Here is a 55096-nt window from a genome sequence, read left to right as displayed (position 1 = left end):
ACAGTTCCGCGATCTTGTTCTGGTAGTAGTGATAGCCGCTGCCGGCGGTGCCCTGGCCCTCATGGGTGTCCCACCCCCCCAGATCCAGGGTGGCGTAGCGCAGGCCGAGGTTGAAGCGGATTGACTGCGCGATGGTCCACAACTGCTGCGCGAACGTACCGCCGGGCCAGCCTGCCGGTGGCGAGCCGTAGCCCTGCTGGGCGATCAGGCGCAAGGAGGCGTCGGCGCGCTGGCCGCTCAGCTGCAGGCCCGTGCGCCCGCTCCACAACTCGCTCAGGGTCTCGTTGAGGCCACGGAATCCGGCCGGCGAATCGGCGCGCCGTTCCTGCCAGGCATAGGCGCCGGCATTGAGGCGGAAATCACCCGCACTGCCCATGGTCAGCGCGGCGGTGGAGCCGAGCATGCCGGCCGGTTGGGTGGTGCCGATGCCCAGTGCGGGCAGCGCGGCGGCGGGCGTGGTGGCGGGACGGCTGTCCCAGGCGCGGGTCATCCAGCCGCTGCCGGTACCGAACTTGCCGGGTGTCCCGAGATCGATCGACAACTGCGCATCGAAATGGCTGCGGGTGACCGAGGTGGCCAGGCCGGCGGCATGCACGATGCCCAGATGGCCGCTATTCCAGAGATCGCGCAGGCCGGTCGCGGAAGGGTGCAGTCCGAAACCGGTGGCCGCGCCGCCGGCCAGGGTCAGTGGCAACGCGGCGTAGGTGCCGCTGATCGGAATCGACAGATCCGGCCGGGCCTGTTCGTAGAAACCGCGATCATCGCCGGCGATCGGCACGACCAGGTTCAGGCCGTCCATGCCGCCGCGCAGGAACAGGTGCACGACCGTGTCATAGGGATTGGTGGCCGCGCTCGCTTCCTCGGAAAAGGTGAGGATCGACCCGGCGGCCCCCACCACGGCGGCGCCACAGCAACCCTTCACGAATTCACGGCGGGTCAGGGTGAATCGGCTCATGCGGTTACCTCAGCGGGCCATGAATTCGGGGGACATCAGGATCAGCGAGACCAGGCTGCGCAGGCGCTGATGGTTGTAGTGACGCTTCAGATCGTTGATGGCCCAGGCGTCGGTGTCGGTGATGACGTAGCTGGCCGGATCGCCGTTCTGGGCCATGAAATCGACCAGTACCTGGCGGCGCGCGGGTTCGGGTTGGTAGCCCAGCAGGCGATTGCACCAGAACGTCACCAGGGTGTTGGCGGTCCATTGCGACGCGGCGACGCCGCTGCGGGTGGCCGCCACGATCGGACTGAGCGGCACGCCGGCTTCACTGGTCTCGGTCAGCCAGTTCAACAGCTTCCAGGTCATCGCCAGCGAATTGGCACCGGACCAGGCGACGCCGGTGTCCGGATAGCCGTTGGGCGCGGCCCAGTTGTAGGGCAGGTGGCCGGTGAAGCCCATCCGCCACATGAACTCGTCGCTCTTGTCGTGGCCCACCCGCAGCGTCCAGTCCTGGCCGAGCGCGCGCATGGCCGCCACCGTGGCCTCGAACGGACGCCGGTTCTTCCAGCCCCAGCTGTTGACGAAGTCGTCGGAATTGAGGATGTGGCGCAGCACGATCCCGATCTGGTCCGGATGCTGCCAATGGCTGCGGAACAGCGCGGCCGCGCTGTCGACCAGCGCCTGCCGCGGCGTGTCGGTGACGAAGCGACGGATCAGCTTGCGGCAAATGAATTTCGCCACCCGCGGATGGCTGGCCAGCCGATCCAGCACGTCGCGTCCATCCTTCATCGCCGGCTGTTCCGGATACAGCATCCGTCCGAGCAGGAACTTCGGCCCCGCGTCGTGCCAGGACTGGCGATAGACGAAGCTGCCGTCATTCTCGGTGGGGAATTCCCAATGCCCGTTCTTCGCCGACCAGCCGGTGAACGCCGCGGCGGTTTCATAGACATCGATGTCGGTATAACCGATCGGGTAGGCCGGATCCTCGGGGCACGGCGGCACTTCGAACGGATCGGTGAAGCCGAGATAGTTCTCCGCGCCCAGGGTATGCAGCTCCAGCAGTTCGCGCGCCCAGTTCTCGTTGGGGCCGGAGCGCGAATTGTTGATGTTGTCGAGGAAGTACAGCATCGAGGTGCTGGTGGCGACCGCCTCCAGCAGGGTGCGGAAATTGCCCTTGGCGTTGGCGCGGATCACGTCGCGGGTGTAGTGCGGAAACAGCGGGCCGGCGCTGAACTCGGTGACCAGCACGTTGAAGTGGTCGTGCCAGAAGTTGACCAGCACCTCGCGCAACTGGCGGCGCGAATACACCGCGCGGACGAATGCGGCGCGCTGCACCTCGTTGGCCGGGCGCATGCGGATGGCGTAGTCGGGATCGGGGGCGACGTGATCGGCCCACAACTGCGGCAGCGATTTGCCCAGGGTGGTGTAGCCGGCGCCGGCGAGCCGGTTTTCCACCGCGCTGTCGTCGATCGCGTTCCAGTCCAGCTGCCAGTCGACGTAGTTGGCCAGGCGCTGGCGATCGTCGCCGCCCAGCGCATTGAACTCGGCCAGCGTCGTCGGCGTGGCGCCGTAGCTGAGCCGGTTCAACATCCGCACCGCGAACGGCGGCGCCGGCAGGGTCAACAGGCGGGGCTCGCTCATGTCCTGCGCGACCTGGCCGGTCCGGGCCTGACCACGCTCGTCGCTGGCCGGGAGCATGGCGCGTTCGCCGCCCCGCAAACCGTACAGCCGCCGATGGCGCTGGCGCACGGCGGCCCGCAACGATTCGGCGGTGGGCGCGGAAGGAGGATCCGCGGATTCGGTGCCATGGACCGGGCGGCCACGCTGCGAGACCAGTGGGGCGCGGGTACGGAACGCGGTCCGGCGGACCGTGAAGGTTCGGCGTGTCATCGTGGTGGCTGGTTTTCCCCGGAATCGATGCCAGTATTCGGCAAGCGGGGCGAACATGACTGCGACCGCGCGCACAGGCCGGCATGTCGATGCGGCCGCTCCTCGACGGCGTGGGCGAAACGCGCCGCGATTCGGCTTGCCACTGGGCGATTGTCCCGGGCGGTCGCGAATTTTCCCGAACCCGCTCCGGCGGAAGCGGGACGTGCCGGCGCCGGAATGGCCTGATCCCGGCCGGCTGCCTCAGACCCAGCCGGTCAGGTAGAACAGGGCGATGATGAAGAACACCGCCATCGTCTTGATCAGGGTGATGGCGAAGATGTCCTTGTAGGACTGGCGGTGGCTGAGGCCGGTCACCGCCAGCAGGGTGATGACCGCGCCGTTGTGCGGCAGCGTGTCCATGCCGCCGGAGGCCATCGACGCGACCCGGTGCAGCACGTCCATCGGGATGCCGGCGGCATTGGCGTTGGCGATGAAGCTGTCGGCCATCGCCGCCAGCGCGATGCTCATGCCGCCGGACGCCGAGCCGGTGATGCCGGCCAGCGCGGTCACCGAGATGGCCTCGTTGACCAGCGGATTGGGAATGGACTGCAGGGCGTTGGCGACCACCAGGAAGCCGGGCAGGGCGGCGATGACCGCGCCGAAACCATATTCGGAGGCGGTGTTCATCGAGGCCAGCAGCGCGCCGCCGATGGCACTCTTGGTGCCTTCGGCGAAACTGGCGAACACCGGCTTCCAGGCGAACAGCAGCACGCTCAGGATGCCGACCAGCAGCGCGCCCTGCACGGCCCAGATCGCGGCCACCTTGGATACCTCTTGGACCACCGGCGCCGGATTGCCGATCACCGCCGGCACGAACGACTGGCTGTCGCCGTACCAGCCGGGAATCCAGCGGGTGAACAGGAAGTTGGCCACGCCCACCAGCAGCAGGGGCAGGATCGCAACCAGCGGATGCGCCAGGCGATCACCGCGGAAGGGTTCGGGTTCGTTGCGCAGATCGCCGCCATAGCCTTCGCCCGCGCGCAGCGCCACCCGCCGCCGCCATTCCAGGTAGCTGATGCCCAGCGCCAGGATGAACACCGCGCCCAGCGTGCCGAGCACCGGCGCGGCCCAGGCGGTGGTGCCGAAGAACGAGGTGGGAATGATGTTCTGGATCTGCGGCGTCCCGGGCAGCGCGTCCATGGTGAAGGTGAAGGCGCCCAGCGCGATCGTGCCCGGCACCAGCCGCTTGGGGATGTCGCTCTGGCGGAACATCTCGGCGGCGAACGGATAGACCGCGAACACCACCACGAACAGCGACACGCCGCCATAGGTCAGCAGCGCGCACACCAGCACGATCGACAGCATCGCCCGCTGGCGACCGACCACGCGGATGGTTCCGGCGACAATCGCCTTGGAGAATCCCGAGATCTCGATCAGCTTGCCGAACACCGCGCCGAGCAGGAATACCGGGAAGTACAACTTGAGGAAGCCGACCATCTTGTCCATGAACAGGCCGGTGAACATCGGCGCCACCAGCGAGGGATCGGTCAGCAGGACCGCGCCCAGCGCCGCGACCGGCGCGAACAGGATCACGCTGTAGCCGCGGTAGGCCACGAACATCAGGAAGCACAGCGCGGCCAGTACGATCAGAAAGGACATCCGTGGCTCCTCGGCGCCGGGGACTCGTGGGTTCGCCGGCAACCGCCGGCAGGTGGCGGGAGTATCGACACCCCCCCGCCGGCGGCCCACTGTACGAAGGTACGATGCCGGTCCGCCCGGTCCGCCTCTAGCCTTCTCCAGCATCGGCGACAACCGTCCGCCGCACGCATTCCCGGGAGGAGGGGAGATCCATGAAGCGCAAGCATTTGAGTCTGGCGATTGGCACGGTGTTGCTGGCGTCGGCACCCTGCGCGTTCGCGCAGGACACGGGGACAGACAGCGGCCAGCCGGCCAGCCGCGCGACCACGCTGGATTCGGTCACGGTGACCGCGCGCAAGCGCGAGGAAACCCTGCAGGACGTGCCGGTGGCGGTCACCGCGTTTACCTCCGAAAGCCTGGACAAGTTGAACGTCCGCGATATCGGCGATCTGGATGCGCAGGTGCCGAACCTGACCATCTACGCCGCGCGCGGCTCGACCAGCACCGTCACCGCCTACATCCGCGGCATCGGCCAGGCGGATCCGCTGTGGGGCGTGGATCCGGGCGTGGGCATCTATCTGGACGACGTCTACATCGCCCGTCCGCAGGGCGCGCTGCTGGACGTGTTCGACGTCGAGCGCATCGAGGTGCTGCGCGGCCCGCAGGGCACGCTGTACGGCAAGAACACCATCGGCGGCGCCATCAAGTACGTCTCGCGCGGCCTGCCGACCGAGACCCAGGGTTTCGCTTCGATCACCGTCGGAAATTACAACCAGCTCGATGCCAAGGCCGCCATCGGCGGCGCCATCGGCGGAGCCGACAGCGGCCTGCGCGGGCGGGTGGCGGTGGCCAGCATGAATCGCGACGGCTACGGCGAGAACACCTACACGCACCAGGATGTCAGCGACAAGGAAATCAACGCCGCGCGCCTGCAACTGGGCGCGTACGCCGGCGACAATTTCGACGTGCAGTTCGCGTTCGACTGGATGGACGATCAGTCCGGCGTGCGCGGCGCCAGGATGCTGGCACCCAATCCGATCGCCCCGGCCTATCCGCCGACCTCCGACCGTTACGACATCCGCAGCGCGATGGGCAACGTCAACGACACCACCATGAAGGGCGCCTCGGCCACCTTCAACTGGCGGGTCAACGAGGATTGGGCGCTGAAGTACGTGATCGCCAAGCGCGAGTCCGACACCGAGACCAACATCGACTTCGACACCACGCCGTTGACCCTGGTGGACGTGCGCGCGTTCTACAACGACAGCCAGGTCAGCCACGAGGTGCAGGCCAACTACGACGGTGGCGGCCGCGCCCGCGGCGTGATGGGTGTCTACGCGTTCGATGGCGACGCCGGTGGCCAGGTGCTCAACCATTTCTGGAATCCATTCCTGCCGCCCGCGCTGACCAACCCGCTGTATGGCGACACCCAGGGCGTGGTCAACACCAAGAGCATCGCGGTGTACGCGGACTGGACCTTCGACCTGACCGAGCGGCTCAAGCTGGATGTCGGCGCGCGCTACACCGACGAGGACAAGCACGCGATCGCGCTCAACCGCTTCTACACCGGCCTGGACTACGGCACGGCCTGGGGCACGGCGGCCAATTTCGACAAGACCGTCAACTTCAAGAACTTCTCGCCCAAGGTCTCCCTGGACTACCAGCTCACCCCGGAGATCATGCTCTACGGGCTGGCCTCGCGCGGCTTCAAGTCCGGCGGCTTCAACATCCGCGCCAACACCACCGCGGTGCCGCGCTCGGGCGACCCGTTCGACGACGAGAAGGTCGACAGCTACGAAATCGGCAGCAAGATGTCGCTGCTGGACCAGCGGCTGTTCCTGAACTTGGCCTACTTCTACAACAAGTACGAGGACATCCAGTTGTCGGTGTTCACCTCGTACACCTTGCCCGGGGGCGCGCAGAGTTTCTTCGGCGATTTCACCAACGCCGGCAAGGGCACGGTGCAGGGACTGGAAGTGGAATACCAGTGGCTGCCGACCGCGAACTGGCTGATCAGCGGCAACCTGGCCTGGCTGGACGCCAAGTACGACGAGTTCATGGATCGCGGCGTCAACGTGGCCGACCAGCAGAAGTTCACCAACGCCCCGGAATTCTCCGGCGCGCTGAACGTGGAGTACCGCACCGATCTGGCCAGCGGCGGCAACCTGTCCGCGCGGGTGGGCTATGCCTACCAGAGCGAGGTCTGGCCGACCACCGATCTCAGCCCCCTGATCAGGCAGGACGGCTACGGTCTGCTCAACGCGGGCGTGATCTGGAAGGTCAACGACGCCTGGTCGTTCTCGCTGCAGGGCAGCAACCTGGCCGACAAGGAGTACCGGACCACCGGCTACAACATCGGCGCCTACGGCGTGCTGACCGGCTTCTACGGTCCGCCGCGCCAATACTCGCTGACCGCGCGCTACGACTTCTGAGGCGGATGGCGGCAAAACAAGGAACAACGGCGGCGGCAGGCGGAAGCCTGCCGCCGCTGCGTTATGCTCGGCCGATGCCGTCGCCGCTTCCGCCACGCCGATTGTTTACCGGGGTCACCGGCGCCGTCGGCGCCGATCGTGCGCGGAACGGGAATGACGCGGTGATCCGGCGGGTCGCCGCATGCTGAGCCTGTGGGTGGTGGCGCTGGCCGGACTGGCCTGGCTGGCGCTGATGTTCGGCACCGCGCTGTACGGCGAGCGCCGGCCCACCGTGCTGGCCCGCCATTGGCAGCATATCTACGCGCTCTCGCTGGCGGTCCATTGCACCTCGTGGACCTTCTACGGCACGGTCACCCAGGCCGCCCGCTATGGCTGGCCGCTGCCGCCGACATTCCTGGGCGCCATCCTGTTCTATGCGCTGGCGGTCGCGTTCCTGATGCGGCTGGTACGGTTGGCGCGCGAGACCAACGCGACTTCGCTGGCGGATCTGATCGCGACCCGTCTGGGCCGCGACGCCTGGCTCGCCGGCACCGTCACCCTGGTCGCCGCGCTGGGCCTGATTCCGTACATCGCATTGCAGTTGAAGGCGGTGGCGATGAGTTTCGCCACCCTGACCCAGGCGCCGGGCGAGGTGGCCCAGGCCCTGCCGTTCTGGCGCGACAGCGGCCTGTACGTGGCATTGGCGATGGCGCTGTTCGCGATGCTGTTCGGCACACGCCGGGCGAGCGCGGCCGAACACAATCGCGGCCTGGTGCTGGCGATGGCGTTCGAATCCATCTTCAAGCTGGCAGCGATGCTGGCGCTGGGCGCATTCGTCTGGCTGGGCCTGCGCGACTGGCCTGAACTGCCGGCCGCGCCGTTGCCGCCGCAACCGTCCGGCGGCTTCGCGCCGTTCGTCCTGCTCGGTGCGCTGGCGATGTTCATCCTGCCGCACCAGTTCCACGTCGCCGTGGTCGAATGCCGCGACGAGCGCCATGTGCGCACCGCGCGCTGGCTGTTTCCGCTGTACCTGATCCTGATTGCCCTGCCGGGCCTGCCGCTGGCGCGCGCCGGCATGGCCCTGCTGGGCGGCGCGGTGCCGTCGGACATGTATGCGCTGGCGCTGCCGTTCTCGCAGGGACACGAAGGACTGGCGCTGTTCGCCTTCCTGGGCGGTTTGAGCGCGGCCACCGGCATGGTGGTGGTCAGTACGCTGACCCTCAGCCTGATGATCGGCAACCACTGGTTCGCGCCCGGCCTGCTGCGTGGCGCCTGGTCGCGGCGCGACGGCGGCGACCAGCGCGGCGCGTTGCTGGCGCTGCGCCGCACCGGCATCGCGGTGATCATGCTGCTGGCCTGGGCCTATAGCCGGCTGGTGACCGGCAGCGACGCGCTGGCCGATGTGGGCGCGGTGTCGTTTTCCGCACTGGCCACGCTGGCACCGGTGCTGGCGTTCGCGGTGTGGCGGCCACAGACGCCGCCGCGCGCGGCGATCGCGGGTGTGGTCGCCGGCTTCCTGGCCTGGGCCTGGGTACTGCTGGTACCGACCCTGCTGTCGGCGTCGGGCCGCACGCCGGACTGGCTGGGTGACGGTCCGTTCGGGCAGGCCTGGCTCTCGCCGCAGGGCATGTTCGGCTTGACCGGCTGGAGTCCACTGGGCCGCGCGGTGGGAGTGAGCCTGTTCGTCGGCACGATCGCCACCCTGCTGGCGATGGCCTGGCGGCGGGAAGCGCCGCACCAGCGCCAGCGCAACCTGGACCGGCAGACCCTGGGCGAGGCCGGCCGGCGCTTCCTGCCACGCGAACGGGTCGAGGAACTGCTTGCCGAGGCACCACGCAGCGGTCCTGTGCCGGCGGCGATGGAGGCGCGACTGGAACGCGAGCTCTCGGCGGTGCTGGGTTCGGCGTCGGCGCGCCTGCTGCTGGATGCGGCGCGCCGCGAGAGCCGGGACCTGGACACGGTCGCGGCAATCGTCGGCGAAGCCTCGCAGGATCTGCGCTTCAACCAGCAGGTGCTGGAGGCCGCGCTGCACAACATGAGCCAGGGCATCAGCGTGGTCGATCGCGAACAGCGGCTGGTGGCCTGGAACCGGCGCTATGAACAGATGTTCGGCTTTCCACCGGAATTGCTGCAGGTGGGCCGGCCGATCATCGATCTCACCCGCTGGGCATTGCTGCGCATGCCGCATCGCGGCCATGACGAACGCGCGCTGCAGCGGCGCATCGCCTTCATGCGCGCGGGCACGCCGCACCTGACCGAGCGGGTGTTTCCCGACGGCAGCATCGTGGAGATCCGTGGCAATCCGATGCCGGGCGGCGGCTTCGTCGCCACCTACACCGACGTCACCGCCTCCCGCCACGCGGAGCGCGATCTCAAGCGCGCCAACGAGACCCTGGAACAGCGCGTCGCCGAACGCACCGCGCTGCTGGAGACCGCCAAGCGCGAGGCCGAGCACGCCAACGACGCCAAGAGCCGCTTCCTCACCGCGATCGGCCACGACCTGTTGCAGCCGTTGCATGCGGCGCACCTGTTCACCGACGCGCTCGCGCAGCAACTGCCGGAGGGCGGTGCGCGCCACTCCGCGCGGCAGATCCGGGGGGCGCTGGATTCCACCACGGATCTGCTGACCGGCCTGCTCGACATGTCGCGACTGGAAGCGGGCGGGCTGGTGCCCGAGCCGCGTGATTTCCCGCTTGCGGAAGTGCTGGAGCCGCTGGCGTCGGAGTTCGGCGTGCTGGCTGCCGAACGCGGCCTGCGCTTCCGCTATCGTCCCACGCGCGCCTGGGTGCACAGTGATCCGCAACTGCTGCGCCGGGTCCTGCAGAATTTCCTCGCCAACGCCATCCGCTACACCGTGCGCGGCGGGGTGCTGTTGGGCGTGCGCCGCGGCGCTTCGGGACGATTGCGGATCGAGGTGCTGGACACCGGCCCGGGGATTCCGGCGCCGGAACGCCGATTGATCTTCGAAGAGTTCCGGCGTGGCGAGGAAGCGGCCGGGCAGGGCCTGGGCCTCGGCCTTTCGATCGCCGATCGCATCGCGGCGTTGCTGGAGGCGCCGCTGGATCTGCGCAGTCGCGACGGTTCGGGCTCGACCTTCTCCGTCGAACTGGCGCGGGTGACGACGCCGGCCGCGACGCGTCCTTCCGTCGATTGCCCGCGCACGGGCCTGGCCGGCCTGCGCATCCTGGCGGTGGACAACGATCCGGCCGCGCTGGATGCGCTGCGCCAGACCCTGGCCGGATGGGGGTGCGAGGTCGCCTTCGCCGCCGACGGCGCGGGCGCGGAGCGGCAGCTGGCCCGGGATCCGGCCGATGCCTGGTTGTTCGATTTCCATCTGGATGCGGGCGATACCGGCGTCGCCCTGTGGCAACGCCTGTCGGCAAGGTGCGGCGCCCGTCCCTGCCTGATCCTGTCGGCGGATCAGACCGATGCGGTGCGCCGGGCCGTGCGCGAGGCGGATCTGCCGCTGCTGGCCAAACCGGTGCGCCCGCTGGCGCTGAAGTCGGTCCTGGATCGCCTGCTTGCGGCGCGCACGGGGCGGATGGCGACGACGCCGTGAGGGGGCATGCGGGGCTCGGCACGACGCGCGCGGCTAGAATGACGGTTTCCCCCGACCGTCCCGCCATGCCCTATACCCCCATCGTTGCCACGCTCGGCTATGTCCTGTCACCGGATCGGTCGCAGGTGCTGCTGATCCATCGCAACGCGCGGCCCGATGACCAGCACCTGGGCAAGTACAACGGCTTGGGCGGGAAAGTCGAGGCGGACGAGGACGTCGTGGCGGGAATGCGTCGCGAGATCCGCGAGGAGGCCGGCATCGACTGCGACGAGATGCTGCTGCGCGGCACCATCAGCTGGCCCGGGTTCGGCAAGCAGGGCGAGGACTGGCTCGGTTTCGTATTCCTGATCACCGCGTACACCGGCACCCCGTATGAGCGCAATCCCGAAGGCGCGCTGGAATGGGTACCGGTGGAGCGCATCCTCGATCTGCCGCTCTGGGATGGCGACCGCCATTTCCTGCCGCTGGTGTTCGACGCCGATCCGCGCGGGTTCCACGGCGTCATGCCGTATCGCGATGGACGCATGGTGTCCTGGCAGTATTCGCGCATCTGAGCGGGACCGGCCCGCGATGTCATGCGCATTACGTGCGACGGCGCGCATGCATTGTCCACACAGGATGTGGACCGATTCCGGAGAAACATGTGGATAAGCACCGGCATGCCTTGCGGTGCAAGGCTGTCAAGCGGGTTGGCGAAAAAATGACCATGCCGTTTCACGTCCGTGAAACTGAGGTTTCAGGTTTTCCACAAGCCGTGTGGATGATTCCCGGACAAACATGTGGATAAGCCCGGCGGGCCCTTGTGCCATGGACCTGTCAAGATGGATGGCGAAAAAATGACCAGCTGGAATCCCGCCGGCGCGGGCCTCCCTTGTCAATGGATTCCGGCCTTCGCCGGAACGACGATGGGGGTAAGCGGGCGCGCCCACCGTTCCACCGATCGACCTGTCCCCGTCATTCCAGCGCAAGCTGGAATCCGTGTCCGCGCGAAGGGCAGGGCATCCGCAACGGTTCGTCTTCCCGGAGAAGGGCATCCGCAACGGTTCGTCTTCCCGGAGAAATGGATTTCGGCTTTTGCCGAATGACGTTGGTTGGTATGCGGGCGCGCCCACCGTTCCGCCGATCGACCTGTCCCCGTCATTCCAGCGCAAGCTGGAATCCATGTCCGCGCGGAGGCAGTGCGCCCGCGACGGCTCACCTTCCCGGAAGAATGGATGCAGGCTGTCGCGAGAATGACGACGGGGCGGAAGCGAATCCCAACACCAAGCGGGGCAGGGCTAGGGATCCCGCCGGTAGACGTGCTGGCTCTTGGTCCGCGTGAAACCCAGGCGCTCATAGAACGGATGCGATTCCTCGCGTGCAACGTTGGAGCGCACCACTAGGCGCGGGCTGCCGTGCGAGCGCGCCCACTCCGCGACCGCCGCGACCAGCGCCGAACCGATGCCGCCGCGATGGGCGCCACGATCCACCACCAGCCCGGTGATTTCGATGCTGTCGCCGGTTTCCAGCGACAGGCGCCGTTCCGCGGTGATCCAGCCCAGCAGGCGCGGCCCATCGGCGACCACCCGGATGCAGTGATCCACCTGCGGCAACAGTCGCTGCAACCGGCCCGCCATGGCGGATGCGTCGGCGGGATAGCCCAACTGCCCGGAAAGGCGCGCGATCTCGGCGGAATCGTCCAGCGTGGCGGCGCGTGGCGCGGGAACGGGATTCATGCGGGGCATCCGGCGGCGGAATGCCGCCATCGTCTCACGCTTCGATCTGGCGGGCCGGATCGCTCAGTTCCAGTTCGCGCAGGATCACGCTGGCCTGGGTGCGGTTGCGGACGCCCAGACGGTCGAAGATCGCCGACAGATGCGCCTTGATGGTGCGTTCCTGCACGTCGAGGCGATCGGCAATCTGCTTGTTGAGCAGGCCTTCGGCGACCAGCGTCAACACCCTGAACTGCTGCGGTGACAGGCTGGCCAGGCGCGCGGCGAGCTCGGCGTCATGGCGGGACGACTGCGCGCGTGCGACCGAGGCCCGCAGGACCGGTGGCAACCATTGCTCGCAGGCCAGCACGCTGCGGATGGCATCGCGCAGGTCTTCCAGTCCCGCGCTCTTGGGCAGGTAGCCGGCGGCGCCATGATCCAGCGCGCGCCGGACCACGCGGGGATCGTCGTTGGCCGACACCACGATCACCGCCACCGCCGGGAACTGCGCGCGGATCGCGGCCAGCCCGGCCAGCCCGTGATTGCCGGGCATGTGCAGATCCAGCAGCACCAGATCCACATCGTCGTGGGCTTCCAGCGCGGCGATCACGCCATCCAGCGATTCCGCTTCCAGCACCGACATCCGCGCCACCGCATCGGCCGCCGCGCCGCGCAGCGCGGCCCGGAACAGCGGATGGTCATCGGCGATCAGCAGGGTAGGCATGGGGTGTTCGGGATTGGGGATTCGTGATTGGGGATTGGAGTGTGCAACAGCGTCGCGCCAATCCCCAATCCCGTTTCCCGATTCCCGGCCGTCACTGCACCGTCCAGCCGCCGTCTACGACCAGGGTCTGGCCGGTCATGTTGCGGGCGGCGGGCGAACACAGGAACGCGGTGATGCCGGCCAGTTCGTCCATTTCGATGAACACGCCCTTGGGCATCGGCTTGAGCATGATCTGGCTGACCACTTCCGCTTCCGGAATCCCGCGGGTGCGCGCCTGATCCGCGATCTGCTTGTCCACCAGCGGGGTCTTCACGTAGCTGGGGCAGACCGTGTTGATGGTGATGTCGGTGTCGGCGGTTTCCAGCGCGACGACCTTGGAAAACCCCACCAGGCCGTGCTTGGCGGCGACATAGGCGCTCTTGTACGGACTGGCGACCAGCGCGTGGATGCTGCCGATGTTGACGATCCGGCCGAACCCGCGCTGGCGCATGCCAGGCAGGACCGCGCGGGTCAGCCGCGCCACGCCCACCAGCATCACCTGGATCAGGAAATCCCACTTGCCCAGCGGGAATTCCTCCAGCGGCGACACATGCTGCAGGCCCGCGTTGTTGACCAGTACGTCGACCGGGCGCGAGATCGCCGCCAGCGCGGAGGCGACGCTTTCGTCGGAGGTCACGTCCAGCGCCACGGCCTCGGCCGAACCGCCGGTGGCCCGGATGCCGGCGGCCACGATCTCGGCGGCGGCCGGGTCCAGATCGCTGACGATGAGATGGTGGCCGGCTTCGGCCAGGCGGGTGGCGACGCCAGCGCCGATGCCGCTGGCCGCGCCGGTGACGAGAATCGAAAGGTTCTGCATGGGGGCGCCTCCTGAAAGTGCTAGGTTAGCAGCCGTCGCCCGCGCCCTCGTGGTACCAAAGTACGATGACGGCCGCCGCCGCCGCGTTTAGCGTGGTGGCCTCACCCGGACCCTGGATCCTTCCCGATGGCGCGACTCGCACTGGCCGCCACCCTGACGATGGCGCTGGCCGCCTGCGGCGGTTCCCCGACCCGACCCATGAGCCCTGACACCGTGATCGAACCGCAGCGCGTCACCGAACACCGGGGAGGCGATGACCTGCTCACCGCGGGACTGAGCCTGGCCGGCCTGCAGGCGATGGCGCCACCGGCCTTCGCCGACGCCGCCCGTCCGACCCCTGCGGAATTGCGCCGACGGGCGTTGTGGAACAACTGGCGCGGCATCGCCGACCTTTCCGCCAGCGGCGGCTACGGCGGGGTTTACGGCAGCACCGCCGCGGTGCCGGGACGCGAGTACAGCGCGCTGGCGAAGCTGCCCGGCGCGAAGCAGCCGCATCGCGTACTGGTGCAGGTGCCCGATGGTTTCGATCTCCGGCGGCGCTGCGTGGTGGTCACCGCGTCCTCGGGTTCGCGCGGTGTCTATGGCGCCATCGCCGTGGCCGGTGCCTGGGGCCTGCCCAGGGGCTGCGCGGTCGCCTACACCGACAAGGGCGCCGGCACCGATTACTTCGATCTGGACACGCAGACCGGCACGCGCGAGGACGGTACCGGCGCGGCCCTGGGCGAATCGCTGGCGTTCGTTCCCGATGCGCCGGCGGGCGCGTCCGGCGTGGCGGTCAAGCATGCACATTCGCAGGACAACCCGGAAGCGGACTGGGGCCGGCACGTGAAGCAGGCCGCCGAGTTCGCGCTGGCCGCGCTGGACCGGGCATTCCCGCAGGCCGCGCCGTTCCGGTTCGACAACACCCGCGTGATCGCGGTGGGCATCTCCAATGGTGGCGGCGCGGTGCTGCGTGCCGCCGAGCTGGAAGGCGACTGGCTGGACGCGGTGGTGGCGGGCGAACCCAACATCCACGCCGACGGGCCGGGCGCGCGTTCGCTGTACGACTACACCACCGAAGCGGCATTGCTGATGCCGTGCGCGCTGCTCGCGCTGCCGGCCGACAGCCTGCCGCAGCCGCCCGTGCGCGCGCAGGCCGAACCGCTATGGCAGGCACGCTGCGCATCGCTCCAGGCCGCCGGCCTGATCGAGGGAGCCGACGTGGCCGCGCAGGCGCGTTCGGCGCACGCGAAACTGCGCGAACATGGCTGGACCGATCAGGCACTGGCCGCCGGCGCGCTCAGCGTCGGCTTCGACCTGTGGCGTGCGATCGCGGTCACCTATGCTTCGGCCTATGGCCGCTACGGCGTCGGCACGCATCCGTGCGGCTATTCGTTCGCCGCGCTGAATCCTGATTTCAGCGCGCGCGCGGCGAACCCGAACGAGCGGGCGGCGTGGTGGGCGGATGGCAGCGGCATTCCGCCCGGCGCGGGCGTGGGCATCGTCGATACCCGCCTGGCCGCGCCCGACTTCACCCTGCCGGGCCTGCAGTGCCTGCGCGCCCTCAACGATGGCCACGACGAGGCCGCGCAACGCGTGCAGCGCGGCATCGCGGAACTGCGGGCGCGGCCACCACGCGCGGGCCTGCCGGTGGTGGTGGTGCACGGCAGCGACGATGGCCTGGTGCCACCGTCCTTCAGCAGCGCGCCCTATGTGGCGCAAGCGAAGGCGGCCGGGCGCAAGGTCGCCTACTGGCAGGTGCGCAATGCGCAGCACTTCGACGGCTTCCTTGCGCTGCCGGCGTATGCCGCACGCTACGCGCCGCTGCTGCCACACGTCTACGCGGCGCTGGATCGGGTCTCGGCGCAACTGGACGGACAAGCGACGCAACTGGCCGATCAGGTCATCGAGGCCCGGGGCCGCGGTGCCGGCAAGCTGGAGGCCGGCCAGCTGGCCTTGCCGCGCTGAGCCGCGGCATGCGCATCGGGCGCTGCACCCGCAGATCCCCGGACCTGCCGGTGCGTGGCGGGAACACCACGCCTCCGGCGGGGTTGGGCTAACCTGTGCGCTGGTCTTCGCCAGGTGCGCCCGTGTCCCGCCATTTCTCCATGCTTCGCGATTTCCAGCTCGCCGACTGGTTTACCTTGGGCAACGCCTTCTGCGGCACCGGCGCGATCTTCGCCGCGATGCGCTTCCTGCAGGAGGGCGTGATCCGCGATCTGATGATCGGCATGGCCTTGATTCCGCTGGCTTTCATCTTCGATGCGCTGGACGGCCGGGTGGCGCGCTGGCGCAAGCAGGCCTCGGTGCTGGGGCGGGAGCTCGATTCGCTCGCCGACGTGATTTCCTTCGGCGTGGCCCCGGCCGCGCTTGCCTATGCCTGCGGCATGCAGGGCGGCTGGGACTGGCTGGTGCTGTCCTATTTCGTCGCCTGCGGAGTCAGCCGGCTGGCGCGCTACAACGTCACAGCCGAGACGCTGGCCGATGGCGGCGACAAGGTGAAGTATTTCGAGGGCACGCCGATCCCGACCAGTTTGCTGCTGGTGGTGGTGCTCGCGGTGGCCGCCTACCTGGGCCATGTCGGCGACGCGTTGTGGATGGGCGACGTGCGCCTCGGGCCGTGGCTGCTGCATCCGCTGGTGCTGCTGTACGCCCTGTCGGGCACGCTGATGATCAGCAAGACCCTGCGCATTCCCAAACCCTGAGCCGCGGCCGTCACCCACGCGTCCCGGCACGCGGCTAGAATCGGGCGGACAGGAGGATTTATGGCCGAGCATGTACCACCGGGCGCGGGCGAATTCGAAGCGATGGCCCGCCAGTTCTGGAATCTGTGGGGCGACGCCCTGCGACAGGCATCCGGCGCGCCCGCCGCGCCCGCACCGGCCTGGCCGCAGGCGTTGGACTGGTGGAGCCGGCTGATGCCGGGCGGTGGTCGGGGGCCGGCCGAGGACGTGCTGCACCGTTTCCGCCAGCAGAGCGGCGACTGGTACGGACTGATGCAACAGGTGGCCGCGCGCTTCGCCGGCCAGGACACGGCTGCCGGAGACGTCACCGCCGCCTGGAAGCAGGCATTGGGCGTGGAGGCGGGGCGCGGCCCGTGGATGGAATTCTTCCGTGGCTTGCAGGGCGGCGGAAGCGGCGGTTTCGAGCATTGGTACCGGCAGGTGTCGCCGTACCTGGACAATCTGCGCCGCGAAAACGAGCGCTGGCTGCATCTGCCCGCGTTCGGCCCGGCGCGCGAGCACCAGGAGCGCTGGCAGGCGCTGGCGCAGGCCCAGCAGGACTACCAGCAGGCGCTGGGCGAATACGAACGGGTGATGTTGAAGGTGGCGATGCAGGCATTCGAGCGGTTCGAATCGCTGCTCGAGGCGCGGGCCGAACCCGGCCAGCAGCTCACCAGCGCGCGCGCGTTGTTCGACCTGTGGATCGACGCCGCCGAGCAGGCCTACGCGGAGGTGGCGCTGTCGCCGGAGTTCCGCCACGTCTATGGCCATCTCACCAACACGCAGATGCGCGTGCGCCTGGGCGTACAGAAGGAGATTGAACAGATCTGCGTGGCCTTCGGCATGCCCAGCCGCACCGAGGTGGATTCCGCGCACCGCAAGATCGCGGAGCTGGAGCGGCAATTGCGCCGGATGAGCCGCCGTGACGACGCGCTGGATCCGCGCGATGCGGCGCGGCCCGGGCGGCGGCACGCACCGCGCGCGGACACCCATGGCGAAGGGAGTCGCGAACAGAAGGCAGCTGCCACGCGCGCGCCGCGTCCGGCAAAGCCGCGAAGTGGTGCGAAACCCGCCACCGAAACACGACCGGCCACGGCCGTGGCCGCAAAGGCGCCGCGCGCCGTCGCGAAGTCTGCCAGGGCGACGAAGCCGGCGGGAACCTCCAGCATGGCGAAGACCACCAAGCCGATGGAGAGAACCTCCCGCCGTTCCGTACGCGCCAGCGACGGTGAAGTGGTGTCGATGAAGGACTGGGTTGCGCGCAACGCTCCCGAGGGCGGCGCTCCCGCCGGACGCGGCAGGAACGGGCGCGGCCAGGGAGGACGCAAGTGAACGGTCCGCTCGATATCAGCGTGGATGAACTCGCCCAGGAAACCCTGCAGGCGCAACAGAAACTCGCGGCGGGGTTGAAAACCCTGCCGGAGGTGGAGGACGTCGATTACGGCGCCACCCCGCGCCAGGAAGTCTGGCGTGATGGCCGGGTGGTGCTGTACCGGTTCATCGGCGGAAAGGCGCCGACCGCGCGCGTGCCGCTGCTGATCGTCTATGCACTGGTCAACCGCCCGTACATGGTCGACCTGCAGGAAGATCGCTCACTGGTGAAGGGCCTGCTCGCGCAGGGCGAGGATGTCTACGTGCTGGACTGGGGCTATCCGGATCGTTCGGATCGCTACCTGACCCTGGGCGACTACATCAACCGCTTCATCGACGGCGCGGTCGAGCATCTGTGCCGCCAGCACGGCCAGGCCGCCATCAACGTGCTCGGCATCTGCCAGGGCGGTGCGTTCTCGTTGTGCTATTCGGCGCTGCATCCGGAACGGGTGCGGAACCTGATCACCATGGTCACGCCGGTGGATTTCCACACCCCGGACAACATGCTCTCGCACTGGACCCGCGAGATGGACGTGGATCTGTTCGTCGATGCCATCGGCAACGTGCCGGCCGACATGATGAATGCCTGCTACCTGATGCTGAAACCGTTCCGGCTGAATCTGCAGAAGTACGTCGGCCTGGTCGACATCCTCGATGACCGGAAGGGCATCGAGGATTTCCTGCGCATGGAGAAGTGGATTTTCGATTCGCCGGATCTCGCCGGCGAAGCCTTTCGCCAGTTCATCAAGCAGTTCTACCAGGGCAACGGCTTCGTCAACGGCGGCATCGACATCGACGGCGAGGAAGTCCACCTCGGCGACGTCGAGATGCCGGTGTTGAACATCTATGCCGAGCAGGATCACCTGGTGCCGCCGAACGCTTCGCGCGCCTTGCGGGATCTGGTCGGCACCGAGGATTACACCGAGCTGAGCTTCAAGGGCGGACACATCGGCATTTATGTTTCCAGCCGCGCGCAGCGCGAAGTGCCGGGGGCCATCCACCAGTGGCTGGCGCAGCGGACATGAGGCCCGCATTGGCGGTTGTGTCCGGTTAATCCCGGGCCGCGTAGCCTGCGCGCCTTGAATGAGCGGGGAATTGGACATGCGCAAGGGAATTATCGCGTTGGCTTGCGGCTTGGCATGGTGGGCGACCACCGCGACGGCGGCGCCCGGCGAGCAGGCCAGGCGCGAAATCACCCAGTTGATGGACGGGCTGTCCAATTCGCAATGCGAGTTCCAGCGCAACGGCAAGTGGTACGGGCGGGCGGATGCGCGCGCGCATCTGCAACGCAAGTACGACTACCTGCTCAAGCGTGATCTGGTCGATACCGCCGAACAATTCATCGAGCGCGCGGCCAGCAAGAGCAGTTTGAGCGGACGCGCCTATCGGGTGCGTTGCCCGGGCCAGCCGGAACAGGACGCCGGTGCCTGGTTCCTGAGCCGGCTCAAGTCCCTGCGTGGTTCAGGCGCGCCATCGCGCTGAGCGCTAGACTTGCCGGGACGACCGTGGGGAGCCGATCACCATGAACACCGCGTCCAAGCCGCTGGCCCGTTCCCTGAACGATCGGATGATCGCCGGCGTGATGGGCGGCATCGCGCATCGCTTTGGCTGGAACCCCACGCTGCTGCGCGTCATTTTCGTGATTGTGTCGATCGCCTCGGCGGCCTTTCCCGGCATCCTGGTCTACCTGATCCTCTGGCTGCTGATGCCCAACGAGGCGGATTGAACGCCGTCGCGCGCCGACGTACCGCGTGGTGGATCGCGGCGGGCGCGCTCGGCGCGCTCTGGACCCTGCCGAACACGCTGGTGGGCCTGTTGGCCGGTGGCCTGGGACTGGTCTTCGGCGCGCGCATGCGTTGGAGCGCGCGTGACTGCGCACTGGTGTTCCATCATTGGCCCTGGGGGCCGGGTGGCGCCATCACTTTCGGCAACACCATCCTGCATACCGGCGACAGCCTGGATTCGATCTGCATCACCTACGAGCAGCGCGCCGGCCATTGCGAGCATCCACCGATCCGGCTGGGCGATCACGAACGCGCGCATGTATTCCAGTACATGGTACTGGGGCCGCTGTTCCTGCCTGTCTACCTGCTGAGCGGAGGCGTCAGCGTCCGCAATCCGTTCGAGCGCGCCGCGGACCGCTACGCGTTGACCGGCAGCGGCTGGTGGCCCGGCGTGGCCATGGCGAAGGCATAAGCACCACCGCATGGCCGCGGGTCCTGCGGCATCGCCGGCGTTCCGGTTCCGCGCTGCAGACGAACTCGTTCAGTCGCCGCGGGTGCGTCCGTTGGATGTGCGGGTTGACTTCCTGGCGGTCTTGCGCGGCGTCTTGCGGGCTCGCTTGGTCGCCGTCTTCTTCGCGGCTTTCCTTGCGGTTTTCCGCGTGGATTTTTTCGCCGTCTTCCCTGCTGCCTTCTTCGTCGTCTTCCTTGCGGTCTTTTTGGCGGCCTTCTTCGCCGCCTTCTTCGCGGTCTTCTTGGCGGCCTTGCGAGGGGCCTTGCGGGCAGTCTTCCCGGTCGCCTTCTTCGCTGTCTTGCCGGCGGCCTTCTTGGTGGTCTTGCCCGTTTTCTTGCGGGTGGCCTTCCTGCTGCTCTTCCGCGCCGTCTTTCGTGCGCTGCCGCGTTTGCGGCCGCCACCTTCCTGCTTGTTCACGGTCGCCCAGGCAATGCGTTCCGCATCCTCGTTGGAACGGCCCTGCTCGCGCTCGCTTTCCTCGATATGTTCGGCCTTGCGTTTCTGCCGATCGGTGTAGGCGTCCTTTTCTCCTCGTGGCATCGGAATGCTCCCGGGACGGGAGGTCCGAACCTACGCGCGGGAATGTCTTCACGGCATGAAATCAGGTCAGCGGCGTGCCAGCCGCTGAAAGGAAAACAAGGCGGCAAGCGGGTGGTGCCGGCGTTCGATGCGCGCGAGCAGCAGTTCCGCGCCGATCCTGCTGTAGGTGATGCCGTTGCCGCCGTAGGCCATGGCGAAATGCACGCGTCCGCCATGCTGGGGATGTGGCCCGAAGAACGGCAGGCCATCCTCGGTCTCGGCGAACGTGCCGGCCCAGGCGAATGCGGGCGCGCAATCCAGGTGCGGCAGCAGTTCGCGGAGCTTGCGGTTGAGTGCGTGGGCCTTCTTCACCACCCGCGCATCCCGTCGCGCCGGGATGTCGACGCGATCGTCCTCGCCACCGACGATGACCCGGTGATCCGGTGTCGTGCGCAGATACAGATAGGGGCGGGCGGTTTCCCATAGCATCGTCCGGCGAAGAAAACCTAGCGCCTCCGGCGCGACCGGGTCGCTCACGAACGCGTAGCTGCTGTGGTTGCGCGCGACCCGCTGGCGCAGCCACTGCTGGGCCGTATAGCCGGAGGCCAGGACGACGTGGCGGGCATGGACCTGGGCACTTTCGGCGGTTCGCAGCAACACCGAGCGCGGCCGGGGCAGGATTTCCACGACGCAGGTCCGGTCGTGGACGCGGGCACCCCGGGTCGCCGTGCGATGGAGCAGCCGGTGGGTCATCCGATACGGATCCACGCATGCGGCCTGCCTGCTCAGCAGCGCGGCCGGCCGGGTCAGGCCGAAGCGTTCGGTCAGTTCTCCGGCATCCAGGTATTCGACCTGCAGGCCCAGCCGGCGGCGCGCCGATGCTTCCTCGGCGAGTCCGGTGCGTTCCCGCCAGTGCGTGGCCAGGTACAGGCTGTCCGTCCAGGCGAAGCCGACATCGCGGATTTCGCGGGCCAGCTCGCGCAGCCGGTCCAGCGCCTGCGCACAGGCACGATAGGCCCGCGCGGCGTCCCGCTCGCCCAGCCGCCTGGCCAGCTCCAGCAGGGGGGTATCGATTTCATATTGAAGCAGGGCGGTGCTGGCGGCGGTGCTGCCCCAGCCGATGTCGCGCTGTTCGATGACAGCCACGTCGTGGCCCGCCGTCTGCAGGTGATCGGCAATCAGCGCACCGGTGATGCCGCCACCGACGATCGCAATCTCGCAGTGCAGGTCTCCCGCCAGCGGGGGAAAGGGGCGCATCAGGCCATTCTTGATGGCCCAGTAGGGGTAACCGCTCTTCAGGTCCATGGCGGCGACCATCGCGTCACCAGGCACACCGGGACGGACAGGGCGTCACCCGCGTGGCAGCGCGCCCTGCAGGAACAGATCGACATTGGCCATGGCCTGCTCGCGCAAGGCGGCCGGGTCCAGTCGGTCCAGATAACCGCTGGCGACCCGGATGATCAGGTTGCCGAACATCATCATGTAGAACTGGGTTGCGGCGCCCTCGGCCGAGGCCAGCTTCAGGCGGCCGGCGTCCATTTCCTGCTGGAAGAAACGGGTCAGGATGCCGCGGGTCTCGGCGACGGCATGCTCGAAGAACCAGTCGCGCAGGGCGGGGAAGGACTCACCCTCGCCAATCACGATGCGATAGACCACCCGGGATTCCGCCTTGACCATCGAATCGGCGATACGGATCGCGACCTCGCGCAGGGCCTGCTCCGGCGGCAGGTCCGAGAAATTCATGTCGTTCAGGATACCGACGTGGTTCTCCAGGCGCCGTTCCAGGATGGCGTAGGCCAGCCCCTCCTTGTCGCCGAAGATCCGGTACAGGGTAGCCAGCGATCCGCCGGCCCGCGCCACGATTTCACTGAGCTTGGCGTGCTGGTAGCCTTTCTCGGCGAACACCTCGGTGGCGGCGTCCAGGAAACGCTCGGCCCGCATTTCGCCCCGTTTGCACAGTTCGACATTGCGGCGGGTGCGCTGGAATGCGCTGGAGTTCACGATGCGGGGAGAAGCGGTGCCACGAAAATCGGTCGAGTTGCTCACTGGCGGTACCGGCAGGTTGGCTGGGCGTCCCGAAGGGCTGATGGAATTGGGTCTCACCTCGATGCGCTCCCCATTTGTCAACTGCCATTTGGCATGAATGACACGCATCCGCTTTCGCTCGTACTGTGACGATTCAGGTATAGCACACCTTTGGCACTTTCCCAACACCAATTTTCTAACGGTCCAAAATCGGCACAAAAAAAAGAGGCCCGACGTTCGTCGGGCCTCTTCCGGGTCTGGTGCCGAAGGTGGGACTCGAACCCACACGCTTTTAAGGGCGGCGGATTTTGAGTCCGCTGCGTCTACCATTCCGCCACTTCGGCAAGGGGACGGAGTATAGCCGAGCCGCCGGGGTACCCGACAGCCCTTCAGACCACGCGATCGGTGCCCAGCAGGCGCTCGCCGCGCCGCTGCCAGCCCTCCTGGCCGGCGGCGTCGCCCTCGGGGGTGTAGATCCCGCAGCGGACCATGGTGCGCTGGTAGACGTGCAGGGACACCGCGATGGCGTCGTCGCTGGGGTTGCGGATGGTGTGGTACTCGTGGGGCGGAATCAGGCTGCCGGCCGAGCCGGTCCCCGCCTCGATGGTGCCCGCGGCGACGAACCGGTAGCGTTCGGTATCGTGTTCGGCCAGTTCGTACTGGGTGATTTCCAGGCGGCCGCGCCACACGCCTTCCACGCACCACATGCCGGAATGGTCATGGATCTTGGTGCCCTGGCCGGGCCCCCAGGTCATGGCGATGACGCTGTAGCCATACTCGGGGCTGGTGTACAGCTCCCGGCGCGCGTAGTGATCGGCGATCGGGTCCAGCACGCAGGTGGGCAACGCGACCGATTCGTCGCGGATCAATTCGCACAGCGACTTGCGCAGCGCGTCGGTGATGGCGCGGTCGTCACCCAGGGCGACGGCCGCGTCCAGCGAGGCGACCAGCTTGTCGTGGCCGGGAAAATCGAGGGACATGGAAAGGCACCCGCTGATAATGGTGCCGCCATTCTAGTTCGGGCGGGTTCCGGTCGCGAGGGTATGGCGGCAGGCCAGCCCTGGCTCAGAGGCTGTCCAGGAAGCCTGCCACCGCCGGCCCGAACCGGGCGAAATCGACCAGGAAGGCGTCATGGCCCTGCGGGGATTCCAATGGCTGGAATTCCGCCCGGGCGCCGCCCAGCGCCAGGCCCTGTGCAATCTGCTCCTGCTGCTGGAGCGGGAACAGGATGTCGGTCACCGCACCGATCGCCAGCGCCCGCTCCACCTGGATCCGGGCCAATCCCTGCAGCACGTCTCCGTTGGCGTACTCGGCCAGATCGAACCAGTCCATTGAACGGCTGAGATAGAGGTAGCTGTTGGGATCGAAGCGGCGCACGAACCGGCGGGCGTGGCCTTCGAGGTAGCTTTCCACCTGGAATTCGAGCCCGAACGGATCCTCGTCCGGCCGATCCGATTCCAGCCGCACCCGGCCGAAACGGCCATCCCACTCCAGCGCCGAGCGATAGGTGATCACCCCCAGCTTGCGCGCCATGCGCATGCCCGATTCGGGATAGTGATCGTCGTCGTAGTGGCCCTGGTTCCAGGAAGGATCCAGGCGGATGGCCTCGCGCTGCAGGGAGCGGATGGCGATGGAGAAGGGCAACGCCTGGGCACTGCCGGAAATGTTGATGTGGGTGCGTGCGGCGCCGGGATGCAGCAGCAGGTAGGCCAGCGCGGTCATGCCGCCCATCGAGTTGCCGATGATGCAGGCCAGTTGCCCGATGCCCAGCGCCTGCACGACCGCGTGGGCGGCGCGGGCGCCGTCCTCGACCGACAACTCGGGGAAATCCAGTCGGTAGGGTTCGCCGCTGGCGGGATTGACCGAGGCCGGGCCGGTCGAGCCCTTGCAGCTTCCCAGCGAGTTCACGCAGATGACGAACCAGCGATTGGTGTCGATCGGCTTGCCCGGTCCGAGCATCGCTTCCCACCAGCCGTCCTCGCCGTTGCCTTCGTTGCGCGCGGCGTGCGCGTCCGGGGACAGGCCGGTGACGATCAGGACGGCGTTGTCGCGCGCTGCATTGAGCGTGCCCCAGGTTTCATAGGCGACGCGCGCGCCGGACAGCGCGCCGCCACGTTTCATCGGAAAGGGCGAGGGCAGCGCGTGGAAGCGCGTGCCGGGCGGGATGAATTCGGTCATCCCGCAAGTTTAGCCTGCGACCGCCGGCCGGAGCCGGCCGCGCTCATTCCACCACGCGCTGGATCCGCAGCGAATAGGCCTGGGCCGAACCCACCTCGGCCGGCACCATGACCGCCTCCAGATCGCCCGCCTTGGCCATCACGTCGCCGGCGCGGGAGACGCGCGCGCCCAGTTCGACCTTGGGCACCTGCGACAGCTTGAGCGTCGGCATGGGGCTGTCGCCATCGTCCAGTTCCAGGGTGATCGGAAAGGACGATGCCGGCACCCGCCTGGCGGCCACCGGCATCGGCGGTCCACCGGCCTGGCGGGCGAACACGAACAGGGTCTCGCCACCGGCCAGCCGCGACTTGAGCTCCGGGGCGATGTCCACGCTGACCTTCAGCAGCGGCTTGCCGATGGCTGCCACGGGAGCGGGCGTGGCGGGCTCCGGCAGCGCCTCCAGGCCGGCCTCGGCGCGGGCCTGGTTGATCTGGGTGCGCAGGGTGGCGGCGGTGCCGCCGTCGACCTGGGCCAGCAGCGGTTCCCAGGTGCGCGCGGCTTCGGCCGGCTGGCCCTGCTGGCGCTGCGACACGCCGAGGAACCAGCGTGCGCGCTGGTGTTGGGGTTCGATCGCCAGGGCGCGCTGCAGCAGGCCGACGGCCTGGGCATCGAGCTGCTTGTCCGGTGCCGCGTACAGCCGCGCCTGGGCGTTCTCGACCAGCAGGTTGGCATCGTCCGGCGCCAGTTTCAGCGCGGTCTCGAACGCGGTGCGCGCTTCGGTGTAACGCTCCAGGCTCAGGTAGGAGCGCCCCAGCAGGCGCCAGCCTTCCGGCTCGTTGGGATTGCGCTTGAGTTCGGCCTCGAGCTGCTTGACGGCTTCGTCCAGGCTGGCGGGCGCCGCCGCGGCCGGCATCGTCGCGGGCATCTCGATCGCCGCCGGTGTGCCGAGCAGGCGGTACAGCGCGAGCGCGCCGATGCCCAGGGTGGCCACGGCGCCGATGAACAGGCGACGCGAGGAGTGCCACAACGGCCACAGCACGCCCACCAGGACGAGCAGGGTCAACAGTGATGCGATGGCGGAAAAGACGGTCATCACCACTCCTGGTTGTCGTCGGCTTCGGCGACGTCGCGCCCGCCGCTCCTGCGCCTGACGATGCGCAGGACGATCACGCCGCCGGCCAGCACCAGCACGGCCGGGCCGAACCAGAGCAGCCAGGTGCCGGGCGAGACTTCCGGCTTGTACAGCACGAACTCGCCATAGCGATCCACCAGGAACCGCTTGATCTCCGGATCCGACCTGCCCTGGCGCATCAGGTCCAGCACTTCGCGACGCAGGTCGTGGGCGATCTGCGCGTTGGAATCGGCCAGCGACTGGTTCTGGCACATCACGCAGCGCAGTTCGGCGGTGAGCCGGTGGAAACGGGTTTCCTCGGCGTCGTCGCGGAACTGCAGCGGGGTGGGATCGCTGGCCTGGGCAAACACGGGGCCGGCGAGGCCCAGCAGCAATGCCAGCAGCAGCGTGCGCAGGTGGAGGGGCAGGGCGTTCATCGCTGCGCTTCCGCCTTTTCCAGCGCCGGCAGCAGTTCGTTGGCGATGATCTCGTCGGTCACCGCGCCGACGTGCTTCCAGCGCACGATGCCCTTGCCGTCAACCAGGAAGGTTTCCGGCGCGCCGTAGATGCCCCAGTCGATCGCGGCGCGACCATCCTCGTCGGCGATCACCAGCATGTACGGATTGCCGAACTGCTCGAGCCAGCGCAGCGCTTCGCCGCGTTCGTCCTTGAGGTTGTAGCCGATGAAGCGCACGCGCTTGGTCAATGCGAACTTGGTCAACACCGGATGCTCGACCCGGCATTCCGGGCACCAACTGCCCCAGACGTTCATCACGTAGGGCGCGCCGGCCAGGTCGGCGTTGTCCACCCGGGTCGCCGGGTCGTGCAGCAGCGGCAGATCGAAGGCGGGCGCCGGCTTGCCGATCAGCGGCGAGGGCAGGGATTCCCGATCCGCGCGGCCGGACTGCTTGACGCCGTAGGCCAGCAGGCCCATCAGGCCGACGAAGAACAGGCCGATGATGACCGCGGCGAACACCAACGCGCCGCGCGACTTGTTCTGGCCGGGAGTCTCGGAAGGGGTATTCATGCCGGTTGTGCCTCGGATTTTGGCGCTTCGGGTTTGCGGCGGAAACGCCGGTCGGTGGCGGTGACGAAGGCGCCCAGCGCCATCAGCAGGGCACCCAGCCAGATCCAGCGCACGAAGGGCTTGATGTGCACACGCACCGCCCAGGCGCCGTCGCCCAGCGATTCACCCAGGGCCACGTAGACATCGCCGGACAGGCTGGGACGGATGCCGGCCTCGGTCATCACCTGGCCGCCGCTGGCATAGGCACGCTTTTCGGGATGCAACAGCACTAGCGGGGTATCGCCGCGCAGCACCTGCACATGGCCCCGGTCGGACAGGTAGTTGGGACCACGGGTCTCGTCCACGCCCTCGAAGCGGAAGCCGTAGCCGGCCAGCTCGATGGTCTGGCCCGGCTTCATCGCCAGTTCGCGCTGCACGTTCTGGGCTTCCACCAGCAGGGCGCCAATCAGGAACACGGCGATGCCGAAGTGCGCCAGCACCATGCCCAGCATCTCCGGGGTGAACTTGCCGTTGGCACGCAACCGGGTCCATACGAAGCGCAGCGTGCCCAGCGCCACCCATGCGCCGCCGGCGACACCGGCCGCGGTCTTCAGCGGTCCCTGCGGCGCCATGAAATAGGCGATGCCGCCGAGCACCAGCGCCGCCACCAGCCACGGCACCAGCATCGCCAGCGGCTTGCGTGGCTGGTCCTTCTGCCATTTGGTCAATGGACCGAACGGCACCAGCATCACCAGCGGGGTCATCAGCACCACGAACAGCAGGCCGAAGTAGGGCGGCCCCACCGAAATCTTGCCCAGATCCAGCGCATCGGCGAGCAGCGGATACAGGGTACCCAGCAGGACCATGCCGCAGGCCGCGGCCAGCAACACGTTGTTGGCCAGCAGCAGGGTTTCGCGCGAACTGGCGACGAACGCGCCGCCGGCGATGCGCGGCGCGCGCAGCACGTAAAGCACCAGCGAACCACCGACCACCGCGCCCAGGAAGATCAGGATGAACACGCCGCGCGAGGGATCCGCGGCGAAGGCATGCACGCTGGTCAGCACGCCCGAGCGCACCAGGAAGGTGCCCAGCAGCGACAGCGAGAAGGCGGCGATCGCCAGCAGCAGGGTCCAGCCACCGAAGCTGCCGCGCTTCTCGGTGACGGCCTGGGAGTGCAGCAATGCCGCGCCGGCCAGCCACGGCATGAAACTGGCGTTTTCGACCGGATCCCAGAACCACCAGCCGCCCCAGCCCAGTTCGTAATATGCCCACCAACTGCCCAGCGCGATGCCCAGGGTCAGGAACGCCCAGGCCACGTTGGTCCAGGGACGGGTCCAGCGCAGCCAGCGGGCATCGATATGACCATCCAGCAGCGCGGCGATCGCGAACGCGAACGGCACCACGAAACCTACGTAGCCGGTATAGAGCATCGGCGGATGGATGATCAGGCCCGGATCCTGCAGCAGCGGATTCAGGTCGCGGCCTTCCAGCGGCGCGGGCAGGAGCCGCGCGAACGGATTGGAGGTGAAGATCAGGAAGGCCAGGAAGCCGACGCTGATCACGCCCATCACGCCGAGCACGCGCGCGACCACCGCCTCCGGCAGGTGGCGCGAGAATTCGGCGACCGCCGCGGTCCAGATGCCCAGCACCAGCACCCACAGCAGCAGCGAGCCTTCGTGCGCACCCCACACCGCGGAGTACCGGTACATCATCGGCAACAGCGAATTGGAATTTTCGGCCACGTACTTGACCGAGAAGTCCTGGGTGACGAAGGCCACGGTGAGGATGACGAACGCCGCCAGCAACAGGAACAGCTGGCCATAGGCCGCTGGACGCGCCACGGCCATCCACGCGGCCTTGCCGCGATGCGCGCCGGCCAGCGGCAGGAGCGCCTGCAGCAGCGACACCAGCAGCGCCAGGATCAGGGTGATTTGACCGAGTTCAGGCAGCATGGCTCAGCGGCGTCCGGAAGGGGGAAGGGGGATGCCCGCAGCCGCGGCTGCAACGCGATGATGGAAACGCACGCGCGGATGCGCGGCCTGGCGAAGCGCGCGTTGGCTCAATTCGCCGACTCCGCCGCGGGCACGGCCGGCACGTCGTGCTTCTGGTGCGCCTTGCCCATCTTGTCGGCCACTTCCTTGGGCATGTAGGTCTCGTCGTGCTTGGCCAGCACATCCTCGGCCACGAACACGCCGTCCTTCATCGAGCCGGTCGCCACCACCGCCTGGCCTTCGCGGAACAGGTCCGGGAGGATGCGGTCGTAGACCACCGGCAACTGCGCATCGCCGTCGGTGACCCGGAAATGGGCCTGCAGGGATCCGGTTTCGCGCCGGAACGACCCCTTCTCGACCATGCCGCCCAGGCGGAAGCGCGCATGCTCGCCGGCTTCGCCACGCAGCACTTCGGCCGGCGTGTACAGGTAGGCGACGTTGCGTTGCAGGGCCATCGCGATCAGCGAGGCGGCGATGCCGGCGGCGAGCACCAGCAGCAGCACCCAGATCAGGCGGCGGCGACGGACGGGATTCATCGGTTCAACTCCAGCGGCGAGGGCGCGGCGGCGCGGGCTTCGCGCGCGGCGCGCAGGCGGGCGGCGCGCAACTCGCGGCGGATCTGCAGGCGCGGGGCGACAAAATCCCACAGCAGCACGATGGCGAACACGGCGTACGCGCCGACGACATAGGACAGGTAGTTCATGGTTTGGTTCCGGCCAGTCGGGCGACCCAGTCCTTGCCGGCCTCGCGGCGGAGATTGTCCGCGCGGGCCCGGGCCAGCAGCGAGCCGGCGAACCAGAACTTGGTGGCTGCCACCATCAGCCACAGCGGCAGCATCATGCTCGGATCCATCCGCGAGCCGCCCATCAGGCTGATGGTCTGGCCCTGGTGCAGCGAATTCCACCACACCACCGAGTAGCGGATGATCGGCAGCAGCGCCACGCCGACGATCGACAGCAGGCCGGCCGCGCGCGCGGCGGCGCGGCGATCATCGATGGCGTTGTACAGGCCCATCACGCCCAGGTACAGGAACAGCAGGATCAGCTCGGTGGTCAGGCGCGGATCCCAGTCCCACCATGTCCCCCACATCGGCTTGCCCCAGATGGAGCCGGTCGCCAGGGTGATGATGGTGAAGCCGGCGCCGATCGGCGCGCAGGCCATGGCCAGGATCTCGCACAGCTTGATCCGCCAGATCAGCGCGATGGCCGCATAGAACGCCATCAGGCCGAACACGAACAAGCTCATCCAGGCCGACGGCACGTGGATGTAGAGGATGCGGAAGCTGTCGCTCTGCTGGTAGTCGGCCGGCACCACGAACAGCGCCTGCCATAGGCCGAAGCCGAACAGCACCATCGCCGCCAGGTAGCACCAGGGCGTCCAGCGGGCGGCGAAGCGATCGAAATAGGGCGGCGAACCGAGTTGGTGGAACCAGCGGACGAGGGGATTCATGGAAGGTGTTTCATCGCTCGCGGTCGATGGAGCGTACCTCCCTGGCACGCTCCGCAGCTCTGTTCTGTGAAATCACCCCATTTTCCCAGACTTGGGGCCGCCGCGCCAACCGCGCGGGGCCCCGCTGGTCTTGACCCGGGTCAAGGCTTGAGGGTCAGGGTGCCCTTCATCAGCGCGGAATGGCCGGGAAAGCTGCAGAAGAACGAGAACGGGCCGCCGGCCAGCTTGGCGACCGGAATCTGGACCGAGGTGCTTTCGCCGCCGCCGACCACCTTGCTGTGGGCGATGACGCGGGTGTCGCCGGCCTTGATGTAGTCGGCCGCCAGGCCCGCCTTGATGCCGTCCGTATCGATGCCGGCGATGTCGGCGGTCTTGGCGATGACGACGTTGTGGCCCATCACGTTCCTGGCCAGTTTGCCGGTGTGCTTGAGGTTGATGGTGAAGGTCTTGCAGCTCTTGCTGACGTCGATGTTGGCCAGGTTGTACTTCATGGCGTCGTTGCCTTCCAGGTCCACCGAACAGGTGGCGGCGCGGGCGGCCAGCGGCGAGGCGGACAGGGCGAGCACGGCAAGCAGGGCGAGGCGGTTCATGGCGATTCTCCGGAACGTGGGGGTTGAATTATGTAGGGTTGAATTGAACGGGAGATGGCCGGGTCAGGGGCCCTGTGAGGCCAGCCAGGCCGACAGGGCGGAAATGCTGTCGTCGTCCAGCCGCTGGCCGACGCCCGCCATCACGAAATCGTTGGTGGAATGATGAAGCTGCCCGGTGCGGAAGGCGTTGAGGCGCAGTTGCAGGTATATCGCATTCTGGCCGCGCAGCGCCGGATACGCAGCCCAGGGCGCATGGCCTGCCCGATCCACCCGCGAAGCGAGCGGGTGGCCGCCGGCATCGGCGCCATGACAGCCCTGGCAGGGGGGCAGTCCCTTGCCGGGTTCGCCTTCCATGAACAGTTGCCGGCCCCGTTCCAGCAGGGCCGCATCCGGCGCCGGCGCTTCTTCCTGCGCGGGCGCGCGGCCGGCCGGCAGGCTGGCGTAGTAGAGCGCGAGGTCGCGCATGTCCTGATCGCCCAGACTGGCGGCCAGCGGTGTCATCGCCGATTCCGGCATCGCGCCGCTCTGGTACTCCACCAGTTCCCAGTACAGGTAATCCGCGCGCTGGCCCGCCAGGTTGGGGAAGTTCGGCGCGATCGAGATGCCTGCGGCGCCGTGGCAGGCGGCGCAGAGCTCGGACTTGGCTTTTCCGGCGGCGGCATCGCCTTGCAGGAGCGTGATCCGGCGCAGGTCCCGGTAGCCCGGTCCGGGACCCGCTGATGCGGCGGCGGCGATGGCTTCTTCGCCGGGTTCCGATGCGGGAGCGGGCTCCTGCGACGACGCGGGATCCTGCGCGGCGGCGGGTTCATCCGCACCGGCCAGGCTTGCGCCCAGCACCATCGCGACGGCGAATGCGAGCATGCCGAAGGTCTTCACAGCAGCACCTCCACGCTCACCCCGACCAGGTTGACCCGATAGTCCCCAGGCCCTCCGTCGGTGTAGACGCGATGATCGAACACGCGGGTTTCGTCGAAACCCAGGTAGTGCCAGTCCGACAGCCGGCCACGCTCGTAGGTATCGAACACCCGCATCCGCGTGCGTGGGCCGACCGGGAAGCTCAATCCGACCGACAGTGAATTGACCCGGTAGAGCATCGGCGGATAGCGGCCGTCGGCCGAGGCCGCCAGCGCGGGATTGGCCAGTGCGCCGGGCGAGGCGAACCGGTAGCGGGTGGTGCCGCGCGAGTCGGTCCAGTTCCAGGCCACGTCCAGGCTGGCGCGCCCGATGGCCTGGTTGAGGTTGATGCCGGCGTAGCGGTTGCGCTGGATGTCATCCAGCCACCAGCGGTTGGCCAGCGGATAGGTCGGGCCGCCCAGCGTGGGATCCGGAGTGGGGGTGCCGTCGTTGACGTTGGCGATGCCCAGGTCCGAATGGTCGTAGCCGAGCCAGGCGCTGGCGACGGTGGTGGTGGCGGGCTGCCATTCCCATTGCAGGGTGGCACCGCGGGTGTCGTAGTCCTGCCGGCCCAGTTCGGCGTCGTAGTCGTTGCGCTCGCCGCGCACCGACGCGTACAGGGTCATTTCGCGCGGCAGGATGAAGGTCGCCATCAGATCCAGTTTGTGCTGGGTCCGGCTGGCGAGGTCGTACTTGCGCAGGGCGGACACCGTATGCGCGGGCACGCCGCCGGCCGGTTCCTGGAAACCGGGCAGATCGGTGGAGAAGGTGAATTCGTAGGGATCGTAGAAATAGCGGCTGCCGCCGCGATCCAGGTAGGTGTAGTTGGCGCGCAGCGTCAGCCAGTCGCGGGCGCGGTTGTTCCAGGTCAGGCGCAGGCTGTCGTCGCGGGTGGTCGCGACCTCGCGATGCGCTCGCTCGATGGCGGTATGGGTGTAGGTCGCGCCCAGCGTGTGGCGCGCGTTCGGGCGCCAGTCCAGCCCCATGGAGACCTCCTGGGTTTCCTTGTCCAGCGGCAGGTTGCGCACGCGGGTGATGACCGAGGGCGCGAGCAGCGGATCCCACACGCCGGCTTCGCCGGGCACCACGCTGCCCTGTGATCCATTCTCGGCCACGTAGCCCCATTGGCCGGTCAGCGGGTTATAGGCCTGGTAGGTCCCGTCGTAGTCCTCGCGGTAGTACTTGGCCTGGCCACGCAGCGTCAGCGTGCTGCGCGGCTGGAACACCGCACGCACGTCCAGGCGCTGGGTGTCGATGCCGAGATCGGCGGTCTTGCGCGACAGCGCGTCCGGCGTGTTCCAGTCGGCGCAGTCAAACAGGAAGCCCGGTCCGATCGGCAGGCCGAACTGGCCCTGGCAGTTCATCGGCGCCAGCAGGCGTTCGTTCTGGCGCATCGTGCCCAGCGAGGTGTTGAAGGTCAACTCGCCATTCCACGGCAGCTTGCGGGTGAACACCGCGCGCAACTGGTGGTAATTGTTGTCCGGTTCGTAGGCGAATTCGCCGCTGGTGCGCGGTGGCGGGGTTACGCCCGGCACCACCGAGTACAGGCCGAACGGGACCTGGTAGTCATAGCCGTTGAAGCGGTTGCGGAAGAACGAACCGGTATAGCTGACATCCATCCGCCACAGGTTGCCGGTGAAGCGCACGCCGCCGTTGACGTTGACGGTGCTGTCGTCGATGGGGCGCGGGATCTCGTAGATGCCGCCGTTGGCGGGGAACGGGTAGTTGAAGAAGAACGGCCCGCCGAACGGGCGCGCGCCTTCGCGCTGTTCATGGCTGGCGTTGAAGTACGCGGCCCAGCGCGGGTTGATGAAATAGTTGATGCCCAGCCCCTGCTTGTCGCGGACCACGCGCAGGAACCGTTCCGGCTGCGCGCCGGCCACGGCGGCGACCTGCGCCGGCGTGCTGGCGGCCGGGGTGAGGCCGCCCGCCAGGGTGAGGTGCTGGGTGCCGACGCCGTTCCAGATCGAACGCGCATTTCCACTGGTCACGTTGGGCTGGCTGCGCACGAAGGCCTGCACGCGGAATTTGCCGGCACGGCCGAACACCGCACGGTAGAACTGGTTGTGCTCGTTGATGCGGCTGGCGCGAAAATCCAGATAGCTGCCATCGCTGGCGCGCTGCAGGCGGAAGCGCGCATCCACCATCACGCCGTCGTCGAAATCGTTGAAGCGGCGCCACTGGGTCGCGCGTTCGTCGCCGGAGACATGCAGGTAGCCGAGGCCGACGCTGCCCTCATAGGCCCACTCGCCGTGTGGTTTCAGTTCCGGCCACGCCGGCGCGCAGGGGTAGAGGAAGCCGGTCGGCGTACGCCGCGAGCCGGCGCGCAGCCAGCTCATCCCGTCGGCGTCGCAGCCGATGCCGCGCATGCCGGTGGGGTCCAGCGCGTTGCCGAAATGCAGATCCGTGCCCACGCCGCTGTCCTGCGCCTGGGCCAGGCCGGCCAGGGACAGCGCCAGGGCCAGCACGGCCAGTCGCGGCGGACGGGACGTGCGGAAGGTCGAGACGATCATGTTCCCTCCGCTACTTGTGGAGACGGGGACCGGACGGGTGGTTGGAGCCGTGGATCTGCGCGTGGCAGGTCAGGCAGCCGCGTCCCATCAGGCGCTCGTCCGGTGCCGGACCGGTGCCCAGCGACGCGCTGGTCAACAGATCGTTCGGATGGCGCGTGTGCGAGTGGCACTGCTGGCACAGCATCGGCACCGGCGCCACCAGCAGCGCATGCTGGTTGGAGCCATGCGGGGTATGGCAGTTCAGGCAGCTTTCGCGCACCGGCGCGTGTTCGAACAGGAACGGACCGCGCTTCTCCGCGTGGCACTGGTAACAGGTTTCATTGACCGTGTCGGTCTTGAGCAGCGAGGCGTTGAGCGTGCCATGCGGATTGTGGCAATCCGCGCAGGTCATCTCGCCTTCCGGCAGCGGCATGTGCGAGCGGCGGTTGAACTGCTGGCGCACATCCTTGTGGCAGGTCGCGCAGGTCTCGCTGACCGACTGGCGCGCGGTCAGGCCCTCGGCGGACAGGCGCGCCATCGGGTTGTGGCAATCGCTGCACGACAGATCGTTGCGCTGGTGCACCGAACCCAGCCAGCTGTCGCGCGGCCCGCCCGCATGGCAACCCAGGCAACTGCCGGTCTGCGCCGACACCGGCGTGCCGCCGTCATGGGTGAAGGCGATGATGCTGCCCTTGGCGGTCGGGTTCTGCGCATGCGCCGAGCCGGGTCCGTGGCAGGCCTCGCAGGTCGGGGTGGCCGGATTGGCCTGCTGCGCGACCTGCATGCCCAGCGCGTGCACGCTGTGGGCGAAGTTGTCCTGTTCCTTGGAATGGCACGCCGTGCAGGTGGCTTCGCCGATCGGTTTGGCGGTCGGCTGCAGCGGATTCGCGGGCACGGTCGCGAAGGCGAAACCGGGTGCATCGGCGAAGTCGTGGGCGACGCCGTCCTGGCTGCCGAAATGGGTGCCGGGCAGTTTCGAGGGATCAAACCCGGTGGGGGCGCTCTGCGCCATCACCGGCGCCAGCCAGCTCGCTCCGAGCATGGCCACCGCCGCCAAGACAAACATCAGACCCAATAGTGCGCGCCGCATCCTTCTCTCCCTTGCGCCTGGCTGACCAAGGCTGGCTAGCCGCAGGGCTTGTAACGTTCATTACGATAAACGCTGAGTGAATGAAGAAGGAAGATCAAGTTGCAGTGCAGCATGAAAGCGCGAATGCCAACGGCTCTTGCTACGTTCCCGGATAGTGCCGATCGCAATTCCCCCCGAGCGGGAAAACCGCTCAGGCGCGCGGCAGCACGCCTTCCAGGAAGATCGACACCGCCTCGCAGGCTTCCACCTTCACCCGCGGTTTGTCGGCCACGCCGATGCGGCCGTTGACCGAGCGCAGGATGACCCCGCCGAACACCATCATGTAGAAGCGATCCGCGACGAGCGCCGGATGTTCGAGGATCAGCCGCCCGCTGCGCTTTTCGCGCTCGAAGTACTGGGTGAGCAGGCGCTCGGCGGGCGTCACGCCGTGTTCCATGAACCAGTCGCGGAGTTCGGGAAAGCACAGGCCTTCGCCGATCACGATGCGATGGGTGACGATCCGGCCGGGAGACAGGATCTCCTCGACCATGCGCTCGGCGGCCAGCGGCAACGCCTGTTCCGGCGGCAGGTCGGAGCGGTACAGCATTTCCAGCCCTTCGCCGAACGCGGCGATGCTGCGCTTCATGATTGCCAGCGCAAGGCCGTGCTTGTCGCCGAACGCGTTGTAGAGCGTGGACAGCGAACCGCCCGAGCGCGCGACCACGTCGTTCAGGCGCGCATTGCGGTATCCCTTTTCCAGGAATACCTCGGTCGCCGCCTCGATGAACTTCTCGATGCGCAGCTCCACCCGTCCCGACACGTCGCTGCGCGGGCGGGAGCCCTTGTCGGACGGGTAGTGCGGATGGCCGGGGAAATCCGTCATGGGCGGGATGGAATCAGTTGAGGGCGATGCGGATCGCGGCCGCGGCCGTCCATGGTGCCAGCACCAGCGACAGCACCAGTCCGGCGCCGAGCAGCAACAGGGCGCCACTGCCGTCCAGGCCCTGGGCACTGGCGGCGACGCTGCCCGCGCCGAACACCAGGATCGGCACGTACAGCGGCAATGCCAGCAACGCGACCAGGATGCCCGAGCGTCGCATGCCGACCGTCAACGCCGCGACCACGGCGCCGAGCAGGCTCAGCAGCGGCGTGCCCAGCGCCAGGGAGGCCAGCAGTGCCGGCAACTGCGCGCGCGGCAGGTGCAGCAGTTCGCCGAGCAGCGGGGTGACGAGGATCAGCGGCAGCGCGGTGGTCGCCCAGTGGGTCAGTACGCGTACCGCGACCAGCCAGGCCAGCGGCACCGGCGCCAGGATCCATTGCTCCAGCGAACCGTCCTCGGCATCGCCACGAAACAGGGTATCCAGCGACAGCAGGCCGGCCAGCAGCACCGCCACCCAGATCACCGCCGAGGCCACCTTGCCGAGCGCGTCCGGTTCACCGCCCAGCCCCAGCGCGAACACCACCACCACCAGCAGGGCGAACAACGCCGGTTGCAGGGAGTCGCCTCGGCGGCGCCACATCAAACGCAGGTCGCGCACCACCAGCGCCGAGGCCGACGCGAACAGGCCCGGCGTGCTCATGCCGCACCTCCCAGCATCAGCATGCGGGTCTGCACCGGCGGCGCGGCGTAGGCACCGTGGGTGGTGACCAGGGCGGCGCCACCGCTGCGCAGGTGGGCGGAAATCATCCGGTTGACCAGGTTGATGCCTTCCAGATCGAGATTGGCGTAGGGCTCGTCCAGCAGCCACAGCGGCGCGGGCGACAGCCACAGGCGCGCCAGCGAAAGGCGCTTTTTCTGCCCCGCCGAGAGCTGCCGTGCCAGCGCGTCCTCGTAGCCGGCCAGGCCGACCATCGCCAGCGCGTTGCCCGGCATCTGGCGGGCGCGGCGGCCGTGCAGGCCGCACAGGAAGTTGAGGTTTTCCAGCGTATCCAGATCCGCCTTCAGCGCCGGCAGATGACCCAGGTAGGCGATGGCGCGCGAACGCTGGGTGGCATTGGCGGCGCGTCCGTCGATGGTGATGTCGCCGCGGTCCGCGCGCAGCAGCCCGGCCAGCACGCGCAGCAGGGTGGTCTTGCCGGCGCCGTTGCCGCCCTGGACGAGCAGCGCCTCGCCGGCATCCACCGCGAATTCCAGCGGGCCGAACACCGGTTCGTCGTTGCGCGAGAAGGCCAGGCCATGGGCGGCCAGCAGCGGCGGGTGGTTCGGAACGGAATCGATCATCAGGCGGAGCCTTCGCGGGAAGGCGGGTCTCGGGCGGGCAATCAGCCGGCTATTGTATGCGAGCCTTCACGCCGCCCACGGGGCTCAGCCGACCCACTCGACGCCGGCGAGTCCGGAGAGCCGGGACACGCCCGGCGGCGCCGGCCACATCAAGCGCAGGCGCACCGGCTGCGCATGCCGCCAATACAGGATGCCGCCCTGGGAGAAGGCCCGCGCGAGCGCGTCGGCCTGGTCGCGGGCCAGATCCAGCACCAGCCAGCCCGGTTCGTGCCAGCGGCCCTCATCGTCGCTGGCGCTGGCAGGGACGTACGCACGGCCGGCTTCCCGCAGCCAGGCCACGAGGCGCTGGTCGGCCTGCCGGTTCCGTTCCGCGCTGCGGGCGGCCAGCGGCGGATTCCAGGCGGTGATCCATAGATAGCACTCCGCGGAGAGCTGCCGTTCCAGCGCGGGAGCGGGTTCGCCTATCCGCAGCGGAAAGGCGCCCGCACCCACCCGCGCTTCGTAGCGGGCGGCGCACCAGGCGCGTGCCAGCCGGCATTTTTCCGGATCGGGAACGCTGTATCCGTTCATGGCCCCATCATCGCCGGACACCGTCATTGCGTACACTCCGCAGTCCCCCTGTGAGACCGGACCGGCGGATGCCACTCGAAACCAAGTTGCCCAAGGTGGGCACCACCATCTTCACCGTCATGTCGCAGTTGGCCGCCGAGCATGCCGCGGTCAACCTGGGGCAGGGCTTTCCCGATTTCGCGGTGCCGCAGCGACTGGTCGACGAACTGGATCGCGCCATGCGCGAGGGCCACAACCAGTACGCGCCGATGACCGGCGTCGCCCCGCTGCGCCAAGCTGTCGCCGAAAAGGCGCTGCGCTGCTACGGCCGCCAGGTCAATCCGGATACCGAGATCACCGTGACCAGCGGCGCCACCGAGGCACTGTTCAACGCCATCCACGCGGTGGTGCGCCCGGGCGAGGAAGTGATCGTGCTGGACCCGGCCTACGACAGTTATGAGCCGGCAATCGATCTGGCCGGCGCGCGCGCGGTGCACGTCGCGCTGGATCCGCAGACTTTCGCGGTCGACTGGAATCAGGTCAAGGCGGCGATCACGCCGCGCACCCGCCTGCTGATCATCAACAGCCCGCACAATCCGTCCGGGGCCATGCTGGATGAAGCGGATCTGCGCACGCTGGCCGACCTGCTGCGCGACACCGGCATCTACCTGATCTCCGACGAGGTCTACGAGCACATCGTGTTCGACGGCCGCCGCCATGAATCGGTGCTGCGCTACCCGGAACTGGCCGAGCGTGCCTTCGTGGTATCCAGCTTCGGCAAGACCTACCACTGCACCGGCTGGAAAATCGGCTACGCGATCGCGCCGCCCGCGCTCAGCGCCGAATTCCGCAAGGTCCACCAGTACAACGTGTTCTGCACCTTCGCGCCAGCCCAGCATGCGTTCGCGGCGATGATCCGCGACGAACCGGAACACTACGAGCAACTGGGTGCGTTCTACCAGGAAAAGCGCGATCGCTTCCGCGCGCAGCTGCTGGAAACCCGACTCAAGCCGCTGCCGGTGCCGGGCGGGTATTTCCAGCTGGTGGACTACTCGGCGGTGAGCGATCTGCCGGACATCGAGTTCGTGCGTTGGCTGACCATCGAGCACGGCGTCACCGCGATTCCGCTGTCGCCGTTCTACGAGGCGCCGCCCACCGGCCAGCGTCTGGCGCGGCTGTGTTTCGCCAAGAACGCGGCCACCCTCGACGCCGCCATCGAACGCCTTAAGAAGCTGTAGCCTTCCCTGACAAACGGATCCAGACCCCCATGCAGGACCTGCGCCTTTCCCTCGTCCAGGGCATCACCCGCTGGCACGATCCCGCCGGCAACCGCGCCTACTACGGCGATCTGATCGCGCCGCTGGCCGGAACCACGGATCTGGTGATCCTGCCGGAGACCTTCACCAGCGGCTTCAGCAACGACGCCATCGATCGCGCCGAGGGCATGGACGGGGAGACGGTCGCCTGGATCCGCGAGCAGGCCCGCAAGCTCGACGCGGCGGTCACCGGCAGCGTCCAGCTGCGCACGGACGAAGGCGTGTTCAATCGCCTGCTGTGGGCGACGCCCGACGGGACGCTGCACAGCTACGACAAGCGCCACCTGTTCCGTTACGCGAATGAGCACAAGCGCTACGCCGCGGGCCGGGAGCGATTGAGCGTGGAATGGAAGGGCTGGCGGATCAATCCGCAGGTCTGCTACGACCTGCGCTTCCCGGTGTTCTGCCGCAACCGCTACGACGTCGAGCGGCCCGGGCAACTGGACTTCGATCTGCAGATTTTCGTCGCCAACTGGCCTGCGGCGCGGGCCCACGCCTGGCGCACGCTGCTGCGCGCGCGGGCCATCGAGAACCTGTGCTTCGTCGCCGCGGTCAATCGTGCCGGCACCGACGGCAACAACCTGGACTATTCCGGCGACAGCGCGGTGATCGATTTCCTGGGCCAGCCGCAGGTGGAACTGGGACCGGGCGAGGGCGTCGCCACCACTACCATCTCGGCGGAAGCGCTGTCGGCGCATCGCGAGCATTTTCCCGCGATGCTGGATGCGGATCGTTTCGAGCTTGCCTGAGGCGACGCGACGCATCTGGACGATCGGCCATTCCAGCCATGACTGGGAGGCGTTCATGGCGATCCTGGCCGACGCCGGCATCGAGGTCGTCGTCGACGTGCGCCGCTATGCCGCCTCGCAGCGCCATCCACAGTTCGCGGGTGCGTCGCTGTTGCGTGGCCTGTCGGAACGGGACATCGACTACCGGCCGATGCCTTCGCTGGGCGGACGGCGCGAACCGCGCCCGGATTCGGTCAACACGGCCTGGCGTCAACCCGGATTCCGCGGCTATGCGGACTACATGCAGACGCCGGCCTTCATCGATGCCCGCGCCACGCTGGCCGAACTCGCGGCACGCCGCCCGACGGCGTTCCTTTGCGCCGAGGCGGACTGGCGCACCTGCCACCGTGGATTGATCGCCGATGCATTCACCGCCGACGGTTGGCAGGTCGTCCACCTGCGCGATGGCGGGCGCCACGAAATCCATCCGCTGACCGCCGCCGCGCGGCTGGTGGAGGGCAGGCTGGACTATTCGCTGCCGGTGTCGCCGCAGGGCGAGTTGTTCTGAACCCATCCCTGCCGTAGGAGCGACGTCAGTCGCGACCGGAAGATTGGGTTGTCTGTCATCCGCGCATTCGCGTTGAACCGCAGGAACTGGCTGCTTCCGGGTTTGCGGTCGCGACTGACGTCGCCCCCACAGGGGCGCGAGGGCCAAATCAGGCAGCAGGACGCGTCGGCAGGATCTGGCACACCGCCTGGCACAGGGCCAGCACCTTGTCGTCGGGGCCACGCGCTTCGCCGGCCAGGTGCAACTGGCCGCGCGTGCGTTCCACCAGTCGCGCGGCGCAGACGATGTATGGCACCTCCGGCGTCACCGGGCGCAGATACTGGGTATTGAGCGAAGTGGTCGCGCTGGGTGGTGCGATCAGGTAGGAAAACGGGCCCAGCGTATTGTCCAGCGCCGCGACGATGAAGCCGCCCTGCATGTGGCCGATCGGATTCCGGTAGCGCGGCAGCACCGGGAATCGCATGCGCAGCACTTGTCCTTCGACGTATTCGACGACCTCGCCCTGCATGTCGACCAGGCAGGGCGGCGGAATCTGCAGGGGAGCGCCTTCCGGCAACCGTGCGCGCAACAGCGTGTTGATGTCGGCGCCGTTCATGGGGTGAAACTCAGTTCGAACGCGGCCAGGAAGGGCGCGCGCGGCGGTGGCTCCAGGAAGCGCCCGTTGAGTTCCTTTTCAACGCAGGTCGCCAGCGCGGTATCGCCCTGGCGCCAGGTCCGCGTGATGCGGCCGCGCGCATCGATTTCGGCGACGATGACGAAGGCGGACGTGTCGTGGCCCGGGTTGGCGCAGTTGGCGACGCTGGCCTCCAGTTGCCGTGACTGCGCCTGCAGGAACGTCGCGCGCGCGGTCGCGCCCAGCGAGGCTTCGTCGCGATCCGCCTGCGCCTTGGCCTCGGCGAAGGTCAACGGCGTCTGCGCGGTGCCGGCCAGCGGCAGCAGGGCCAGGCCCAGCAGCAGGGACGACACGCGGATCATGGCCGCGCCTCCGGCGGCGCGATCCGCAGCAGCTTGCCGTCGTTCTCGTCGGTCAGCACGTAGACCTTGCCGTCCGCACCCACCCGCACGTCGCGGACGCGCTCGCCGATTTCGTTGAGCAGCCGTTCCTCGGACACGATCCGGTCGCCCTCCAGCCCCAGGCGGATCAGGTTGCGCTCGGCGAGCGAACCCAGAAAGAGGCTGTCGTTCCATGGCGAACCGGCATGGCCGGTGTAGAACGCCATGCCGCTCAGGCCCGGCGATTTTTCCCAGACGTGGTAGGGCGCTTCCAGGCCGGTCTTTTCCCGCCCCTGTGCTTCCGGAATCGGCAGCCCGGAGTAGTTGATGCCATGGGTGATGATCGGCCAGCCATAGTTGAGGCCGGGGCGCGGGAGGTTGATTTCGTCGCCGCCGCGCGGACCGTGCTCGGACTCCCACAATTTGCCGGTGCGCGGATCGATGGCCAGGCCCTGCATGTTGCGGTGGCCGAAGCTCCAGATTTCCGGGCGCGCGCCGGTCTTGCCGACGAAGGGATTGTCCTGTGGCACGCTGCCATCCAGGTTCAACCGCACCAGCTTGCCTTGTAGCTTGCCCAGTTCCTGCGACGTCGGGCGATGGTTGCGTTCGCCCTGGCTGATGAACACATGGCCCTGGGCGTCGAAGGCCAGCCGCGAACCGAAATGGTTGGGACCGTCCAGCTTGGGTTCCTGCCGATAGATGACCTTCACCCCGGTCAGCGCATCCGCGCCCAGCGTGGCGCTGGCCACCGCGGTGCCCGCGGTGCCGTTGTCGCCGGGTTCGGCGAAGCTCAGGTAGATGCGCCGGCTGCTGGCGAAGTCGGGCGCGAGAACCACGTCCAGCAGGCCACCCTGGCCTTCGGCGAAGACCTTGGGCACGCCCGTCAGTGGCGCGGAAATGGCGCCGTCGGCGCCGATCCGCCGCAATTGTCCGGAGCGCTCGGTGACCAGGAAACCGCCTTCCGGCAGCAGCGCCAGTCCCCACGGATGATCCAGTCCGCGCGCCAGTTCGGTGACCTGGATGCTGCCCAGGGCGCTGGACAGCGCGCGTGCGGCCGGCGCCTGCGCGGGCGCGGGCTTCGCCGCGGCGGGGGCCGGGGAATCGCCATCGCGCGCCTGGCAGGCGGACAGTGCGGTGGCAGCGAACAGGGCAAGGAACAACGCGGAACGATGGGGCATCGGAAATCTCCCGGGGGTAGGGGTCAACGGTAGCCGGCGGCCTGCAGTTCGAACAACTCGGCGTAGCGGCCGCCTTCGGCCATGAGCTGGTCGTGGGTGCCGCTGGCCTCCAGGCGGCCTTCATTGAGCACGAGGATGCGATCGGCCATGCGCACGCTGGAGAAGCGGTGCGAGATCAGCACGGCGGTGCGTTCGCTGGACAGCTCCTTGAAACGCTGGAACACCTCGAACTCCGCGCGTGCATCCAGCGCGGCGGTGGGTTCGTCCAGGATCATCACCTGCGCGTCGCGCATGTAGGCGCGGGCGATGGCGATCTTCTGCCACTGGCCGCCGGACAGATCCACGCCGGTCTTGAAGCGGCGGCCGATCAACTGGTCATAGCCGTCCGGCAGCGAAGCGATCACTTCATCGGCCATCGAGCGACGCGCGGATTCGCGGATGCGCGCGGCGTCGTCCATGGCGTCGACCTGGCCCACGCCGATGTTTTCGCCGGCGGTCAGGTGGTAGCGCACGAAGTCCTGGAAGATGACGCCGATGCTGGCGCGCAGATCGTCGACGTCGTACTCGCGCAGGTCGCGTCCGTCCAGCAGGATACGGCCCTCGTCGGGGTCGTACAGCCGCGCCAGCAGCTTGACCAGGGTGGTCTTGCCGGCGCCGTTCTCGCCGACCAGCGCCAGCACCTCGCCGGCGCGCAGCTGGAAATCCAGTCCGCGCACCGCCCAGCGTTCGGCACCGGGGTAGCGGAAGCCGACGTTCTCGAAACGGAAACCTTCGCGGATGGGGCGCGGCACCGGCGTGGCTCCGGGCCGCGACACGATTTCCGGCGTGATTTCGAAGAACGAAAACAGATCGTCCAGGTACAGCGCCTGCCCGGCGACCTGCGAGAAGCCAATCAGCAGCCCTTCCAGCAATTGCCGCAGGCGCAGGAAACTGCCGGCCAGGAAGGTCAGGTCGCCGATGCTGAAATCGCCGCGTACGGTGCGCCACGCGATATAGGCATAGGCCACGTAGTAGCCCAGCGTGCCCAGCCCGGCCAGCAGGGTGCCCCACAGGGCGCGGCGGCGCGCCAGCGAACGGTTGGCGCGGTAGAAGCCTTCGGCCAGTTTCCGGTAACGATCGATCAGGAAGCGGTGGAGGTTGAAGATCTTCACCTCCTTGGCCGTTTCCACGCTGGCGCCGGTCTGGCGGATGTATTCCAGTTGCCGGCGTTCCGGGGTCCACTGGAAGTTGAGCGAATAGCCCAGCGCGTTGAAATGCGCCTCGCCGACGAACGCCGGCACCAGCGCCACGATCAGCAACAGGATCAGCCAGGGCGCGTACACCAGCAGGCCGGCGGCGAAGCTGATCACGGTGATCGCGTCCTGCGCCTGGCCGAACAGCTGGCTCATCAGGTTCATCCGCCCCATGGTCTGGCGGCGCGCGCGATCCAGCTTGTCCTGCAGATCCGGATCCTCGAAGTCCTCCAGGTCCAGCCGCGCGGCATGTTCCATCAGGCGGATGCTGGTCGCGTTGGTGAACAGTTCCGACAGCAGCGAATCGGCGTAGCTGACGAACCGGCCCAGCAGGTCCGACAGGATGGCCAGGCCGAATTCCAAAGCCAGCAGGCCGAGCAGCGTATCGAGCTGGCCGCCGTGCCAGAGTTCCGCCAGGCTGGTCTGCGGCAGGCCGAGGCCGACCAGGCGGATGGCCTCGTCGATGATCAGCTTGCCCACGTACAGGGTGGCGACCGGCAGCAGGGCGCGGATCAGGCGCAGGCCGAGGCTGGCCACGGTCAGGCCGGGACTGGTCGCCCAGATCTGTTTCAGGAAAGGCGGCAGGTTGCGCATCGCGTTGAAGCGATCGCGCAGGCTGGGGCCGGACTTTTCACCGCGCCGGGGCTTGGTGCCGGCGGCAGGCGGGGGAGCGGGGGCGGAAGCCATGACGCATTGTGCCTGCTCGGCCCGGCCCACGGGAAACGACGTGGCCGTATGGCCACGTCGCATGCGATGCGGGGCAGGGGTTCAGGTGCCCGGCAGCGGCGATCGCAATCCCACGCCCATGCGGTTCCAGGCGTTGATGACGGCGATGACGAAGGTCAATTCGGCGATCTGGGTTTCGTCGAAGTGCGGTAGCAGGCCGGCGTAGATCTCGTCGGGCGCATGGGTGTCGCCGACCCGGGTCAGGGCGTCGGTCCAGGCCAGCGCGGCGCGCTCGCGCGGATCGTAGAACGGACTCTCGTGCCAGCCGGCAAGGGTATCGAGCTTGCGCGGATCGACGCCGGCATCGCGCAGGGCCTTGCCGTGCATGTCCAGGCAGAAGGTGCAGCCGTTGATCTGCGACGCGCGCTGCTTGACCAGATCCAGCAGGATGGCGTCCAGCGAACCATGATGGAGGCCGTGGCTGATTTTCAGCAGGCCCTTGTAGGCTTCGCTGGCCAGGGAGGTGTAGTTGACGCGAGGGAGGGACATCGGTTTCTTCGGGATGCGCGGACGGGATGTCGCGCTTCACCCCAGGGACGGCGCTGTGTTCGGCGGCGTGACACGTTCCAGCAGGGGCAACTTGTCCGGATTCATCACCGTCAGCAGTTCGACGATGCGTTCGCCGTCGCTGATCGCCACCATCACCGAGACCAGCCGGCCGTCGCGGTAGCGCAGCACCGCCGGCTCGCCGTTGACCCGGCCCATGCACCATTCGGTTTCCGGTTGCGGGCGCCGGTACGCGGCCCAGAACAGGCGCGCGATGCGCTCGCCACCCAGCAGCGGCCGGATTGCCGCAGTGGCCTTGCCGCCGCCATCGGACACCAGCCGCGCGTCCTCGTGCAACAGGGCGGCCACGGCCTCGCGGTTGCCGACCCGCGCCGCGTGCATGAACCGTTCCAGCAGCCGGCGATGGCGCTCGGGTGCCACCTCGAACCGCGGCCGTTCGGCCTGCAACCTTGCGCGTGCCCGGTGCACGAGCTGGCGGCAATTGGCCTCGCTGTGGCCAATCAGTTCGCCGATGCGGGCGTAGTCGTAATCGAAGGCTTCCTTCAGCAGGAAGGCGGCGCGTTCTTCCGGACCCAGGCGTTCCAGGACCGCCAGGAAGGCCAGCGAGACCTGTTCGGCCAGTTCGGCGCCCTGCTCGGGCCCGGGACTGTCGTCGATCTCGGCCGGCTCCGGCAGCCAGGGACCGGGATAGCGCTCGCGTTGCAGGCGGGCCGCGCGCAGGCGGTCGATGCCCAGCCGGCTGGCCGCGGTCACCAGCCAGGCCTCCGGATCCCGGATCGCGGCGGTGTCGGCCTGGCGCCAGCGCAGCCAGGTGTCCTGGACCACGTCCTCGGCGTCGCTGCGGCTGCCCAGCAGCCGGTAGGCCAGCGAGAACAGGCGGGAACGGTGGGTCTGGAAGGTGGTTTCGGCGTTCATGCGGGCCAGGACGGGGCAGGGCGGCGTGGCGTGACACCCGGCCGGGCCGCCACTTTGGCCTAAAATGGCGGACTCCGCCCGCTACCCACCGGCAGCCCCGGCTTTACGCTCCATGACCTCGATCAAGCAAGAAGACCTCATCCAGTCCATCGCCGACGCGCTGCAGTACATCAGCTACTACCACCCGGTCGACTACATCAAGAGCCTCGCCGCCGCCTACGAGCGCGAGGAATCGCCGGCCGCGCGCGACGCCATCGCCCAGATCCTGATCAATTCGCGCATGTGCGCCGAAGGCCATCGCCCGATCTGCCAGGACACCGGCATCGTCACCGTGTTCCTGGAAATCGGCATGAACGTGCGCTGGGACGATGCCACGATGGGCGTGGAAGACATGGTCCACGAGGGCGTGCGTCGCGCCTACAACCATCCGGACAACAAGCTGCGCGCCTCGGTGCTGGCGGATCCGGCGGGCAAGCGCACCAATACGAAGGACAACACGCCGGGCGTGGTCAACGTCAAGGTCGTGCCGGGCGACACCGTCGAGGTGATCGTCGCGGCCAAGGGCGGCGGCTCGGAGGCGAAGTCGAAGTTCGCCATGCTCAACCCGTCCGATTCCATCGTCGACTGGGTGCTCAAGACCGTGCCGACCATGGGCGCCGGCTGGTGCCCGCCGGGCATGCTCGGCATCGGCATCGGCGGCACCGCCGAGAAGGCGATGCTGCTGGCCAAGGAAGCGCTGATGGAGCCGATCGACATCACCGATCTGCAGGCCCGCGGCGCCTCCAGCCGCGCCGAGGAACTGCGCCTGGAACTGTACGAGAAGGTCAACGCGCTGGGCATCGGCGCGCAGGGCCTGGGTGGCCTGACCACCGTGCTGGACATCAAGGTCAAGGACTATCCGACCCATGCCGCCAACCTGCCGGTGGCGATGATTCCGAACTGCGCGGCCACCCGCCACGCCCACTTCACCCTCGACGGCAGCGGCCCGGTGATGCTGGATCCGCCGTCGCTGGCGGACTGGCCGGAACTGACCTACGACGCCTCCAAGGGCCGTCGCGTCGATCTCGACACGATCACCCGCGAGGACGTCGCCAGCTGGAAGCCCGGCGAAGTGCTGCTGCTCAACGGCAAGCTGCTGACCGGTCGCGACGCCGCGCACAAGCGCATGGTCGACATGCTCAACAAGGGCGAACCGCTGCCGGTGGATCTGAAGGGCCGCTTCATCTACTACGTCGGCCCGGTCGATCCGGTGCGCGACGAAGTCGTCGGCCCGGCCGGTCCGACCACTGCCACCCGCATGGACAAGTTCACCGAACAGGTGTTGGCGCAGACCGGCCTGCTGGGCATGGTCGGCAAGGCCGAGCGTGGCCCGGCCGCGATCGAGGCGATCAAGCAGCACCGGTCGGCCTACCTGATGGCGGTCGGTGGCGCCGCCTACCTGGTCTCCAAGGCGATCAAGGCCGCGCGCGTGGTCGGCTTCGCCGATCTCGGCATGGAAGCGATCTACGAGTTCGAGGTCCAGGACATGCCGGTCACCGTCGCGGTCGATTCGCAGGGCACCTCGGTGCACACCACCGGCCCGAGGGAATGGCAGGCGCGCATCGGCAAGATTCCGGTGGTGGTGGCCTGACCACCAACGCTCCCCACGCCCGGGAAGCCGGCTTGCTTCTGACGCATGCAACACGGAATCCACGACGCGGGATTCCGTCCTGACAACGCACGGGGAAAGCAGATGAGCACGACGACGCTGTATTACTCGCCCAGCACCGCCAGCCTTGTCGTGCATTGGCTGATGATCGAGCTGGACATTCCGCATCGGCTGCACGAACTGGATTTCGACAAGCGCGACCAGAAATCGCCGGAGTACCTGAGGGTCAATCCCGCCGGCGTGGTGCCGGCGCTGTATCTGGACGGGCAGGTGATCACCGAATCAGCGGCGATCCTGTTGCACCTGGCCGATCGGCATCCGCAGGCGAATCTCGCGCCGCCGGCGGGTTCGCCGGAACGGGCGCGCTATTACCAATGGATGCTGTTCATGGCCAACACGCTGCTGCCGGCCTATCGTGCCTGGTTCTACTCCGATGAAATCGCCGGAGAGGAGAACGTCGAGGCGGTGCGCGCGCACGCGCGCCAGCGCATCGAGGGCGCCTGGCAGCGGGTGGCCGATCACCTGGAAGCGAACGGTCCCTGGATGGTCGGCGAGCAACTCACCGTGGTCGACTTCATGGCCACCATGCTGATGCGCTGGTCGCGCAACATGCCGAAGCCGTCCGATGGCTGGCCGGTGCTGAAGGCGCATGCCGGACGCATGAAGGCGCGCCCGGCGTTCAAGGAAGTCTATGCCCGCGAGGGCCTGACCGACTGGACCTGAGCCGCATGTTCCGGGCAAGGCGGGCCGGCGGGGCCGGCCCCTTGCTCAGTCGACGTATTCGTCGAACTTGCGACCGCCCTGGAACGGCATCATGTGCTGGCGCAGGATGCCGCGCGGCACCGTCTCCAGTTTCATCACGCCGTATTCCTCCGGCCAGTCTTCCTGGCGCGGTGGCAGCCTGAAGGTGCCCATCAGCATGTCGACCAGCGGCAGGTGGATGGCGTAGTTCACATCCAGGTAGTCCTTGTGCCGGGCGTGATGCCAATGGTGGTAGCGCGGCAGCACCAGCAGGTATTCGAGCCAGCCGAACCGAATGCCCAGGTTGGCATGCGCCAGCACCGCCTGCAGGCCGACCAGGATCACGTAGGCATTCACCGCCGGCGCCGAGAAGCCCAGGATCAGCAGCGGCAGCAGCACCGCGCTGCGGGTCATGACGATCTCGATGAAATGGATGCGCGAGCCGGCCAGCCAGTCCATTTCCCGGCTGGAGTGGTGCACGGCATGGAAGCGCCAGAGCCAAGGAACGTTGTGATAGGCGCGATGCAGCAGCGCCTGGGCCAGGTCGGCCACGAACACCGCGATCAGGAACTGCGCCCACACCGGCAGCGACTGGATTGCATCCTTCAGCACCGGGAACGCGGCCAGGCCCGCGATCGTCGAGGTCGAGGCGGTGACCAGGATCAGGATGAACTGCACCAGCACGTGGCTCATGAAGAAATAGGCCACGTCCGTGCGCCAGCCCGGGCGCAGCGGCGATACCCGGCGCTTGCCCAGGTAGCGTTCCAGCGGCACGAACACCAGCGCCGAGAAGAACAGCGAGATGACGAACCAGTCCAGGCCCAGCGAGTAGGGGGTCTTGCCGATGGCATCGAACTGCACGTTGGTGCCGCCCAGCAGCACCGCCAGGGTCGCGCTGCCCACGCCGATCAGGGCGATCCGCTTGTTGCGATCCCGCAGGATGGCCAGTGTCCCGAGCACGAACGCCGCGCTCAGTCCCACCAGCAGTAGATGACGGGCGAACTGCTCGCTGTAGACCGCGCGGAACTCCTTGCTGGTCAGCAGTTCCGGAAAGTGGAAGCACAGCACCGCCATCAGGCTCAGCAGGCCAAGCAGGGCGGAGGCGTAGGCGAAGAACGAGCGGTGCTTGCGGGGCATGCGAATCCTTTTGCGGTCGGAGGCGGTTGCGTCCTTACCCGCCGAGTCTACGTCAGGCGATGCGGTTTCCGGCCGCATCCACCACCGGTTCGCCGTCTTCCTTGCTGAAGGCGCCACGCTGCGGCTGCGGCAGGATGTCCAGCACGGTTTCGGAGGGACGGCATAGTTTCACCGCGTCCGGTGTCACCACGATCGGGCGATTGATCAACACCGGATGGGACAGCATCGCCTCGATCAGGGTGGCATCGTCCACGCCCGGCTTGTCCAGTCCCAACTCGGCGTGGAGCGCTTCCTTTTCCCGGACGACTTCGCGCACCGGCACGCCCATGCGCGCGATGAGCGCGGTGAGGGTGCCACGGTCCGGCGGTGTCTTCAGGTACTCGATCACCCGCGGCTCGATGCCGGCATTGCGGATCAGGCCCAGCACGTTGCGCGAAGTGCCGCAGGCGGGGTTGTGGTAAATCGTCACGTCGCTCATCAGTACCACTCCAGCAGGGAGATGCCCAGGCCGATGTAGGTGGCCTTGTGGTTGTAGTCGATCAGGCTTTCCCCGTAACCGTGGAAGGCCTGGATATGGCCGCGGAAGCTGCGATGGATCGGGAAGCCCCAGTCCAGCTGCAGCGCGCCGTGCGACTTGTCGCCGCTGCGCAGCGAATGGCGTGCCAGCACGGTGAACTCGTGGCCGCCCTTGCTGTAGGTGAGCATGGCGTCGCCGCGGCCGATGTAATCCTCGATGTCCGGATTGTCGTCGTCGTTGCCGTCCGGCACGCGCCACCAGGGCCGCAGCACCAGTGCCCAGTTCTCGCGGTCCAGGCCGACCGTGAAGATCACCCGGTTCCAGCTGCGCGAAAGCGGATCGCTGCGGCCGTTGGACTGGTGGTTGATGCCCACGCCGGCCATGCGGCCCTTCCAGCCGCCCAGGCTGTAGTTGTTGCGGAACACCAGCATCACTTCCGGTTCGTAGTTGGTCTCGCGGAAGGGGCGTGACTCCTCGCCGTTGTAGACCTGCCAGCGCGAGCTCTGGGTGTAGCCGCCCCACAGATCGCCATTGTCGCCGAACAGGTTCTCGGCGAACTTGGTCTTGAAGCTCAGCTGGAACTTGGCCTCGGTGTTGTCCAGCGGCTGCGGCTCGGTGACCGTGTTGCGCGGATTGGGCGAGTGCGGCATCTCGTTCTTGTCGCTGGTCCAGAACACCGGCATCAGGTAGAGCGGCTTGTAGCCGCGCAACTGGAACACGCCCAGCTTGGAGTCCTTGGCCAGTTCCCAGCGGCTGTCCAGCAGCGAGCCCTTGCCGGCGTTGGCCAGTGCTTCCTGCAGCATGGGGTCGTCGGTGCGGAACCAGGCGCCGCGACGGCGGCGTTCGCTGCGTTCCTCGCCCTGTTCGGGTTCCTGGGCCTTGGCCGCCTGTTGCTGATCCAGGCTGGTGCGCGCCGCGCTGGCTTCGGCGTCGGCCGCCCGGGTATCCGAAGGACTGCGTCCGAACACGGCGTCGTAGCAGGCCAGGCGAGCGGCGTCGGTCTCGATGGCGCGGCAGGCTTCGGGCGTCACCACGTTGGGCTGTGGTTCCTGGGCGAGGGCGGGCGCGCTGGCCAGGGTCATGGCGATCAGGGACGGCAGCAGGTGCCGGACGGGTCGTGATGTCATCAGTTGCAACCGGAAGGGGGAAGAAGATGGCAGGGCGATTGTGCCCGACGCCGGGGTGAGGAGACCGGCAGGCGGACTCAGAACACCCACGCGAACAGGAACAGGCCGAGCATCGCAAAGGCCAGCCCCAGTTTCAGCACCACGCCCAGCACGATGCCCAGCCAGGTGCCGAGGCCGACCTTGGTGGCGTGGCCAATCTCGCGGCCGTGCCACAACTCGCCCAGCAGTGCGCCCGCGAATGGTCCGGCAAACAGACCAATGGGCATAAAAAACAAGCCGGCGAAGGTGCCCACCGCCGCGCCGAACAGCGCCTTGCCGCTGGCGCCCACGCGCTTGGCGCCGACCACCGTGGAGAAGAAATCCACCGCGACCGACAGGGCGGTCAGCAGGCCCAGCAGGACCAGCGGAATCCAGCCGATCTGCTGGAAATCGCCCGCCCAGGCGGCCAGCAGCATGCCCGCGAACACCAGCGGCAGGCCGGGCAGCGCCGGCAGGATGACCCCGGCCAGCCCTACCAGGATGAGCAGCACGGCCAGCACGTAATACAGGGTGGTCAGGTCCAAACGAAATTCTCCTTGTCGAATCAACGGGTTGGGCGCCATTTCGGGTGCCTGCGGACGGTTTGCATTTTCACAAATAGCGGGTTAGTGTGCGCTCGCTGTGTTTGCCAAGGTCACCGTGAATCGTGGCCTAGATGCGGTAGATCCATGATCCGCTACATCGTTGTACCTCGCTTCCTCCTTGCAACCAGCCGCCGAGAGGCGTTTCCACCACCCAAGAGTTCCAAGGAGCAAGTAGATGTCCGACCGTGAAACCGGAACCGTGAAATGGTTCAACGATGCCAAGGGCTTCGGCTTTATCAGCCGTGAGAACGGTGAAGACGTGTTTGTGCATTTCCGTGCCATCCAGACCCAGGGCTTCAAGAGCCTGAAGGAAGGCCAGAAGGTCAGCTTCACCGTCGTGCAGGGCCAGAAGGGTCTGCAGGCGGACGCCGTGCAGCCACTGTAAGGTCTCGCCAGATTCGCGCCGGTTGGTCACGACCGGACACGAAGAAAAAGCCCGACTCAGGTCGGGCTTTTTCTTTGCGCGGCGGGAACGCGTCCCGCGCCGTATGAGGCGCTTGCTATCGCAGGACCACGCGGCCGTTCTGCACGCGCACGTAGGTGTTCTCGCGGATGCCGCCGAGATCGTGCTGGGTGAAAGTCAGGCGACGGCCGTCGTCCATGCGCACGGTGATGTTGTAGGAATCGCCGGTGGTGCGGTTCTGGATGGCGTTGCCGGCCATCGCGCCGGCCGCGGCACCGGCAACTGTGGAGATGTTCTTGTTGCCCTTGCTGCCGCCGGTGTGTTCGGAAATCTGGCGACCGGCGACCGCGCCGACGATGCCGCCCAGGATCGCGCCAGTGGCGCCCGGCGCGGAGCGGCCGGAGGAAACGACGTCGATGCGTTCGACGATGCCGCAATCGGCGCAATAGCTGTTCGAGGGAGCCGGGCGATAGCCGCCGCTGTTGTATCCGCCGCCGCCATAGCCGGGTGAACTGGTGGCACAGCCGGCCAGCGCCAGCGAAGCAACGGCACCGATGGCAAACATACGAAGATTCATGGGTCCTCCTGGTTCACGTGGTCCGATCTTGGACGTATCGATCAGAACCGGGGTGGCGCGGGATGCGGCCCGGTCGCACGCATCCTCGCGCCGCCCGCGTGAACCCCATGACAACTGCACCGCTCCGGGCGGTCGTCACGGCGCCGCGGCGTCAGCGGCAATTCAGCCGCGGAAATCCTGGTGGCACGCCTTGCAGCTTTCCTTGACCTGATCGGCAAGCGCCTTGGCCGCGGTGCAGTCGGTCGGCGGGGTCGCCAGGCTGGCGTCGAGCTTGGCGCGGAAATCGCTGGCATGGGTCACGAAGCGCTGGTCCTCGGCGAGGCCGGGCAGGGCGAGTTCCAGATCGTTGGCCATCGTGCGCAGGGCACGCACATGCGGCACCGTGTCCGTGGCCGCGCAACGGTTCTGCGCCACCTTGTCGCCCAGCAGGCCGGCATGCTTCTGCATGACGTGCATGACGCTGTCGGGGAACGGATCCTGGCGCGCCTGGATCGCGCGCATCGCCATCACCGTGGCGACGGCACCAATCACCAGGCCGATCAGGAACAGGAACAGGTAGCGGGAAGCGTTGGACGACTTGGCGGTCGGCTGGCTGGCCATGCGGCGGGCTCCTTTGGAAAAGTCCGTGCCATGGTACGACGCACGTCACACCCTGCGCCATGACTACAATTGCCGGATGAAGAAAACCCTCAAGGATCGCTTCGCCGGCATCGACCGCCTGTACGGGCAGGGCAGCGTGAGCCGCTATGCCGGCCGGCGGGTGGCGGTGGTGGGCCTGGGCGGCGTGGGTTCGTGGGTGGTGGAGGCGCTGGCGCGATCCGGTATCGGCCACCTGACCCTGATCGACGCCGACGACATCTGCGTGTCCAACACCAACCGCCAGTTGCCCGCGCTGGAGGGCCAGTACGGACGCAACAAGGCCGAGGCGATGGCCGAGCGCTGCCGGGCGATCAATCCGGACATCGAGGTCGAGGTGGTGCCGGCGTTCCTGACCGGCGGCAACCTGGAGGAGCTGCTGGATCGCGGCTTCGACCTGGTGCTGGATGCCTGCGACAGTTTCCGCACCAAGGTCGAGATGATCGCCTGGTGCCGTCGCCGCAAACTGCCGATCATCGTTTCCGGCTCGGCGGGTGGGCGCACCGACCCCACCCAGATCCGGCTGCGCGATCTCTCCCGCACCGAGCATGACGCGCTGCTGGCGCTGGTCCGCAAGAAGCTGCGCGGCGAGTTCAATTTCCCGAAGAACCCGGATCGCTACTTTGGTGTCACCGCGGTCTATTCGCTGGAAAACGTCAAGTATCCGCAGGCCGACGGCAGCGTGTGCGGCCTGCGCCCGCAACTGGGCGCGGACGCGGCCCTGAAGCTGGACTGCGGCGTCGGCCTGGGCGCGGCGACGCACATCACCGGCGCGTTCGCCTTCGCGATGGTCGGCAAGACGCTGGAATTGCTGCTCAAGGAAAGGAAGTCCGCCACCTGACGCCGTCAGGCGGGCAAGGCGAACAGGCGCGTGGCGTTCTCGCGGGTGGCGATGGCGATCGCTTCTTCGCTTTCACCACGCAGCTGCGCGATGGTCCGGCAGATGACGGATACCCGCGCGGGCTCGTTGCGTTGGCCGCGGATCGCCGCATCCGGCTGATCCGGCGCGTCGGTCTCCAGCAGCAGATAATCCAGTGGCATCGCCGTGACCAGACCGCGCAACCGCTGCGCGCGTTCATAGGTCACCGGGCCGCCCAGGCCAATCAGGAAGCCCAGGTTCCACAACTGGCGCGCCTGCTCCGGGCTGCCGGAGAAACTGTGCACGACGCCGCGCAGCCCGCCGGCCCGGCGGATGCTGGCGATGACCGCGTCCACCGCGCGCCGGGCATGCACGATGACCGGCAGATCGAAGTCGCGCGCCAGCGCCAGCTGCGCATCGAAATAGCGCTGCTGGGCAGCGGGTTCCAGTCCTTCGACGAAGTAATCCAGGCCGCATTCCCCGACCGCGACCGGGCGCTCCCGTTCCAGCCATTCACCCAATTGCGACAGATGTTCCTCGCGATGCCGGTCCAGGTACATCGGATGCAGGCCATAGGCCGGATGCAGGTCCGGTTGCTC

General features: G+C 67.8%; 56 protein-coding genes and 1 tRNA gene (2 of these 57 running past the window's edge). 17 read left to right on the top strand and 40 right to left on the bottom strand.

Annotation, left to right across the window (positions count from 1 at the left end; translation table 11 throughout):
- The 3 genes from AC3DE2_RS07265 to AC3DE2_RS07255 all read right to left on the bottom strand — a co-directional run.
- Positions 1-955 carry the 5' portion of a DUF1501 domain-containing protein gene (locus AC3DE2_RS07265; protein ID WP_488425634.1) on the bottom strand. The gene continues 515 nt to the left of window position 1, outside the view, so 955 of the gene's 1470 nt are visible here — the first part of the coding sequence; its start codon is at positions 953-955; its stop codon lies off the left edge, out of view.
- Between the two features lie 9 nt (positions 956-964).
- Positions 965-2827, bottom strand: coding sequence for a DUF1800 domain-containing protein (locus AC3DE2_RS07260; protein ID WP_488425633.1), 1863 nt, complete (start codon positions 2825-2827; stop codon positions 965-967).
- Positions 2828-3067: 240 nt separating this feature from the next.
- Complete coding sequence (locus AC3DE2_RS07255) at positions 3068-4465, bottom strand: GntP family permease (protein WP_295377119.1); 1398 nt, start codon at positions 4463-4465, stop codon at positions 3068-3070.
- A 191-nt stretch (positions 4466-4656) separates the two neighbouring features.
- On the opposite strand from AC3DE2_RS07255, the gene AC3DE2_RS07250 reads away from it, so the two are divergent.
- From AC3DE2_RS07250 to AC3DE2_RS07240, 3 genes are all read left to right on the top strand, one after another.
- The gene (locus AC3DE2_RS07250) at positions 4657-6876 is read left to right on the top strand and encodes a TonB-dependent receptor (protein WP_488425632.1); all 2220 of its coding nucleotides are present in this window, start codon (positions 4657-4659) and stop codon (positions 6874-6876) included.
- Positions 6877-7057: 181 nt separating this feature from the next.
- Positions 7058-10414: a hybrid sensor histidine kinase/response regulator gene (locus AC3DE2_RS07245; RefSeq protein ID WP_488425630.1), complete on the top strand. Its 3357-nt coding sequence runs from the start codon at positions 7058-7060 to the stop codon at positions 10412-10414.
- A gap of 65 nt (positions 10415-10479) precedes the next feature.
- Positions 10480-10968 (top strand): NUDIX hydrolase, encoded by a 489-nt coding sequence (locus tag AC3DE2_RS07240; protein ID WP_488425628.1) that lies wholly within the window; start codon positions 10480-10482, stop codon positions 10966-10968.
- 723 nt (positions 10969-11691) lie between these two features.
- On the opposite strand, the gene AC3DE2_RS07235 is transcribed toward AC3DE2_RS07240, so the two are convergent.
- The 3 genes from AC3DE2_RS07235 to AC3DE2_RS07225 form a co-directional block, all read right to left on the bottom strand.
- Positions 11692-12129, bottom strand: coding sequence for a GNAT family N-acetyltransferase (locus AC3DE2_RS07235; RefSeq protein WP_488425626.1), 438 nt, complete (start codon positions 12127-12129; stop codon positions 11692-11694).
- Positions 12130-12163: 34 nt separating this feature from the next.
- Positions 12164-12829, bottom strand: a complete 666-nt coding sequence (locus tag AC3DE2_RS07230; protein ID WP_295377126.1) for a response regulator transcription factor — start codon at positions 12827-12829, stop codon at positions 12164-12166.
- A gap of 91 nt (positions 12830-12920) precedes the next feature.
- The gene (locus AC3DE2_RS07225) at positions 12921-13685 is read right to left on the bottom strand and encodes a 3-hydroxybutyrate dehydrogenase (protein ID WP_488425625.1); all 765 of its coding nucleotides are present in this window, start codon (positions 13683-13685) and stop codon (positions 12921-12923) included.
- 126 nt (positions 13686-13811) lie between these two features.
- Here AC3DE2_RS07225 and AC3DE2_RS07220 point away from each other — a divergent pair, with 126 nt between their 5' ends.
- The 7 genes from AC3DE2_RS07220 (at position 13812) to AC3DE2_RS07190 (ending at position 19954) form a co-directional block, all read left to right on the top strand.
- Positions 13812-15632, top strand: coding sequence for a 3-hydroxybutyrate oligomer hydrolase family protein (locus tag AC3DE2_RS07220; protein ID WP_488425624.1), 1821 nt, complete (start codon positions 13812-13814; stop codon positions 15630-15632).
- A 140-nt stretch (positions 15633-15772) separates the two neighbouring features.
- Positions 15773-16369 carry a CDP-diacylglycerol--serine O-phosphatidyltransferase gene (gene pssA, locus AC3DE2_RS07215; RefSeq protein ID WP_295377314.1) on the top strand — a complete coding sequence of 199 codons (597 nt, stop codon included), beginning with the start codon at positions 15773-15775 and terminating at the stop codon, positions 16367-16369.
- Between the two features lie 60 nt (positions 16370-16429).
- Complete coding sequence (gene phaE / locus AC3DE2_RS07210) at positions 16430-17719, top strand: class III poly(R)-hydroxyalkanoic acid synthase subunit PhaE (protein WP_488425623.1); 1290 nt, start codon at positions 16430-16432, stop codon at positions 17717-17719.
- Positions 17716-18783: a class III poly(R)-hydroxyalkanoic acid synthase subunit PhaC gene (locus AC3DE2_RS07205; protein WP_488425621.1), complete on the top strand. Its 1068-nt coding sequence runs from the start codon at positions 17716-17718 to the stop codon at positions 18781-18783. Before phaE ends, AC3DE2_RS07205 begins: the two co-directional genes overlap by 4 nt.
- 76 nt (positions 18784-18859) lie before the next feature.
- Positions 18860-19240: a YfeK family protein gene (locus AC3DE2_RS07200; protein WP_295377132.1), complete on the top strand. Its 381-nt coding sequence runs from the start codon at positions 18860-18862 to the stop codon at positions 19238-19240.
- Between the two features lie 40 nt (positions 19241-19280).
- Positions 19281-19484: a PspC domain-containing protein gene (locus AC3DE2_RS07195; RefSeq protein WP_295377133.1), complete on the top strand. Its 204-nt coding sequence runs from the start codon at positions 19281-19283 to the stop codon at positions 19482-19484.
- Positions 19481-19954, top strand: coding sequence for a hypothetical protein (locus AC3DE2_RS07190; protein WP_295377134.1), 474 nt, complete (start codon positions 19481-19483; stop codon positions 19952-19954). Before AC3DE2_RS07195 ends, AC3DE2_RS07190 begins: the two co-directional genes overlap by 4 nt.
- A 69-nt stretch (positions 19955-20023) precedes the next feature.
- Here AC3DE2_RS07190 and AC3DE2_RS07185 read toward each other — a convergent pair whose 3' ends face one another.
- The 21 genes from AC3DE2_RS07185 to AC3DE2_RS07085 all read right to left on the bottom strand — a co-directional run bounded on the left by AC3DE2_RS07185 (position 20024) and on the right by AC3DE2_RS07085 (position 38087).
- Positions 20024-20533: a HupB gene (locus AC3DE2_RS07185; RefSeq protein WP_488425620.1), complete on the bottom strand. Its 510-nt coding sequence runs from the start codon at positions 20531-20533 to the stop codon at positions 20024-20026.
- 66 nt (positions 20534-20599) lie between these two features.
- Positions 20600-21817: an NAD(P)/FAD-dependent oxidoreductase gene (locus tag AC3DE2_RS07180; protein ID WP_488425619.1), complete on the bottom strand. Its 1218-nt coding sequence runs from the start codon at positions 21815-21817 to the stop codon at positions 20600-20602.
- A gap of 45 nt (positions 21818-21862) precedes the next feature.
- Complete coding sequence (locus AC3DE2_RS07175) at positions 21863-22558, bottom strand: TetR/AcrR family transcriptional regulator (protein WP_295377141.1); 696 nt, start codon at positions 22556-22558, stop codon at positions 21863-21865.
- A 237-nt stretch (positions 22559-22795) separates the two neighbouring features.
- Positions 22796-22881 (bottom strand) — tRNA-Leu (locus AC3DE2_RS07170).
- A gap of 45 nt (positions 22882-22926) precedes the next feature.
- Entirely contained in the window at positions 22927-23517 is a 591-nt protein-coding gene (locus tag AC3DE2_RS07165) for a cysteine dioxygenase family protein (protein ID WP_295377144.1), read from the bottom strand.
- Positions 23518-23602: 85 nt separating this feature from the next.
- Positions 23603-24715: a homoserine O-acetyltransferase MetX gene (gene metX / locus AC3DE2_RS07160; RefSeq protein WP_488425617.1), complete on the bottom strand. Its 1113-nt coding sequence runs from the start codon at positions 24713-24715 to the stop codon at positions 23603-23605.
- 43 nt (positions 24716-24758) lie between these two features.
- Complete coding sequence (locus tag AC3DE2_RS07155; RefSeq protein WP_488425615.1) at positions 24759-25787, bottom strand: tetratricopeptide repeat protein; 1029 nt, start codon at positions 25785-25787, stop codon at positions 24759-24761.
- Positions 25787-26242 carry a cytochrome c-type biogenesis protein gene (locus AC3DE2_RS07150; RefSeq protein ID WP_295377152.1) on the bottom strand — a complete coding sequence of 152 codons (456 nt, stop codon included), beginning with the start codon at positions 26240-26242 and terminating at the stop codon, positions 25787-25789. The genes AC3DE2_RS07155 and AC3DE2_RS07150 overlap by 1 nt, the downstream gene beginning before the upstream one ends.
- On the bottom strand, positions 26239-26832 hold the full coding sequence (locus tag AC3DE2_RS07145; RefSeq protein WP_295377154.1) for a DsbE family thiol:disulfide interchange protein: 594 nt from the start codon (positions 26830-26832) through the stop codon (positions 26239-26241). The genes AC3DE2_RS07150 and AC3DE2_RS07145 overlap by 4 nt, the downstream gene beginning before the upstream one ends.
- Entirely contained in the window at positions 26829-28763 is a 1935-nt protein-coding gene (locus AC3DE2_RS07140; RefSeq protein WP_488425614.1) for a heme lyase CcmF/NrfE family subunit, read from the bottom strand. The genes AC3DE2_RS07145 and AC3DE2_RS07140 overlap by 4 nt, the downstream gene beginning before the upstream one ends.
- Positions 28764-28870: 107 nt before the next feature.
- Positions 28871-29338 carry a cytochrome c maturation protein CcmE gene (gene ccmE / locus AC3DE2_RS07135; protein ID WP_295377158.1) on the bottom strand — a complete coding sequence of 156 codons (468 nt, stop codon included), beginning with the start codon at positions 29336-29338 and terminating at the stop codon, positions 28871-28873.
- On the bottom strand, positions 29335-29505 hold the full coding sequence (gene ccmD, locus AC3DE2_RS07130; protein WP_295377160.1) for a heme exporter protein CcmD: 171 nt from the start codon (positions 29503-29505) through the stop codon (positions 29335-29337). The genes ccmE and ccmD overlap by 4 nt, the downstream gene beginning before the upstream one ends.
- Positions 29502-30251: a heme ABC transporter permease CcmC gene (gene ccmC, locus AC3DE2_RS07125; RefSeq protein WP_488425613.1), complete on the bottom strand. Its 750-nt coding sequence runs from the start codon at positions 30249-30251 to the stop codon at positions 29502-29504. The genes ccmD and ccmC overlap by 4 nt, the downstream gene beginning before the upstream one ends.
- 140 nt (positions 30252-30391) lie before the next feature.
- On the bottom strand, positions 30392-30841 hold the full coding sequence (azu, locus tag AC3DE2_RS07120; RefSeq protein WP_295377165.1) for an azurin: 450 nt from the start codon (positions 30839-30841) through the stop codon (positions 30392-30394).
- Positions 30842-30904: 63 nt separating this feature from the next.
- Positions 30905-31702 carry a c-type cytochrome gene (locus AC3DE2_RS07115; protein ID WP_488425612.1) on the bottom strand — a complete coding sequence of 266 codons (798 nt, stop codon included), beginning with the start codon at positions 31700-31702 and terminating at the stop codon, positions 30905-30907.
- 11 nt (positions 31703-31713) lie between these two features.
- The gene (locus AC3DE2_RS07110; RefSeq protein ID WP_488425611.1) at positions 31714-34248 is read right to left on the bottom strand and encodes an MtrB/PioB family outer membrane beta-barrel protein; all 2535 of its coding nucleotides are present in this window, start codon (positions 34246-34248) and stop codon (positions 31714-31716) included.
- Positions 34249-34258: 10 nt separating this feature from the next.
- Positions 34259-35293 carry a DmsE family decaheme c-type cytochrome gene (locus AC3DE2_RS07105; protein WP_295377172.1) on the bottom strand — a complete coding sequence of 345 codons (1035 nt, stop codon included), beginning with the start codon at positions 35291-35293 and terminating at the stop codon, positions 34259-34261.
- A 214-nt stretch (positions 35294-35507) separates the two neighbouring features.
- Positions 35508-36179, bottom strand: a complete 672-nt coding sequence (locus tag AC3DE2_RS07100; protein ID WP_295377174.1) for a TetR/AcrR family transcriptional regulator — start codon at positions 36177-36179, stop codon at positions 35508-35510.
- Positions 36180-36192: 13 nt separating this feature from the next.
- Positions 36193-36876, bottom strand: coding sequence for a heme exporter protein CcmB (ccmB, locus tag AC3DE2_RS07095; RefSeq protein ID WP_295377176.1), 684 nt, complete (start codon positions 36874-36876; stop codon positions 36193-36195).
- Complete coding sequence (ccmA, locus tag AC3DE2_RS07090; RefSeq protein ID WP_295377179.1) at positions 36873-37517, bottom strand: heme ABC exporter ATP-binding protein CcmA; 645 nt, start codon at positions 37515-37517, stop codon at positions 36873-36875. The genes ccmB and ccmA overlap by 4 nt, the downstream gene beginning before the upstream one ends.
- Before the next feature lie 84 nt (positions 37518-37601).
- Positions 37602-38087 carry a DUF3293 domain-containing protein gene (locus tag AC3DE2_RS07085; protein WP_488425610.1) on the bottom strand — a complete coding sequence of 162 codons (486 nt, stop codon included), beginning with the start codon at positions 38085-38087 and terminating at the stop codon, positions 37602-37604.
- A gap of 68 nt (positions 38088-38155) precedes the next feature.
- Between AC3DE2_RS07085 and AC3DE2_RS07080 the strand changes: the two genes are divergently transcribed.
- Genes AC3DE2_RS07080 through AC3DE2_RS07070 form a run of 3 tightly spaced genes read left to right on the top strand, consistent with a single transcriptional unit; the run spans position 38156 to position 40678 of the window.
- Positions 38156-39304 carry a pyridoxal phosphate-dependent aminotransferase gene (locus AC3DE2_RS07080; protein WP_488425609.1) on the top strand — a complete coding sequence of 383 codons (1149 nt, stop codon included), beginning with the start codon at positions 38156-38158 and terminating at the stop codon, positions 39302-39304.
- A 29-nt stretch (positions 39305-39333) separates the two neighbouring features.
- The gene (locus tag AC3DE2_RS07075) at positions 39334-40131 is read left to right on the top strand and encodes an amidohydrolase (RefSeq protein ID WP_488425608.1); all 798 of its coding nucleotides are present in this window, start codon (positions 39334-39336) and stop codon (positions 40129-40131) included.
- Complete coding sequence (locus AC3DE2_RS07070) at positions 40124-40678, top strand: DUF488 domain-containing protein (protein WP_488425607.1); 555 nt, start codon at positions 40124-40126, stop codon at positions 40676-40678. The genes AC3DE2_RS07075 and AC3DE2_RS07070 overlap by 8 nt, the downstream gene beginning before the upstream one ends.
- A gap of 148 nt (positions 40679-40826) precedes the next feature.
- Here AC3DE2_RS07070 and AC3DE2_RS07065 read toward each other — a convergent pair whose 3' ends face one another.
- The 6 genes from AC3DE2_RS07065 to AC3DE2_RS07040 form a co-directional block, all read right to left on the bottom strand.
- A complete protein-coding gene (locus AC3DE2_RS07065; protein WP_488425606.1) occupies positions 40827-41273 on the bottom strand; it encodes a PaaI family thioesterase in 447 nt (148 codons plus the stop codon).
- Positions 41270-41653, bottom strand: a complete 384-nt coding sequence (locus tag AC3DE2_RS07060; RefSeq protein ID WP_295377195.1) for a hypothetical protein — start codon at positions 41651-41653, stop codon at positions 41270-41272. Before AC3DE2_RS07060 ends, AC3DE2_RS07065 begins: the two co-directional genes overlap by 4 nt.
- Positions 41650-42849, bottom strand: coding sequence for a PQQ-dependent sugar dehydrogenase (locus AC3DE2_RS07055; RefSeq protein ID WP_488425605.1), 1200 nt, complete (start codon positions 42847-42849; stop codon positions 41650-41652). The genes AC3DE2_RS07060 and AC3DE2_RS07055 overlap by 4 nt, the downstream gene beginning before the upstream one ends.
- A gap of 23 nt (positions 42850-42872) precedes the next feature.
- Positions 42873-44768 carry an ABC transporter ATP-binding protein gene (locus AC3DE2_RS07050; protein WP_488425604.1) on the bottom strand — a complete coding sequence of 632 codons (1896 nt, stop codon included), beginning with the start codon at positions 44766-44768 and terminating at the stop codon, positions 42873-42875.
- 81 nt (positions 44769-44849) lie between these two features.
- Positions 44850-45296, bottom strand: coding sequence for a carboxymuconolactone decarboxylase family protein (locus tag AC3DE2_RS07045; RefSeq protein ID WP_295377204.1), 447 nt, complete (start codon positions 45294-45296; stop codon positions 44850-44852).
- 36 nt (positions 45297-45332) lie between these two features.
- Complete coding sequence (locus AC3DE2_RS07040) at positions 45333-46229, bottom strand: RNA polymerase sigma-70 factor (RefSeq protein WP_488425603.1); 897 nt, start codon at positions 46227-46229, stop codon at positions 45333-45335.
- 112 nt (positions 46230-46341) lie between these two features.
- On the opposite strand from AC3DE2_RS07040, the gene AC3DE2_RS07035 reads away from it, so the two are divergent.
- Positions 46342-47859 carry a fumarate hydratase gene (locus tag AC3DE2_RS07035; protein ID WP_488425602.1) on the top strand — a complete coding sequence of 506 codons (1518 nt, stop codon included), beginning with the start codon at positions 46342-46344 and terminating at the stop codon, positions 47857-47859.
- A gap of 102 nt (positions 47860-47961) precedes the next feature.
- Positions 47962-48600 carry a glutathione S-transferase family protein gene (locus AC3DE2_RS07030; protein ID WP_295377212.1) on the top strand — a complete coding sequence of 213 codons (639 nt, stop codon included), beginning with the start codon at positions 47962-47964 and terminating at the stop codon, positions 48598-48600.
- Positions 48601-48645: 45 nt separating this feature from the next.
- Here the strand turns inward: AC3DE2_RS07030 and AC3DE2_RS07025 are convergent, their stop codons facing one another.
- From AC3DE2_RS07025 to AC3DE2_RS07010, 4 genes are all read right to left on the bottom strand, one after another.
- Positions 48646-49755 (bottom strand): sterol desaturase family protein, encoded by a 1110-nt coding sequence (locus tag AC3DE2_RS07025; protein ID WP_295377214.1) that lies wholly within the window; start codon positions 49753-49755, stop codon positions 48646-48648.
- A gap of 52 nt (positions 49756-49807) precedes the next feature.
- Positions 49808-50233, bottom strand: a complete 426-nt coding sequence (gene arsC, locus AC3DE2_RS07020) for an arsenate reductase (glutaredoxin) (RefSeq protein ID WP_488425601.1) — start codon at positions 50231-50233, stop codon at positions 49808-49810.
- Positions 50233-51399: a phospholipase A gene (locus tag AC3DE2_RS07015; protein ID WP_488425599.1), complete on the bottom strand. Its 1167-nt coding sequence runs from the start codon at positions 51397-51399 to the stop codon at positions 50233-50235. The genes arsC and AC3DE2_RS07015 overlap by 1 nt, the downstream gene beginning before the upstream one ends.
- Before the next feature lie 77 nt (positions 51400-51476).
- Positions 51477-51962, bottom strand: coding sequence for a DUF456 domain-containing protein (locus tag AC3DE2_RS07010; protein ID WP_488425598.1), 486 nt, complete (start codon positions 51960-51962; stop codon positions 51477-51479).
- 235 nt (positions 51963-52197) lie between these two features.
- Here AC3DE2_RS07010 and AC3DE2_RS07005 point away from each other — a divergent pair, with 235 nt between their 5' ends.
- Positions 52198-52407 carry a cold-shock protein gene (locus AC3DE2_RS07005; protein ID WP_141453200.1) on the top strand — a complete coding sequence of 70 codons (210 nt, stop codon included), beginning with the start codon at positions 52198-52200 and terminating at the stop codon, positions 52405-52407.
- Positions 52408-52522: 115 nt separating this feature from the next.
- On the opposite strand, the gene AC3DE2_RS07000 is transcribed toward AC3DE2_RS07005, so the two are convergent.
- Both AC3DE2_RS07000 and AC3DE2_RS06995 read right to left on the bottom strand, forming a co-directional pair.
- The gene (locus AC3DE2_RS07000; protein WP_488425596.1) at positions 52523-53002 is read right to left on the bottom strand and encodes a glycine zipper 2TM domain-containing protein; all 480 of its coding nucleotides are present in this window, start codon (positions 53000-53002) and stop codon (positions 52523-52525) included.
- Between the two features lie 162 nt (positions 53003-53164).
- On the bottom strand, positions 53165-53602 hold the full coding sequence (locus AC3DE2_RS06995; RefSeq protein ID WP_295377228.1) for a hypothetical protein: 438 nt from the start codon (positions 53600-53602) through the stop codon (positions 53165-53167).
- 76 nt (positions 53603-53678) lie between these two features.
- Between AC3DE2_RS06995 and AC3DE2_RS06990 the strand changes: the two genes are divergently transcribed.
- Positions 53679-54479, top strand: a complete 801-nt coding sequence (locus AC3DE2_RS06990) for a tRNA threonylcarbamoyladenosine dehydratase (RefSeq protein ID WP_488425771.1) — start codon at positions 53679-53681, stop codon at positions 54477-54479.
- A 5-nt stretch (positions 54480-54484) separates the two neighbouring features.
- Here AC3DE2_RS06990 and AC3DE2_RS06985 read toward each other — a convergent pair whose 3' ends face one another.
- Positions 54485-55096, bottom strand: the 3' portion of a protein-coding gene (locus tag AC3DE2_RS06985; RefSeq protein WP_488425595.1) for a TatD family hydrolase. The gene runs 156 nt beyond the window's last position; 612 of the gene's 768 nt are visible here — the last part of the coding sequence; the start codon falls outside the window, past its right edge — the gene reads right to left on this strand; its stop codon occupies positions 54485-54487.

It is taken from the genome of Pseudoxanthomonas sp. 68-E7, assembly GCF_057773145.1.
The sequence above is the reverse complement of the archived record's forward strand: the minus strand, read 5'-3'. Positions and strand labels throughout refer to the sequence as shown.

Excerpts from the sequence above, each read along its gene's own strand:
- AC3DE2_RS07260 (WP_488425633.1), bottom strand. The coding sequence starts at position 2,827 with ATGACACGCCGAACCTTCACGGTCCGCCGGACCGCGTTCCGTACCCGC.
- AC3DE2_RS07255 (WP_295377119.1), bottom strand. The coding sequence starts at position 4,465 with ATGTCCTTTCTGATCGTACTGGCCGCGCTGTGCTTCCTGATGTTCGTG.
- AC3DE2_RS07250 (WP_488425632.1), top strand. The coding sequence starts at position 4,657 with ATGAAGCGCAAGCATTTGAGTCTGGCGATTGGCACGGTGTTGCTGGCG.
- AC3DE2_RS07245 (WP_488425630.1), top strand. The coding sequence starts at position 7,058 with ATGCTGAGCCTGTGGGTGGTGGCGCTGGCCGGACTGGCCTGGCTGGCG.
- AC3DE2_RS07240 (WP_488425628.1), top strand. The coding sequence starts at position 10,480 with ATGCCCTATACCCCCATCGTTGCCACGCTCGGCTATGTCCTGTCACCG.
- AC3DE2_RS07235 (WP_488425626.1), bottom strand. The coding sequence starts at position 12,129 with ATGAATCCCGTTCCCGCGCCACGCGCCGCCACGCTGGACGATTCCGCC.
- AC3DE2_RS07230 (WP_295377126.1), bottom strand. The coding sequence starts at position 12,829 with ATGCCTACCCTGCTGATCGCCGATGACCATCCGCTGTTCCGGGCCGCG.
- AC3DE2_RS07225 (WP_488425625.1), bottom strand. The coding sequence starts at position 13,685 with ATGCAGAACCTTTCGATTCTCGTCACCGGCGCGGCCAGCGGCATCGGC.
- AC3DE2_RS07220 (WP_488425624.1), top strand. The coding sequence starts at position 13,812 with ATGGCGCGACTCGCACTGGCCGCCACCCTGACGATGGCGCTGGCCGCC.
- pssA (WP_295377314.1), top strand. The coding sequence starts at position 15,773 with ATGCTTCGCGATTTCCAGCTCGCCGACTGGTTTACCTTGGGCAACGCC.
- phaE (WP_488425623.1), top strand. The coding sequence starts at position 16,430 with ATGGCCGAGCATGTACCACCGGGCGCGGGCGAATTCGAAGCGATGGCC.
- AC3DE2_RS07200 (WP_295377132.1), top strand. The coding sequence starts at position 18,860 with ATGCGCAAGGGAATTATCGCGTTGGCTTGCGGCTTGGCATGGTGGGCG.
- AC3DE2_RS07195 (WP_295377133.1), top strand. The coding sequence starts at position 19,281 with ATGAACACCGCGTCCAAGCCGCTGGCCCGTTCCCTGAACGATCGGATG.
- AC3DE2_RS07185 (WP_488425620.1), bottom strand. The coding sequence starts at position 20,533 with ATGCCACGAGGAGAAAAGGACGCCTACACCGATCGGCAGAAACGCAAG.
- AC3DE2_RS07180 (WP_488425619.1), bottom strand. The coding sequence starts at position 21,817 with ATGGACCTGAAGAGCGGTTACCCCTACTGGGCCATCAAGAATGGCCTG.
- AC3DE2_RS07165 (WP_295377144.1), bottom strand. The coding sequence starts at position 23,517 with ATGTCCCTCGATTTTCCCGGCCACGACAAGCTGGTCGCCTCGCTGGAC.
- metX (WP_488425617.1), bottom strand. The coding sequence starts at position 24,715 with ATGACCGAATTCATCCCGCCCGGCACGCGCTTCCACGCGCTGCCCTCG.
- AC3DE2_RS07155 (WP_488425615.1), bottom strand. The coding sequence starts at position 25,787 with ATGACCGTCTTTTCCGCCATCGCATCACTGTTGACCCTGCTCGTCCTG.
- AC3DE2_RS07150 (WP_295377152.1), bottom strand. The coding sequence starts at position 26,242 with ATGAACGCCCTGCCCCTCCACCTGCGCACGCTGCTGCTGGCATTGCTG.
- AC3DE2_RS07145 (WP_295377154.1), bottom strand. The coding sequence starts at position 26,832 with ATGAATACCCCTTCCGAGACTCCCGGCCAGAACAAGTCGCGCGGCGCG.
- AC3DE2_RS07140 (WP_488425614.1), bottom strand. The coding sequence starts at position 28,763 with ATGCTGCCTGAACTCGGTCAAATCACCCTGATCCTGGCGCTGCTGGTG.
- ccmE (WP_295377158.1), bottom strand. The coding sequence starts at position 29,338 with ATGAATCCCGTCCGTCGCCGCCGCCTGATCTGGGTGCTGCTGCTGGTG.
- ccmD (WP_295377160.1), bottom strand. The coding sequence starts at position 29,505 with ATGAACTACCTGTCCTATGTCGTCGGCGCGTACGCCGTGTTCGCCATC.
- ccmC (WP_488425613.1), bottom strand. The coding sequence starts at position 30,251 with ATGAATCCCCTCGTCCGCTGGTTCCACCAACTCGGTTCGCCGCCCTAT.
- azu (WP_295377165.1), bottom strand. The coding sequence starts at position 30,841 with ATGAACCGCCTCGCCCTGCTTGCCGTGCTCGCCCTGTCCGCCTCGCCG.
- AC3DE2_RS07115 (WP_488425612.1), bottom strand. The coding sequence starts at position 31,702 with ATGCTCGCATTCGCCGTCGCGATGGTGCTGGGCGCAAGCCTGGCCGGT.
- AC3DE2_RS07110 (WP_488425611.1), bottom strand. The coding sequence starts at position 34,248 with ATGATCGTCTCGACCTTCCGCACGTCCCGTCCGCCGCGACTGGCCGTG.
- AC3DE2_RS07105 (WP_295377172.1), bottom strand. The coding sequence starts at position 35,293 with ATGTTTGTCTTGGCGGCGGTGGCCATGCTCGGAGCGAGCTGGCTGGCG.
- AC3DE2_RS07100 (WP_295377174.1), bottom strand. The coding sequence starts at position 36,179 with ATGACGGATTTCCCCGGCCATCCGCACTACCCGTCCGACAAGGGCTCC.
- ccmB (WP_295377176.1), bottom strand. The coding sequence starts at position 36,876 with ATGAGCACGCCGGGCCTGTTCGCGTCGGCCTCGGCGCTGGTGGTGCGC.
- ccmA (WP_295377179.1), bottom strand. The coding sequence starts at position 37,517 with ATGATCGATTCCGTTCCGAACCACCCGCCGCTGCTGGCCGCCCATGGC.
- AC3DE2_RS07085 (WP_488425610.1), bottom strand. The coding sequence starts at position 38,087 with ATGAACGGATACAGCGTTCCCGATCCGGAAAAATGCCGGCTGGCACGC.
- AC3DE2_RS07080 (WP_488425609.1), top strand. The coding sequence starts at position 38,156 with ATGCCACTCGAAACCAAGTTGCCCAAGGTGGGCACCACCATCTTCACC.
- AC3DE2_RS07075 (WP_488425608.1), top strand. The coding sequence starts at position 39,334 with ATGCAGGACCTGCGCCTTTCCCTCGTCCAGGGCATCACCCGCTGGCAC.
- AC3DE2_RS07065 (WP_488425606.1), bottom strand. The coding sequence starts at position 41,273 with ATGAACGGCGCCGACATCAACACGCTGTTGCGCGCACGGTTGCCGGAA.
- AC3DE2_RS07060 (WP_295377195.1), bottom strand. The coding sequence starts at position 41,653 with ATGATCCGCGTGTCGTCCCTGCTGCTGGGCCTGGCCCTGCTGCCGCTG.
- AC3DE2_RS07055 (WP_488425605.1), bottom strand. The coding sequence starts at position 42,849 with ATGCCCCATCGTTCCGCGTTGTTCCTTGCCCTGTTCGCTGCCACCGCA.
- AC3DE2_RS07050 (WP_488425604.1), bottom strand. The coding sequence starts at position 44,768 with ATGGCTTCCGCCCCCGCTCCCCCGCCTGCCGCCGGCACCAAGCCCCGG.
- AC3DE2_RS07045 (WP_295377204.1), bottom strand. The coding sequence starts at position 45,296 with ATGTCCCTCCCTCGCGTCAACTACACCTCCCTGGCCAGCGAAGCCTAC.
- AC3DE2_RS07040 (WP_488425603.1), bottom strand. The coding sequence starts at position 46,229 with ATGAACGCCGAAACCACCTTCCAGACCCACCGTTCCCGCCTGTTCTCG.
- AC3DE2_RS07035 (WP_488425602.1), top strand. The coding sequence starts at position 46,342 with ATGACCTCGATCAAGCAAGAAGACCTCATCCAGTCCATCGCCGACGCG.
- AC3DE2_RS07030 (WP_295377212.1), top strand. The coding sequence starts at position 47,962 with ATGAGCACGACGACGCTGTATTACTCGCCCAGCACCGCCAGCCTTGTC.
- AC3DE2_RS07025 (WP_295377214.1), bottom strand. The coding sequence starts at position 49,755 with ATGCCCCGCAAGCACCGCTCGTTCTTCGCCTACGCCTCCGCCCTGCTT.
- arsC (WP_488425601.1), bottom strand. The coding sequence starts at position 50,233 with ATGAGCGACGTGACGATTTACCACAACCCCGCCTGCGGCACTTCGCGC.
- AC3DE2_RS07015 (WP_488425599.1), bottom strand. The coding sequence starts at position 51,399 with ATGACATCACGACCCGTCCGGCACCTGCTGCCGTCCCTGATCGCCATG.
- AC3DE2_RS07005 (WP_141453200.1), top strand. The coding sequence starts at position 52,198 with ATGTCCGACCGTGAAACCGGAACCGTGAAATGGTTCAACGATGCCAAG.
- AC3DE2_RS07000 (WP_488425596.1), bottom strand. The coding sequence starts at position 53,002 with ATGAATCTTCGTATGTTTGCCATCGGTGCCGTTGCTTCGCTGGCGCTG.
- AC3DE2_RS06995 (WP_295377228.1), bottom strand. The coding sequence starts at position 53,602 with ATGGCCAGCCAGCCGACCGCCAAGTCGTCCAACGCTTCCCGCTACCTG.
- AC3DE2_RS06990 (WP_488425771.1), top strand. The coding sequence starts at position 53,679 with ATGAAGAAAACCCTCAAGGATCGCTTCGCCGGCATCGACCGCCTGTAC.